Source organism: Blautia sp. HA9023 (assembly GCF_056504095.1).
The window spans coordinates 117,844-175,514 of record NZ_JBWLUR010000001.1 but is presented as its reverse complement, the minus strand read 5'-3'; the positions used below and the strand labels follow the sequence as shown (position 1 = coordinate 175,514).

General features: G+C 45.0%; 45 protein-coding genes, 1 tRNA gene, 5 pseudogenes and 1 other annotated feature (2 of these 52 only partly in view). Of the genes and pseudogenes, 7 read left to right on the top strand and 44 right to left on the bottom strand.

What is annotated here, in order from left to right; all coding sequences use genetic code 11:
* From AC04Q6_RS00785 to AC04Q6_RS00720, 14 genes and pseudogenes are all read right to left on the bottom strand, one after another.
* A protein-coding gene (locus AC04Q6_RS00785) for a helix-turn-helix domain-containing protein (protein WP_118071653.1) crosses the window boundary here: on the bottom strand, positions 1-29 show its start. It extends 793 nt beyond the left edge of the window; the window shows 29 of its 822 coding nt (coding positions 1-29); it begins with the start codon at positions 27-29; its stop codon lies off the left edge, out of view.
* Positions 4-585, bottom strand: coding sequence for a HipA domain-containing protein (locus AC04Q6_RS00780; RefSeq protein ID WP_294419558.1), 582 nt, complete (start codon positions 583-585; stop codon positions 4-6). Before AC04Q6_RS00780 ends, AC04Q6_RS00785 begins: the two co-directional genes overlap by 26 nt.
* Before the next feature lie 409 nt (positions 586-994).
* Positions 995-2,571 (bottom strand): annotated as a pseudogene (locus AC04Q6_RS00775) (AAA family ATPase).
* Positions 2,572-2,623: 52 nt separating this feature from the next.
* Positions 2,624-3,670, bottom strand: coding sequence for a M48 family metalloprotease (locus AC04Q6_RS00770; RefSeq protein WP_244832791.1), 1,047 nt, complete (start codon positions 3,668-3,670; stop codon positions 2,624-2,626).
* Entirely contained in the window at positions 3,651-4,298 is a 648-nt protein-coding gene (locus AC04Q6_RS00765; RefSeq protein ID WP_118071650.1) for a hypothetical protein, read from the bottom strand. Before AC04Q6_RS00765 ends, AC04Q6_RS00770 begins: the two co-directional genes overlap by 20 nt.
* Positions 4,299-4,307: 9 nt before the next feature.
* Entirely contained in the window at positions 4,308-5,072 is a 765-nt protein-coding gene (locus AC04Q6_RS00760; RefSeq protein ID WP_118071649.1) for a helix-turn-helix domain-containing protein, read from the bottom strand.
* A complete protein-coding gene (locus AC04Q6_RS00755) occupies positions 5,069-6,511 on the bottom strand; it encodes a hypothetical protein (RefSeq protein ID WP_118071648.1) in 1,443 nt (480 codons plus the stop codon). The genes AC04Q6_RS00760 and AC04Q6_RS00755 overlap by 4 nt, the downstream gene beginning before the upstream one ends.
* Before the next feature lie 275 nt (positions 6,512-6,786).
* Positions 6,787-7,998, bottom strand: a complete 1,212-nt coding sequence (gene ilvA, locus AC04Q6_RS00750) for a threonine ammonia-lyase (RefSeq protein WP_119248029.1) — start codon at positions 7,996-7,998, stop codon at positions 6,787-6,789.
* Between the two features lie 2 nt (positions 7,999-8,000).
* Positions 8,001-8,939 (bottom strand): signal recognition particle-docking protein FtsY, encoded by a 939-nt coding sequence (ftsY, locus tag AC04Q6_RS00745; protein ID WP_118062468.1) that lies wholly within the window; start codon positions 8,937-8,939, stop codon positions 8,001-8,003.
* 18 nt (positions 8,940-8,957) lie between these two features.
* Positions 8,958-12,518, bottom strand: coding sequence for a chromosome segregation protein SMC (gene smc / locus AC04Q6_RS00740; protein WP_476389433.1), 3,561 nt, complete (start codon positions 12,516-12,518; stop codon positions 8,958-8,960).
* A 14-nt stretch (positions 12,519-12,532) separates the two neighbouring features.
* On the bottom strand, positions 12,533-13,213 hold the full coding sequence (gene rnc, locus AC04Q6_RS00735; RefSeq protein WP_021977667.1) for a ribonuclease III: 681 nt from the start codon (positions 13,211-13,213) through the stop codon (positions 12,533-12,535).
* Complete coding sequence (locus tag AC04Q6_RS00730; protein WP_021977668.1) at positions 13,203-13,451, bottom strand: acyl carrier protein; 249 nt, start codon at positions 13,449-13,451, stop codon at positions 13,203-13,205. Before AC04Q6_RS00730 ends, rnc begins: the two co-directional genes overlap by 11 nt.
* 76 nt (positions 13,452-13,527) lie before the next feature.
* On the bottom strand, positions 13,528-14,574 hold the full coding sequence (plsX, locus tag AC04Q6_RS00725) for a phosphate acyltransferase PlsX (RefSeq protein WP_476389432.1): 1,047 nt from the start codon (positions 14,572-14,574) through the stop codon (positions 13,528-13,530).
* Positions 14,575-14,822: 248 nt separating this feature from the next.
* Positions 14,823-16,655 (bottom strand): ABC-F family ATP-binding cassette domain-containing protein, encoded by a 1,833-nt coding sequence (locus tag AC04Q6_RS00720; protein ID WP_148447153.1) that lies wholly within the window; start codon positions 16,653-16,655, stop codon positions 14,823-14,825.
* A 516-nt stretch (positions 16,656-17,171) separates the two neighbouring features.
* On the opposite strand from AC04Q6_RS00720, the gene AC04Q6_RS00715 reads away from it, so the two are divergent.
* On the top strand, positions 17,172-17,900 hold the full coding sequence (locus AC04Q6_RS00715) for a response regulator (RefSeq protein WP_476389431.1): 729 nt from the start codon (positions 17,172-17,174) through the stop codon (positions 17,898-17,900).
* On the opposite strand, the gene AC04Q6_RS00710 is transcribed toward AC04Q6_RS00715, so the two are convergent.
* The 7 genes and pseudogenes from AC04Q6_RS00710 to pta all read right to left on the bottom strand — a co-directional run bounded on the left by AC04Q6_RS00710 (position 17,839) and on the right by pta (position 24,625).
* A complete protein-coding gene (locus AC04Q6_RS00710) occupies positions 17,839-19,587 on the bottom strand; it encodes a GHKL domain-containing protein (protein ID WP_476389430.1) in 1,749 nt (582 codons plus the stop codon). The genes AC04Q6_RS00715 and AC04Q6_RS00710 overlap by 62 nt on opposite strands.
* Positions 19,562-19,738 carry a hypothetical protein gene (locus AC04Q6_RS00705; RefSeq protein WP_476389429.1) on the bottom strand — a complete coding sequence of 59 codons (177 nt, stop codon included), beginning with the start codon at positions 19,736-19,738 and terminating at the stop codon, positions 19,562-19,564. The genes AC04Q6_RS00710 and AC04Q6_RS00705 overlap by 26 nt, the downstream gene beginning before the upstream one ends.
* A 169-nt stretch (positions 19,739-19,907) precedes the next feature.
* Positions 19,908-21,274: pseudogene (locus AC04Q6_RS00700) on the bottom strand (MATE family efflux transporter).
* A 95-nt stretch (positions 21,275-21,369) separates the two neighbouring features.
* The gene (rpmF, locus tag AC04Q6_RS00695) at positions 21,370-21,552 is read right to left on the bottom strand and encodes a 50S ribosomal protein L32 (protein ID WP_015525241.1); all 183 of its coding nucleotides are present in this window, start codon (positions 21,550-21,552) and stop codon (positions 21,370-21,372) included.
* A 3-nt stretch (positions 21,553-21,555) separates the two neighbouring features.
* A complete protein-coding gene (locus AC04Q6_RS00690; RefSeq protein WP_092069907.1) occupies positions 21,556-22,083 on the bottom strand; it encodes a YceD family protein in 528 nt (175 codons plus the stop codon).
* A 255-nt stretch (positions 22,084-22,338) separates the two neighbouring features.
* A complete protein-coding gene (locus AC04Q6_RS00685) occupies positions 22,339-23,529 on the bottom strand; it encodes an acetate/propionate family kinase (RefSeq protein WP_476389428.1) in 1,191 nt (396 codons plus the stop codon).
* An 88-nt stretch (positions 23,530-23,617) separates the two neighbouring features.
* Positions 23,618-24,625, bottom strand: coding sequence for a phosphate acetyltransferase (gene pta, locus AC04Q6_RS00680; RefSeq protein WP_021977676.1), 1,008 nt, complete (start codon positions 24,623-24,625; stop codon positions 23,618-23,620).
* Between the two features lie 311 nt (positions 24,626-24,936).
* Between pta and AC04Q6_RS00675 the strand changes: the two genes are divergently transcribed.
* The gene (locus tag AC04Q6_RS00675) at positions 24,937-26,214 is read left to right on the top strand and encodes a nucleotidyltransferase family protein (RefSeq protein ID WP_476389427.1); all 1,278 of its coding nucleotides are present in this window, start codon (positions 24,937-24,939) and stop codon (positions 26,212-26,214) included.
* Here the strand turns inward: AC04Q6_RS00675 and AC04Q6_RS00670 are convergent.
* The 10 genes and pseudogenes from AC04Q6_RS00670 to AC04Q6_RS00625 all read right to left on the bottom strand — a co-directional run bounded on the left by AC04Q6_RS00670 (position 26,204) and on the right by AC04Q6_RS00625 (position 37,012).
* Positions 26,204-27,373: an aminotransferase class I/II-fold pyridoxal phosphate-dependent enzyme gene (locus AC04Q6_RS00670; protein ID WP_476389426.1), complete on the bottom strand. Its 1,170-nt coding sequence runs from the start codon at positions 27,371-27,373 to the stop codon at positions 26,204-26,206. The two genes, AC04Q6_RS00675 and AC04Q6_RS00670, sit on opposite strands and share 11 nt — an antisense overlap.
* Before the next feature lie 188 nt (positions 27,374-27,561).
* Positions 27,562-28,350 carry an ATP-binding cassette domain-containing protein gene (locus tag AC04Q6_RS00665; RefSeq protein ID WP_476389425.1) on the bottom strand — a complete coding sequence of 263 codons (789 nt, stop codon included), beginning with the start codon at positions 28,348-28,350 and terminating at the stop codon, positions 27,562-27,564.
* Between the two features lie 3 nt (positions 28,351-28,353).
* Positions 28,354-29,265 (bottom strand): ABC transporter permease, encoded by a 912-nt coding sequence (locus AC04Q6_RS00660; RefSeq protein WP_118062515.1) that lies wholly within the window; start codon positions 29,263-29,265, stop codon positions 28,354-28,356.
* 71 nt (positions 29,266-29,336) lie between these two features.
* Complete coding sequence (locus AC04Q6_RS00655) at positions 29,337-30,365, bottom strand: ABC transporter substrate-binding protein (protein WP_021977681.1); 1,029 nt, start codon at positions 30,363-30,365, stop codon at positions 29,337-29,339.
* A gap of 133 nt (positions 30,366-30,498) precedes the next feature.
* Positions 30,499-30,749, bottom strand: a binding site (T-box leader).
* A 117-nt stretch (positions 30,750-30,866) separates the two neighbouring features.
* On the bottom strand, positions 30,867-32,231 hold the full coding sequence (locus AC04Q6_RS00650) for a PFL family protein (RefSeq protein ID WP_118062476.1): 1,365 nt from the start codon (positions 32,229-32,231) through the stop codon (positions 30,867-30,869).
* Between the two features lie 120 nt (positions 32,232-32,351).
* A complete protein-coding gene (locus AC04Q6_RS00645; RefSeq protein ID WP_021977683.1) occupies positions 32,352-32,624 on the bottom strand; it encodes an ACT domain-containing protein in 273 nt (90 codons plus the stop codon).
* Between the two features lie 13 nt (positions 32,625-32,637).
* Complete coding sequence (locus tag AC04Q6_RS00640; protein WP_476389424.1) at positions 32,638-33,435, bottom strand: MBL fold metallo-hydrolase; 798 nt, start codon at positions 33,433-33,435, stop codon at positions 32,638-32,640.
* On the bottom strand, positions 33,422-34,021 hold the full coding sequence (gene coaE, locus AC04Q6_RS00635) for a dephospho-CoA kinase (RefSeq protein ID WP_021977685.1): 600 nt from the start codon (positions 34,019-34,021) through the stop codon (positions 33,422-33,424). The genes AC04Q6_RS00640 and coaE overlap by 14 nt, the downstream gene beginning before the upstream one ends.
* A pseudogene (polA, locus tag AC04Q6_RS00630) lies at positions 34,022-36,662 on the bottom strand (DNA polymerase I).
* 2 nt (positions 36,663-36,664) lie between these two features.
* A complete protein-coding gene (locus AC04Q6_RS00625) occupies positions 36,665-37,012 on the bottom strand; it encodes an anti-sigma factor family protein (protein ID WP_021977687.1) in 348 nt (115 codons plus the stop codon).
* A 261-nt stretch (positions 37,013-37,273) separates the two neighbouring features.
* Here AC04Q6_RS00625 and AC04Q6_RS00620 point away from each other — a divergent pair, with 261 nt between their 5' ends.
* A complete protein-coding gene (locus tag AC04Q6_RS00620; RefSeq protein ID WP_021977688.1) occupies positions 37,274-38,143 on the top strand; it encodes a DegV family protein in 870 nt (289 codons plus the stop codon).
* 60 nt (positions 38,144-38,203) lie between these two features.
* Here AC04Q6_RS00620 and ftsH read toward each other — a convergent pair.
* Positions 38,204-40,082 (bottom strand): annotated as a pseudogene (gene ftsH, locus AC04Q6_RS00615) (ATP-dependent zinc metalloprotease FtsH).
* Between the two features lie 221 nt (positions 40,083-40,303).
* Between ftsH and AC04Q6_RS00610 the strand changes: the two are divergent.
* Positions 40,304-40,385, top strand: a tRNA-Leu gene (locus AC04Q6_RS00610).
* A gap of 77 nt (positions 40,386-40,462) precedes the next feature.
* Positions 40,463-41,836: an MATE family efflux transporter gene (locus tag AC04Q6_RS00605; protein ID WP_244832797.1), complete on the top strand. Its 1,374-nt coding sequence runs from the start codon at positions 40,463-40,465 to the stop codon at positions 41,834-41,836.
* Between the two features lie 157 nt (positions 41,837-41,993).
* On the opposite strand, the gene AC04Q6_RS00600 is transcribed toward AC04Q6_RS00605, so the two are convergent.
* From AC04Q6_RS00600 to AC04Q6_RS00585, 4 genes and pseudogenes are all read right to left on the bottom strand, one after another.
* Positions 41,994-43,283 (bottom strand): diaminopimelate decarboxylase, encoded by a 1,290-nt coding sequence (locus tag AC04Q6_RS00600; protein WP_021977691.1) that lies wholly within the window; start codon positions 43,281-43,283, stop codon positions 41,994-41,996.
* Between the two features lie 51 nt (positions 43,284-43,334).
* Positions 43,335-44,771 (bottom strand): pyruvate kinase, encoded by a 1,437-nt coding sequence (gene pyk, locus AC04Q6_RS00595; RefSeq protein WP_021977692.1) that lies wholly within the window; start codon positions 44,769-44,771, stop codon positions 43,335-43,337.
* Between the two features lie 30 nt (positions 44,772-44,801).
* Positions 44,802-45,690, bottom strand: a pseudogene (locus AC04Q6_RS00590) (hypothetical protein).
* A gap of 20 nt (positions 45,691-45,710) precedes the next feature.
* On the bottom strand, positions 45,711-46,652 hold the full coding sequence (locus AC04Q6_RS00585) for a magnesium transporter CorA family protein (RefSeq protein ID WP_021977694.1): 942 nt from the start codon (positions 46,650-46,652) through the stop codon (positions 45,711-45,713).
* A gap of 226 nt (positions 46,653-46,878) precedes the next feature.
* Here AC04Q6_RS00585 and aroC point away from each other — a divergent pair, with 226 nt between their 5' ends.
* Complete coding sequence (gene aroC, locus AC04Q6_RS00580) at positions 46,879-47,973, top strand: chorismate synthase (RefSeq protein WP_244832798.1); 1,095 nt, start codon at positions 46,879-46,881, stop codon at positions 47,971-47,973.
* A 150-nt stretch (positions 47,974-48,123) separates the two neighbouring features.
* Here aroC and AC04Q6_RS00575 read toward each other — a convergent pair whose 3' ends face one another.
* From AC04Q6_RS00575 to hemA, 7 genes are all read right to left on the bottom strand, one after another.
* Positions 48,124-49,209 (bottom strand): lactonase family protein, encoded by a 1,086-nt coding sequence (locus AC04Q6_RS00575; RefSeq protein ID WP_021977696.1) that lies wholly within the window; start codon positions 49,207-49,209, stop codon positions 48,124-48,126.
* A gap of 132 nt (positions 49,210-49,341) precedes the next feature.
* Positions 49,342-50,622: a glutamate-1-semialdehyde 2,1-aminomutase gene (gene hemL, locus AC04Q6_RS00570; RefSeq protein ID WP_244832799.1), complete on the bottom strand. Its 1,281-nt coding sequence runs from the start codon at positions 50,620-50,622 to the stop codon at positions 49,342-49,344.
* Positions 50,622-51,605, bottom strand: coding sequence for a porphobilinogen synthase (gene hemB / locus AC04Q6_RS00565; protein ID WP_021977698.1), 984 nt, complete (start codon positions 51,603-51,605; stop codon positions 50,622-50,624). Before hemB ends, hemL begins: the two co-directional genes overlap by 1 nt.
* Before the next feature lie 2 nt (positions 51,606-51,607).
* Positions 51,608-53,113, bottom strand: coding sequence for a uroporphyrinogen-III C-methyltransferase (gene cobA / locus AC04Q6_RS00560; protein ID WP_244832800.1), 1,506 nt, complete (start codon positions 53,111-53,113; stop codon positions 51,608-51,610).
* The gene (gene hemC / locus AC04Q6_RS00555) at positions 53,110-54,012 is read right to left on the bottom strand and encodes a hydroxymethylbilane synthase (protein ID WP_118071638.1); all 903 of its coding nucleotides are present in this window, start codon (positions 54,010-54,012) and stop codon (positions 53,110-53,112) included. Before hemC ends, cobA begins: the two co-directional genes overlap by 4 nt.
* Complete coding sequence (locus AC04Q6_RS00550) at positions 53,990-54,484, bottom strand: precorrin-2 dehydrogenase/sirohydrochlorin ferrochelatase family protein (RefSeq protein ID WP_021977701.1); 495 nt, start codon at positions 54,482-54,484, stop codon at positions 53,990-53,992. Before AC04Q6_RS00550 ends, hemC begins: the two co-directional genes overlap by 23 nt.
* The gene (gene hemA, locus AC04Q6_RS00545; protein ID WP_118062486.1) at positions 54,474-55,703 is read right to left on the bottom strand and encodes a glutamyl-tRNA reductase; all 1,230 of its coding nucleotides are present in this window, start codon (positions 55,701-55,703) and stop codon (positions 54,474-54,476) included. The genes AC04Q6_RS00550 and hemA overlap by 11 nt, the downstream gene beginning before the upstream one ends.
* Positions 55,704-55,937: 234 nt before the next feature.
* Here hemA and AC04Q6_RS00540 point away from each other — a divergent pair, with 234 nt between their 5' ends.
* On the top strand, positions 55,938-56,735 hold the full coding sequence (locus tag AC04Q6_RS00540; RefSeq protein ID WP_244832801.1) for a sirohydrochlorin cobaltochelatase: 798 nt from the start codon (positions 55,938-55,940) through the stop codon (positions 56,733-56,735).
* A gap of 123 nt (positions 56,736-56,858) precedes the next feature.
* On the opposite strand, the gene AC04Q6_RS00535 is transcribed toward AC04Q6_RS00540, so the two are convergent.
* Positions 56,859-57,671: the 3' portion of an NADP-dependent isocitrate dehydrogenase gene (locus tag AC04Q6_RS00535; protein ID WP_244832802.1), read on the bottom strand. It continues 399 nt past the right edge of the window; only the last 813 of its 1,212 coding nucleotides appear in the window; its start codon lies off the right edge, out of view — the gene reads right to left on this strand; its stop codon occupies positions 56,859-56,861.

The window sequence follows — 57,671 nt, the reverse complement described above, 5'->3', positions numbered from 1 at the left end:
TCTTCATTTCTGATTACAAAAATCTTCATAGTATAACCACCTTTTCCAGATCATGTTCCAGATTTTTTCCTGTAAATACCGGGGAATAATGCCATCTAGTCCTTCCAATAATATTGCTTTATGTTTTTCCTGTAAGGGATGCAGCTGAGGCATTTTCTCCCGGGGAATCAGCTGCAGGTTTTGCTGTGCATAATAGGAGCCAACAAAACATTGTACCGGCCTGTCCTGCATAATATCAAATTTTTCGACTGCTTCTTCTGTATGACAACTGAACAGCAACGATAAGCCATGGTCGAAAATTGGTGCCAGACGCAGCGTTTTTTCTTCGGAATTGCGTAATACCTCGATATTTGCCCCGTGTCTGTCACGATTTAAAATAAGGAAATCAACCACCAGCATTTCATATACATATTTTTCCCATCCATTGCGTATACAGAATTCCATTGGTGTTTCATGAGCCAGATGTTCTGCTTCATAGAATGTATCCAGTGCTGCTTTGTTTTCTCCTATTTTCTTGAAATCTTCGGACATGCATAAGTACGTATCTATATTTTTATCATTTACGGTTATTTCTGCATGAATCAAATCGTAATGAAGGTGCTCTATTCCCAGAATATTCAGAAGTCTGTCTGTAATTAGTTCATTTACACATTCGTGTCCTATTATTCCATTTATACCATCATAATTAGATAACTTATAGTATTTCTTTGGTTTTTGTAAGTCGTCTGTTGCTTTCAGAAAAGAACCTGCTGTTCCGGATGAGGATCGGATCTGTGACCATTGAAGATATTTCAGGTCTTGTTTTTTCGTGAATGATACGGGTACTCATGCATAACCTCCTTTTTGTTTTATTATATGATTTTACTTGTTTTACGTCAAGTTTTTAATATTATAAAAGGTAGTCTCAGAATGGTTTGGTCTCTGAGGCTACCTTTTTCATCCACCAGTTTTTTCGGCCCTAATATAGTTCATATTTTAATTTTTATCTTCTGCATTATGAAGTACCTATCACCACCCTACAATCCTTCTTATAACAAGCAATCCCATACTTAATAACCGACCGCATGCCATCGTCCTCCAATTTTGCAGCATATTTCCGCTCTTCAATCTGACTCAGAGCTTTTATACAGGCGTCCTTCATTTTTCCATTTTCGGCATACTTTACCTCAATGACAATGCCGGTCCGGCTTTCTGGTATTTCTATCAGAATGTCACTGTAGCCGGTGCCGGATTCTGTTCTGAAAAAGCATTACAAAACTGATTCAGGGTGTCGCCATCCTGCCTTGAGGTCTGCCGGAACCACTCTCTGATCTGCTTTATGAAGAGATTTTTTACTCCCAGATTGGGGATCTTCAGACGGAACTGATTTTCTGCTGTTTTTCCTTTCTGAGTCAGATAGCCGGTGGTAAAAAGCACATTCCACAGATTCTCGATGCTGCTGTCTAGCTCATTATATGTCAGTTCCTGGTGGATTTCCTTTGTTACAGTCTCTCCTGCGATCAGTCTTTCGATGTCGTTTTTTGTCTGACTGTCTGCTCTGTTGATAAATCTTCGTACAATTGCGTTTCCACTGGTATTGGACCAATAATCTTCCGGTTTGGTGTTGGGATCTGCATATAATTTTTTGCAGTAACAGATTACGTCCCACGGGCAGTATACTTCTGTGTTTCCAAACTGATAGCCGTCGTACCATTCTTTGACTTCTGTATAGTGTCCGGATAAATCGTAATAGTTTAACATGTCCTGTACTTCTGTATCGGTAAAGCCAAAGTATTCGTCGTACTGCACATCCAGTACCGATAATACTTCAAAATTGTTCAGGCCTGTAAATATACTTTCCTTGGCAATTCTCAGACAGCCAGTTAATACAGCAAAGTAAAGATTCGAATTTGTTTTTAATACATTACCAAACATGTTTCGGATCAGAGATACCATTTCCTCATAGTAGCTATTCTGAAAAGCTTTATCCAGGGGTACATCGTATTCATCAATCAGAAGAATAACTTTTTTTCCATAATGTCTGCAAAGTAAGGAAGATAAGGTTAACAGTGATTTTTCCATTGCTGAGTATGACATTTGGAAATCGCCTATGTTAGAAACCATTGTCAGAGCTTTATACATTTTTTTATCTGTTTCTGATAACTCAGGGCTTTTTTCCAGAAAAGAAAATCTTAAGGCTTCTGCACCGATCGCATATTTCATTGCCGCACAGGCGCTCTCAAAGTTCATTCCTTCAACATTTTTCAGACTGATGGAGATTACGGGAAATTGTCCCATATATTTTTCACAGAATTCTCTGTCTTCGGAGATTTTCAGGCCGTCAAATACTGTTGGATCTGTCCCGATTTCAAAGAATGTCTGCAGCATGTTCATGTTCAGAGTTTTTCCAAAGCGTCGTGGGCGGGTGATAAGGTTTACTTCGCTCCAGTTTTGGATAAGGCTGTGGATCATTTCTGTTTTATCGACATAATAGAAGTTGTTTTTGATTTTTTTTTCAAAATTGTCTATTCCTACCGGAAGTTTCTTTTTTTTCTGGCATTGAGGTTCCTCCCAAAACAAAAATGGTTTCACGATATCATTATTTACTACGAATATGATATCATGAAACCTTTTTCACGTAAAGTTATACTCCCTGGCGAAGAAACTCTCCGTCTTCTCCGAGGAAATATGACAGGGATTCGACATTGTCATTTTTATAAATTGTAACATACGAATATCGGTTATATTCATCTACCAGTTCATTCCAGCCATTTACCAGTGCCCGAATATGCATAGCGCCTTTTTGGGTTCCTGCAATGGAAAAGTAGCTGTCCCGGTATTTTTCTTTTCCAAGAGCCCGTTTTTCGTAGGAAATCATCGCATCGAATCCGCTGCTGATAAGTTCCCGGATAAGCTCATTATCTCCTTTAATTCTTATAAGTAAATCACAGATCGCAATACTGCAGTAATACATCCGGATGCCGGGGTATGGATGATCATATGATTCTATATCTTTTTCCTGATAATTCGAGAAATCTCTGTTGGAGTTTTTTGCAAAGACATCGAAGCATAAATAAAAAGATAAAAACAAAAGATCAAAGGTTGCACTTAATACCTTCCTGTCTTCTTTCCAATATCCAAGTGTAATGGCCGTATTCAGCATTGCGGCATAATAATCTGCGTCAAATTCTCTCAGCTGTGTGAGCCAGTTATCTTTATTTGTTGTCTCGTCTGCATATAATTCTTCTATGAAATTGTCTTCTGAATTTGCCAGAACATGTCCATGGACAATATGTCCGAATTCATGGGCAATGATAAAATTCAGCATGGACTGATATAGCTCTTTTTTATAACTGTCTTCTTTTTCTTCTGACAGGTGAAATACTTTTCTGAAATTTTTATTACCGATGAATTCTTCGACTTCTTTCCAGAAAGCGACACAGAGTCCTATTGTCAGTACTATGTAGTTTTTTCCTTCGTATCTCTTTGCGAATGCATTTACTCTGATGTCATTTACGATCCAGATAGAGACCTGCATTTTTTCAAATACGTCCTCAGATACCCACGTCTTGATTCCTGGTCTCATTTCGGACAGCAGTGGGTTGGTGATTTCTGCTATGGAGTAGAAATCTGGGATGTATTCTAGAAGTTCAATTTCGGTTTTGTTTATTTTAATTTTCGTCTTTTCCATTACGCCCTTCTTTATCTTCATCAAACTTTTTCCTCAAATAGCTCATAATAAGTCCCATCTGTAAAGTCTGATAATTTTCTTTTATTATCCCTGCCACCAGTTCACATAATTCTTCTTTCAATCCTGTTTCATCTGCCAAATCTTCTTTTATAATGTCAATGGTATATCGACTACGAATATAAAAATCCACTAATCCATTTAATCCTATTGTCATATCCAGAAATTTGGAAACAGTCTCAAATCCAAAATCTCTATATTTACGTGGAAATTTAGGATTATAATAAATAATCACATTTTCAAATAGATATCTCAGAATTTCTTCTGCCTCAGATAAACTTCTCTCCTGAATTATACGAAGCTGTTCGAATGAGAAGTAAGTTTCCAAAGAATCTTCCACAGACTTTAAAATCCAGTTTCCTTTGTCTCCAATCTGATTCCCAAATACTTCTTCTGCTCTAATACGATCCCTTTTTAAAGCAATTCTCAAATTTTTCCATAATTCGTTATATTTCTTTGCGAGTTCTCTATTCTGAGGAACAGCATCATTATCCAGTTCTTCTTTGACAATAACCAGCCAGTTGGGTTCTATCTCATTCATTTTTTTTATATTTTCAATTAAATATTCCATATATCACCCTCACATTGAACCTGTAAATTTTCTTTGTAGTTTTTCACGTTCTTCTTTATCTTTTTCATTAAAATCAATAGCATATAAATATCGTGAATTATCATATGATGTATACTGATAACAAACTCTCTGTGCTTTAAGAGCTGTCACTTTATGAGTTCTCTCAGTGACTAATTCTGCGTCTATTGTTATTTCCCGATCAATATTTTCCACCTTGCTCCGAATATATTTTCGTCCTTCACTGGATAAATTATAAAAAGCACAATTATCACATTGAATTCTATCAACCAGTCCAGCATTCTCCAGAGATCTTAGCGTATCTGTAACCGAGCTTCTTGAAATCCCCAGTTCTATTAAATCTTTATGTCTTACATGTGAATGTCTATATAAAAATTCCATGATACTCCTGGCATTTTTATATTGCACTTCTATAAATTCAGCATCTACTTTTATATTCTTATCAGCAATAAGATTTTGGTAAATTTTATTAAAAGTATTATATTGATCCACTATTTGGGCTGAAATAATAAGAATTTGGTTCGCAGATTTATTCAATTCTTTTGTCAATTGTTTTCTCAATTTGCGCTGTTCTTCTAACAGTTGCTTCATTTTTTCCAGATTATTTCTTTCGTATGCTTCTAAATACGAATCTGAAATGGAAATCAGCAAATCCTGAAATAAATCTTCTACACCCCTGTCTGCAACTGCTCCTTTTCCATTATCTCGGCTAATATTTTCTTTTAACTTCGTAATGTAATATTCCATTTCACTCATTTCGTCACCTCATTTTCCAAAATATTCAATGGAATTTCCGTACAATAAATGCAGTTATCACAACTGTTCTTCTGACATTTTGTTATTCCATCATATACTTCCTGAAATGTACCTTCTGCACTCAAATCACAATTTTTACTCAATTTCGTGATAAGCCCAATAATATCAAAATTCTTTTTCTTTTTTTCGTCAGCTGTATGCAAGGCAGAACATGTATTACACCAAATCCAGTTACAATTTCTTGAAAAATTATGTTGCGCCAGAATTCGAAAATCAAAGCTTCCTGTTGAAAATGAAGGACTGCAGATCAATGTAGGATGAAAATTTTTGACAATCCCTTCTCGATTCTCCTCCTCTAAATAATCATAACATATAATGACACATATTCTTCCAAGGTCTTCTATATGCAGAATATGAATTACTTTTTCTTCATTTCTTTTTCGGTTAATATCTTCATATACAAATGCTCCATTTGAGAAATATTTGAAATCTGCATATTTCTTTTGTTTAAATAGTTCTTCACCCTGTAAAAATACGCTGCTTTGATTTTGATTCATTTCATCATTATCTGTTTTCTCCCAAATAGAAGGGAATACAATCAAAAGCGGAATCTCCTGTTCCTTTCCATCTAAACTCTTTTTAATTTTATCCAACATACACTGTGTTCCCAACATCTCAGGAAAAACAAGGACATCTACTTGATCTTCCCCCGCTTTTAAAATATTATTCAAAACTTTTTCAGTAATATGATCTTCATTTACAACACGCTCTACTCTAAAAAGTTTCTGCCCAGCATTTGTTTTTTCATTTTTCCGCTCATAAGGGGCACTGAATTCTACTGTTTTTTCTTTTGTCACGGGAGAAATTGCCAATTTCAAACTGCTTTTATCTTCAAAAGCCAAAGAGGAATCAAACACATAATTAACGGTTATTGTATTTTTTAGTGCATAACAATCCACATAATAGAAATTCTTCAAAACCGCCTCAAAACTGTTACGGATCTGAGTATGTTCCCATTTACATTTTACTTTTTCAATAATTAAAATCCCTGTTTCTTTACTATTAAAATTTAACGCAGTATATTCTTCTACTTCACTTTTAAATGTTCGATTTCTTTTATAGCATCTTTCTATTGCGCGATCCATATAGTAGAGTAATATCACATCATAATAAAGATTATTCCACCCAGAGGCAAGCGACTGTACACCAATCAAAAATGCATCCGTTAAATCTGTAATCTCAATTTCTTTATATGTACAATTATCATTCATCAACTGAGGAAAACGTCTTTTTAAAACCGAATAAGGTTCTCCATTCTGATTTTCGAAAACACTTCGAAAATCTTTTTCAGAAAATTCATGTTTATCTAACACTCTTCGCACAATACTCGCCATTAAATCAAAATATTTTCTCAACTGACCATGTATATGCATTTTCATACGCAAGACCTCTCTCTGTAGTATTTAGTATAACATTCCTTTTTTTGATCCGCAACCATTTTGTTCGGAGTTGTTCGGTCATCTTTTCAATTATTACTCAGTTTACTACATTTCATTACAAATTTCATTCTATTTTCATCGACAAATTTCGACTCTCCGCATAACAAAGTTTTCCCATTTCGGAATTTGCCATGAATTTCTATAAAAAAACGTCCCAGGTTCATTATGACTCTGAGACGTTTTCCATATTCGCTTTTATATTCGTTCTATCTTTCTTACAGTATCGCTCTAACAACCCTAGGCTTACATCCGGCTTTCTCCAGTGCTGCTACGATCTGATTCTTATGGTCGGTGCCAAATGCCTCCATGGTGATCCGAAGCTCTACAGCTGCATTTCTGTTGGTGCTTACAAACTGGTTGTGATCCAGTTTGATGACATTTCCCTGGTTCTCGGCGATGACGCTTGCAACACGTACCAGTTCGCCTGGCTTGTCCGGGATGAGGACGGATACGGTGAAGATACGGTCACGCTGGATCAGGCCGTGCTGTACAACGGAAGACATGGTGATCACATCCATGTTTCCGCCACTTAAGATGGATACGATCTTTTTGTTCTTAACGTCCAGATGACGGAGAGCTGCTACGGTAAGAAGACCGGAGTTCTCTACGATCATCTTGTGATTTTCTACCATATCCAGGAAAGCTACGATCAGTTCATCATCATCAATGGTGATGATATCGTCCAGGTTCTCCTGGATATACGGGAAGATATTTTTTCCCGGAGTCTGCACTGCAGTACCATCTGCAATGGTATTTACGTGAGGAAGAGTTACAACCTCACCTTTTTCCAGGGAAGCTTTCATGCAGGCTGCTCCTGCCGGCTCCACGCCGATGACTTTAATATGAGGGTTCAGAAGCTTGGCAAGTGTGGAAACACCTGTTGCAAGTCCGCCTCCTCCAATAGGTACCAGGATATAATCTACCAGCGGGAGTTCCTGTACAATCTCCATGGCGATGGTTCCCTGTCCGGTAGCTACTGCCGGGTCGTCAAAAGGATGGATAAAGGTATATCCGTTCTCCTCTGCAAGCTGAAGCGCATGGGCACATGCCTCATCGTAAACATCTCCGTGAAGGATGACTTCCGCTCCATAGCTCTTGGTACGCTCCACCTTGATCAGTGGTGTGGTGGTGGGCATGACAATGACGGCTTTTACTCCGTATTTATGTGCAGCATAGGCAACGCCCTGTGCATGGTTTCCTGCAGATGCTGTAATCAGACCTTTGTTTCTCTCTTCGTCAGAAAGTGTGCTGATCTTATAATATGCGCCACGTACTTTATATGCACCGGTACGCTGCATGTTCTCCGGTTTCAGGTAAACCTTGTTTCCTGTCATATCAGAGAAATAACTGCTGTATATCAGCTTTGTTTCCTGTGTCACTTCTTTTACTTTTGCTGCCGCTTCTTCAAAGCTTTCTAATGTAAGCATAATTAGCTCCTTTCTTCTACGTCAAAGAGGGCGTTTACAAATGCGTCTGCGTCGAATTTCTGCAAGTCATCGATGCTCTCGCCTACTCCGATGTATTTTACTGGTATATCAAGCTCGGACTGGATCGCTACGGCAATTCCACCCTTGGCTGTACCATCAAGTTTGGTAAGGATAATTCCGGTAACGTTGGCTACCTCGGCAAACTGTCTTGCCTGAGAAAGCGCGTTCTGGCCGGTGGTTCCGTCAAGGACTACCAGAGTTTCCAGATATGCTTCCGGGTACTCACGTTCCAGAATACGGTAAATTTTGCGAAGCTCCTCCATAAGGTTCTTCTTATTGTGAAGTCTTCCTGCTGTGTCGCAGATCAGAACATCCGCATTTCTGGCCTTGGCTGCTGCCACCGCATCATAGACAACCGATGCCGGGTCTGCACCGTCCTGTCCGCCGATGATCTCAACACCTGCACGGTTAGCCCACTGTGTCAGCTGTTCTCCTGCTGCCGCACGGAACGTATCTGCCGCACCAAGGATTACTTTCTTTCCCTGATCCTTCAGTTTACCGGCAAGTTTACCAACGGAGGTAGTCTTACCGACTCCGTTGACACCGATCACCAGGATCACGGATTTCCGGTTCTCGAATTCATATTCTGTGCTCTCCACCTGCATCTGCTTCTTGATACTGTCGATCAGAAGCTGCTTGCACTGGGACGGCTCTTTGATATGCTGTTCAGCCACCTGTTCCTTCAGGTGCTCCAGAATGGAGGTGGTTGCGTTAATGCCGATGTCTCCCATGATCAGGATCTCTTCCAGCTCTTCGTAAAAATCATCATCAATACTGGAAAAACCGCTGAAAATGGAGTCAAAACCGGCAACGATATTATCTCGCGTTTTGGTAAGGCCGCTTACCAGACGTTTAAAAAATCCTTTTTTTTCTTCTGCCATACTGATTCATCCCCTTTATCACTGAGTAAGCTGGTTCTCGACCAGGTCTACCGATACCAGCGTTGATACCCCTTTTTCCTGCATGGTAATTCCATAAAGGCGGTCTGCAGCATTCATGGTACCACGTCTATGTGTTATTATAATAAATTGTGTGTTCTTCGTCAACTTCTGTAAATATCCTGCAAAACGGCCTACGTTTGAGTCATCCAGGGCTGCCTCGATCTCATCCAGAAGACAGAACGGTGATGGTTTCAGGTTCTGGATGGCAAAAAGAAGGGCAATGGCTGTCAGTGCCTTCTCTCCACCGGAAAGCTGCATCATGTTCTGAAGTTTTTTTCCGGGCGGCTGGGAAATAATTTTGATTCCGGCCTCCAGAATATCCTCATCTTCCGCAAGCTCCAGAGTTCCCCGGCCTCCGCCGAACAGCTCCTTAAATGCCTTGTCAAATTCTTTCTGGATCTCTCCGAATTTTTCGGTGAACTGTTTCCGCATTCCCTCATCCAGCTCCTGAATGATCTGTTCCAGCGTTTTTTCCGCTTCCAGAAGATCGTTGTACTGGCCGCTTAAGAAGGTATGGCGTTCCAGAAGTTCCTTGTAATCCTCAATGGCATTGACATTGACAGAACCAAGGGCCCGGATCTCATCCTTTAATTTGTGGATCTGCTGTTTCATCACATGGCGATCACCAAGTTCTTCTTTTCGGTACTGCAGCGCATTATTCGGGGTAATCTCGTATTCTTCCCACATATAGGAAATACGGGCTTCCCGGTTTTCCTCGATCTTTTCCGCCTGGGTTTTCAGACGGAAACATTCTTTATCCAGAAGACTGATCTGATTGGACAGCTCATCCCGTTTTTCAAAGAACTCTTTATGACTCTTTGTACTTTCTTCTTTTTCCTGCTGCAGCTTTTCAAGCTGTTTTTCGGATGCTTCTTCTTTTGCGGCAAAGCTCTCGATCTCTACACGGACATTCTCGATGGTTTTTCTTTTCTGTGCTGTTTCCTGGCTGCCTTTTTCCAGGGAATCCAGGATTTCTTCTTTTTCTTTTAAAAGAACATCGATCTCTTCTTTCAGTCGTTTCAGGTTTTCTTTTATGAAGCTTTCTTTCTGCTGGGATGCGGATGCGTCCAGACGGATCTTTTCCAGAGTTTCCAGGGTTTGTGCCTCATCTTTTTTCCAGTCTTCCAGTTCTTTCTGGCGGGTTTCGATGAAGGTTTCCAGCTCTTCCTCGTCCTTTTTGGAAGTTTCCAGTTCCTGTGTGATCTGAGCGTTATCTGCCTGCATTTCTCTTGTCTGACGGCGAATTTCTTCCTGTTCCCGCTCGATCCTTGCATAACCGCCCCGGATTTCTTCTGCTTTTTTCTCCAGCTGCTCGATGTTCATCCTGGCTGTATTCTGCCCGATGGACTGTTCCTGGAATTTCTGCTGCAGGGAATTTACGGTATCCCGCATTTCGTTTCGTTTACTGCGGTTATCCTCCATGGACTGACGGATTTCGTTGTACCTGGCCGCCAGTTCTTTCACTTTTTTTTCCAGTTCTTCGATCTCACGGCGGCGGCCGAGAAGATTGCTGTTGTTCTTAAAAGCTCCACCTGTCATGGAACCACCCGGGCTTAAGGACTCACCCTCCAGAGTTACCATCCGGATACTGTGGCGGTATTTCCTGGCAATGGCAATGGCGTGATCAATATTGTCCACAACCAGTACCTTTCCAAGAAGATAGCCGATCAGTCCTGTGTACTCTTTGTCTGCACTTACCAGACCACTTGCAAGACCGATGGCTCCCGGTTCGTTTAAAGCTCCCCGCTGAGTGAACTCGCCTCTCTGGGAAATGCTGTTTAAGGGAAGAAACGTAGCACGTCCGTACCGGTTTTTCTTCAGGAATTCGATCATCTCCTTGGCAGTCTGTTCATTGTCTGTGACAATATTCTGGATGCTTCCGCCAAGTGCCGTCTCAATGGCGATCTCGTAGTTTTTCTCCACATGGATGATATCTGCCACAACGCCACGGATGCCCGGTACATGGTCTTTCTGCTCCATGACGCGGCGGATGCTGTTTCCGTAGCCATCGTAGCGTTCCGTAATATTCCTTAAGGATTCCAGACGGGAAGCCTCTCTGTGGTAGGCTCTCTGGCTTTCTTCCAGCTCTGTATTCTGCTGTTTCAGGGTTTCCTGGATGGCTTTGATCTCTTTTGTGAGGTTACTTCCTTCTTCCCTGATGGCCTGAATGGATTCGGTGATTGTATCGTACTCTTTTTTTGCCTGAGTGATGGCCGACTGCTGCTCTTCTTCCTGAGTTTTCAGAGAAAGCATTCTCTGGCTGATTCCGGCCTTCCGGATATCCAGCTGCTCCATCATGGCATCAAAACGCTGCGCTTTACCTTTGGTGTTGGCACGGGAGTTGAGGATTTCGATAATCTCGTTTTTTCCATCTTCTACTGCCTGGGTACATTCTTCGATGTTGCTCTGGATGTTATCCAGTTTTTCCTGTTCATCGGAAAGCTCTCTGCTGACTTCGCGAAGCTTTGCCTGCAGATCTGCCCTCTGCTCTTCCAGTTCCTCTCTGTCTGCGGATTTTTTCTCCGTATCTTCCTGAATGGCCAAAAGACGGCTGCGATAATGGCTGTCATTCTGCTCACCTGCAAGGATCTGTTCATGAAGGACATTGATCTCACCGGAAAGCTGCTGCTTGCGGATGGCACGGTCCCGGCTTTCCTCCCTGAGAGCATCCATACGCTGGTTCAGCTCTTCCAGAGATTTTTCCAGGCGTTCATACTCGTCTTTGGTGCGGCTGTGGGCGTCTTTTGCCTCCTGTAACTGATTTTCCGCGATTCTGGTCTTTTCTTCCAGCTCTCTGATCAGCTTGCCGGTGTGTTCATATTCCAGAAGGAACATGTTTACATCCAGTTCTTTTAAGCTTTCTCTTTTTGCCAGATAGATCTTCGCGGTTTCAGACTGGCGTTCCAGAGGTTCCAGCTGTTTGGTCAGCTCGCTTAAAATATCAGTGACACGGACCAGGTTCTGCTGTTCTTCTTCCAGTTTTTTCAAGGTAGTGTTCTTTCGTCTTTTGAACTTGACGATTCCTGCTGCCTCATCAAAAAGCTCACGGCGGTCTTCCGGTTTACCACTTAAGATCTTGTCAATCTGGCCCTGGCCGATGATGGAATAGCCTTCTTTTCCGATACCGGTATCATAAAACATCTCGTTGATGTCTTTCAGACGGCAGGAGCTTCCGTTGATGCGGTACTCACTTTCCCCGGAGCGGTACAGTCTTCTGGTTACGGTCACTTCCTCAAAATCCACCGGAAGCTTATGGTCGCTGTTATCCAGAGTAATGGCTACGGATGCAAAGCTTAAGGGCTTCCTGAGTTCTGTTCCGGAAAAAATAACGTCCTGCATGTTTCCGCCTCGCAGCTGCTTGGCACTCTGCTCGCCCAGAACCCAGCGGACTGCATCGCCGACGTTGCTTTTTCCACTGCCGTTAGGCCCTACAATACCGGTGATCCCGTTATGAAATTCAAAATTGATTTTCTGTGCAAAAGATTTGAATCCCTGCACCTCTATATTTTTCAGATACATTGGACACCTGCTGTTTATTTGATCCTGCGGATCGCCTCAAGGGCTGCGGCCTGCTCTGCCGCTTTCTTGGTATGGCCGGTTCCGGTTCCCATACTCTCTCCGTTGATCAGGGCTTCTACGGTAAAGCTCTTGCTGTGATCCGGTCCTTCTTCTTTCAGAAGACGGTATTCCACCGGATGGTTTCCACCTTCCTGCACCATCTCCTGCAGTACGGTCTTGCTGTCATAAAAAATCCTCTTATCTTCCAGGTCATTGAGGATAAATTTCAGCACAAATGTCTGGGCCGGTTCAAAACCGCCGTCCAGATACATGGCTCCAATGAGGGATTCCAGAGCATCGGATACGATGGAGTCACGTTTCCGGCCGCCCATCATCTCTTCGCCTCTTCCAAGAAGAATGAACTCCGGAAGGCCGAATTCTCTTGCACAGTAGGCAAGGCTCTTTTCGCACACCATGCTGGCGCGCTTTTTGGTAAGTTCTCCCTCCTGGTTATTGCGGAATTTTTTGTACAGAAAGTCACTGCTGATCAGTTCCAGCACTGCATCCCCCAGAAATTCCAGGCGCTCGTTGCAGCCAAGTTTTCCAAGATGTTTCTCATTGGCGTAGGAACTGTGCGTCATTGCCTGTTCCAGCAAAGATTTTGCGGTAAACTGATATCCGATGGTCTGTTCCAGTTTTTTTAAATTATTTTCCATTTCTTTTTCCCTTCGTTGCGCGGCGAAGAGTCTCCACTGCATCTCCTATGGTAACGATCTCTTCTGCTTCCTGCTGATCAATATGGATATCATAAGTTTCTTCCAGATCAATGAGGATCTGAAAGAAATCCAGAGAATCAATTCCCAGATCATCTACAAACGTAGTTTTCTCGGTAATGGTACCCATGGTCTTTCCCAGAGTTTTCTCGATGATTGTTTTCAGTATTTCCAGTTCCAAGACTGCTCGCCTCCTGTTCTGTCTGTAATACTTTCGGGACTTATCTGTCTGTACCCCGTATTTTGATTTCTGTTTTTTATTTTTCTTCGGTTTTTGCTTCTGCCTGTGCTTTCTGTTCAGCTGCAATAAATTCTTCGATCTTTTCGTTGATCTTTTCTTCCTTAAACTGCTCGCACTGGAAGATAGCATGGCGGATCTCCACACTCTTCGCGCTTCCGTGACTCTTTACTACCAGACCTTTCAGTCCAAGAAGCGGGGCTCCGCCATATTCACTGGCGTCAAAAGCTTTCAGGGTTTCCTTGAGGGCCGGTTTCACCATCAGGGCTCCTACTTTACTTCGGAGGCTTGTCATCATGCCTTTTTTGATCATGGATACCATGGTAGCTCCCACGCCTTCATAAAGCTTGAGGATCACATTTCCCACAAATGCTTCGCAGACAACTACATCTGCGTATCCTGCCGGGATGTCCCTTGCCTCAATGCTTCCGATGAAATTGATATCTTTGCATGCTTTTAAAAGAGGGAATGTGGCTTTAACCAGGGCATTTCCTTTTTCTTCCTCCGCACCGTTATTTACGATGGCTACTCTTGGTTTCTTAACACCAACCACGTTCTCCATATAGATGGAACCCATCTGTGCAAACTGTACCAGATGGTTCGGTCTGGCATCTACGTTGGCTCCGCAGTCGATCAGAAGGGAAACTCCTTTGGCTGTCGGGATCAGCGGAGCAAGAGGCGGTCTCTGGATGCCTTTGATCCTGCCTACAATCACCTGTCCGCCTACCAGAACCGCTCCGGTGCTTCCGGAGGAAACGAACGCGTCTGCTTCCTGTTTTTTTACAAGATTTAAGCCTACTACAATGGAGGAATCTTTCTTTTTCTGGATTGCCATTACCGGAGGCTCTGCGGTCTCAATCACCTGGGAAGCGTGTACCACACGGATTCTGTCTTTCGGGTAATCCTGGTATTTCTGAAGTTCTGCCTTTATCACATCTTCCTGTCCTGTGAGGATAACCTGAATGTTATGTTTCTCTTTTACGGCTTCTACGGCTGCCTTCACCGGCTCTACCGGGGCATTGTCACCGCCCATTGCGTCTACAACGACTTTTACCATTTCTGACATATGTTGTCCTTTCTCTGTCCGAAAACCTTTTCGGAATGCATATGGTACACTGTAGTGAAAATCCTCAGACCCAGCGGTACAAGGATTTTCACTGCAGAGTACCAAAACAAATGTACCGTTACTTATGATACTAAAATTCTGCCCGGGAAGTCAATACGTTTCGCGCAAACCCTGAAAATAAAACAGTTGAAAACAGAGAGCTTATAGCGGTATTCCCCGAAATGCTATAAGCTCTCTGCTGATATATCTTATTCTTTCTGCGCCTCGATCTGTTCCGCAAGGTCGTTTAAATACACCCAACGATCCATTTTTTCATCCAGCTTCTGCTGGGTTTCCTGCTGTTCTTCGGAAAGTTCCCGGAGTTTTCCGGCGTTGGTGGCATTGACTGCCATTTCTTTGTCGATCTGTTCCAGACGTTCCTCCAGTGCCGCAATGTCATCATCGATGGTTTCAAATTCTTTCTGTTCTTTATAGGTAAATTTCAGCTTCTGTTTCCGGTTCTGTTTCCAGGTATCTGCTGAGGATTTCTTTTTTTCCGGTTCCGGCATCTCGTCCTGGCTGCTGCCTGCCATATCCGAACGTGTTTCCAGTGTCTGGCCTTTTCTGGCTTTCGCTTCCAGATAATCGGTGTATCCCCCTTCATACTGTACCAGCTGTCCATCCCCCTCAAATGCCATAATGCGGTTTACCACATTGTCAAGGAAATAACGGTCATGAGATACGGTAATCACAATACCGGAAAAAGAATCCAGATAATCTTCCAGGATAGTCATAGTAGGGATATCCAGATCATTTCCTGGCTCATCCAGGAGCAGGACGTTCGGTGCCTCCATCAGGACTTTCAGAAGGTACAGTCTTCTCTTCTCTCCTCCGGAAAGTTTTTCTACAGGTGTGTACTGCATGGCCGGGTCAAAAAGAAATCTCTCCAGCATCTGGGAAGCGGTGATTCTTCCTTCTTTCGTCGGAACATATTCTGCCACTTCGCGAATATAATCGATCACTCGCTGTCTTCCATCCATATCCGGAACGTTCTGGGCGAGATATCCGATGCGGATGGTTTCGCCGATCTGAATTTCTCCGGAATCCGGAGCAACCAGTCCTTCTACCATCTTAAGGAGGGTGGATTTTCCACAGCCGTTGGGGCCGATGATTCCAAGGCGCTGATCTCTTAGAACAATATAATCAAAATCATTGATCAGAAGGCGGCCTTCTATGGATTTACTCACGTGATGGAACTCTACGGTCTTTTTGCCCATACGGGTTTCCACGGAGTCCATCTCTACATTCTGATCTTTTACCGGAGTTTTTCCTGCTTTCAGTGCTTCCAGACGGTCAAGCCTTGCCCTCTGCTTGGTACTTCTGGCCCGGCAGCCTCTCGCCGCCCATTCCAGTTCCATCCGAAGGACACTGCGGCGTTTACGGTCGCTGGCAAGCTCCATCTCTTCTCTCTGGGCTTTCAATTCCAGAAACCTGGAGTAATCTCCTGCGTAGGAATATAATTTTCCGTGGCTGATCTCCAGGATACGGTTGGCCACACGGTCCAGGAAGTATCGGTCATGGGTAACCATGATCACAGTTCCACGAAAATTCCGAAGAAAGTCTTCCAGCCAGGTAACCATCTCCCCGTCCAGGTGGTTGGTAGGCTCATCCAGGATCAGGATGTCTGCCGGATTTAAAAGCATTCTGGCCAGTGCCACTCTCTTTTTTTCACCGCCGGAAAGATTATCCATATTGCTGTTCTGGTCTGTAATTCCAAGCGTGTTCAGCATACGGCGTGCCTCGCTCTCCGTACTCCAGTCTTTCTGCCATTTGCCCTCTGCCACATAGTCCAGAATGGTCATATGCTGTGGAAATTCCGGAGTCTGGGGAAGCCAGCTGATACGAATTCCGTTCTGGGTGATCACCTGGCCTTCATCCGGTTCTTCTTCTCCTGCAATGACCCGGAGCAAGGTGGTTTTTCCTGTTCCGTTGACACCGATGATTCCGATCTTTTCTCCCTGATCAATGCCGCAGGAAATATCGTCAAAAATTACCTTGTCTCCAAAAATCTTGTGGATATGTTCTATATTAAGAATGTTCATGTGTGTTTCTCCATTTTCTTTTTTCGTAAGTTCCTGCAGATAAAGATATCTGCATTGGCTTTTTCACTCTACAACGAATAATAACGAATTTCCTGCTTTCCGTCAAGAAGCATGTATTTTGGGAACGGGGAAAACGGCTGCGTTTCATGCTCTGAAATACAGCCGTTGTTGTAAGGGTTTTTTTAAGGGTTTTGTCTGGATTTTTGTTGACAGTTTCTCATGTCGCCAGTTTTCTTTTTTACTTTCCGTATATCTACCGCCTTTCTTTTTGGATGACATCATTGTAAAAAATTTCCCGGCAAATGACAACTAACCTGTGACGAAATGACGTTTTCCATGATATCTTGCACTCTTTTTCCAGAATTTACTAATGATTTTGAGAGAATATGAGATCTTACGACATTTCTCTACAAAATCTCCCCCGTAAAACTTATGTAAAACCGTAAACTGCCTCTGGACATTCCGAAAAGTTATGCTATACTACCTTTACACTTATTTCTCCGGAGGTTACAGATTTTGAATATTGCTATTATTGATGACATTGCATCGGACGCAGAACAGCTGAAACGCATTATTACTTCTTATTTTGAAAACAGACAGATTCCCACGGAAATCCGGTACTTTTCCAGTGCGGAGACTTTCTTTGACGATTACCGGCCCGGAAATTTCCAGATCCTGTTTCTGGATATCTATATGGATGGCATTACCGGCATGGAAGCAGCCAGAAGAATCCGAAATCAGTCTGATGACTGCATTCTTGTTTTTGTGACTACCAGCAGTGAATTTGCGGTGGAAAGCTACGACGTAAATGCCGCCTACTATCTTCTGAAACCTTTTCAGTCGGAAAAGCTGTGTCAGATTCTGGATTCTTTTCGTCTGAAAGAGGCTCTTCATGCACGATATATCGAAATTATTTCTGACCGTGTTCCTGTGCGTGTGCCGCTGCACAGCATTCTATATGCAGATACATTCCGCAATGCCGTCTGCCTGCATACAGATGCCGGCCCGCTGCGTTCTTACCTTACATTCCATAAATTTGAGGAGCAGATCCGTGACTGCCACAATTTTCTCTCCTGTTACCGTGGATGTATGGTAAATATGGACCGCATCCAGGAAGCCACCGACGACGGATTCCTTCTGGATAACGGAGAAACTGTCCAGATCCGGAAACGTGGTTCTGCCGCTATCCGAAAAGCTTATCTTCAGTATCTTTTTTCGTCAGGCGAAGGAAAATCTCTGCCTTAAAAATCCCATTATGGTCCTGAAAGTCTGCAAGACCACCATAACGTGCCGCAACCTCCGAGATGGATTCGGTTCCGATTCCCTGTCCGGAATGTTTTCCGGAGAAAATTCCGTCCCTGCCTCTTCGAAGAGAACCTGTACAACTATTTTCTTCTTCGATCAGCAGTTTATTATTTCTGGCCCGGATCTGTACTCGGATAAATCTCGGGCTGCCATCCGGGCACCTTTCGGCTGCCTCAACTGCGTTTTCCAGCAGATTTCCAAAAAGCCGGCAGAAGTCGGTATCTTCGATTCCTGTATTCTCCGGTGCCTCCACCTGGCACTGAAAAGAGATTCTTTTTTCCCGGCAGATCTCCTCATAATAATGAAGAATTGCATCGGTTACCTGATTTTTACAGTAGGTCTGATATGTAAGCCTCTCCTGAAACTCCCTTGTATATCGGCAAAGATACGTCTGCATTTCCTCATACTGTTTCTGTTCCAGAAGGGCAGCCAGCACCCGGAGATGTTGCCGCATATCATGACGGACACGGCTGGTTTCATCCATCTGCGCTTTCAGTTTTTCATAATGTTTTTTCTGAGCAAGCAGACGCAGTTCTGTCTGTTTGCTGTATATCTCATAGGTGAGACGGATTTTGTACGCTTCTGAAAGATCTCTCCACAGCACGCAGGCAAACGCAATGGCCAGTACCATCCCTCCGGTCTCCGGAAACCCGCCTCCGATGATAGGTTCGTAAAGAGGCCAGATCCGATCTGCTACAAGGGAACAGGCGTAAACCGTTGTTCCCACCAGAACAATTTTCCCATATCCGCAGTAAGTTTCCCCGAAAGTATTTACCAGCATATAAAACGTCGCAACCCATTTGACAGCTTCGCTGATCCAGGATGCTTCATAGAAAATTCCTGCTGAGGGAAGAATATCCGCAAAAATTTCCAGAAGAAAAGCTGCCACAATCCAGACATCAATCATAAGAGACAGATATGTCCTGGTGCGGATATATACTGTAAGCACTCCAAACATGACGCAAATACAAAATGCCATGGCAAATCCGCTCCCAAGTACCCGCAATCCTCTCTGCATATTGATCTGAACCGGGGACCCGAACACCGGAATATACTGAATTCCGGATTTGACATGGTTTTTGTCTGCCACTGCTATGACAATTTCCGCCATTTCAGATCCCTGAAATGTAAAAACACGGTTCATAATCTGCTCTTTATAAGTTTTTTCATCCGGATCTCCCACTTCTCCTGCCAGTTCTCCGTTGATATAAATCCGGTATGCGGAAAAGACCTCCTTAAGAGAAAGGGCCCATGTCTGTTCTTTTTTCGGCAGAATCAAAATCATCCGATAGGTTCCGCAGCCATAGGGAGAGGTATTTTTGTCACCCAGTTCCATTCCTCCGTATTCTCCAATGGAAATATACCGGCTGTAATATCCGGTGTTTTCTTTCAGCATATCTGGAGTAAGAAGTTTCCCCGGAAAATACTGCCATTCTCTGACCAGATAATGCAGTTTCCCCGCTGCTTTTTCCTCATCCAGACAGAGAATTCCCTGAATGGGCTGCTCCCCTCTGGCCGTATATTCATTGTTCATGCGGTACATCAGAAAAAATGCCGTCATGGATAAAATCACTGTAATTCCGAAAATAAGAGTCCACAGCTTATTTTTCTTCTCTATGGCTGCCACCCCGCTTTCCGGATCGGTTTCGGATTCCCACCGTCAGGGCTGTGATTGCTGCCATTACCGTTTTTATGGCGTACCTCATGCAGATCCCCATAACAATCACTCCAAGTACTGATAAAATCCCATATCTTATTGTTTTTCGCAGATTGTGCATGTGATTCATCCCCTTTTGTGCTGTTTTAAATATCCATCTATATGCGTCCAGAATACCGCTTTTTCTCTTTTCAGGCAATGAAATCAATTCGTAATAAATCGACATTTTTCGAGAAAAACAAAGGTGCCAATCACTGCTATCACGCAGAATCAGCACCCTTTTTATATGGTTATTTCTTTTTTTGTATACCGGGAAAACGCCGGAAATAGTAAATGACAAACAGCACCGCAGTAATTACCCAGGACACCGGATAGCTGAGCATAATGCTGTTAATTCCGGGATGGGATTTTACAAAGGCAAACAGCCAGATAATCCGGATCATGCAGACGCCTCCGCATGTCAGAATCATGGGGATCAGAACTCTTCCGGCACCACGCAGGGCGCCGGACAGAATTCCGATCACAACATAAAGCGCATACGATGGGATCAGGAACCGGATCATATGGACTCCAATTTTCACCACTGTCTGATCTGTGGTAAATAGGCGGTAAATTGGTCCCGCAAACAGAACAATTGCACCACTTACAATAAATGCGGTAATATATGCCATTGCCATACAGACACGGACGCTTTTTCGCATGCGGTGGTATTTTCCGGCACCATAGTTCTGTCCCACAAAGGTGGTAATTGAGATAGCAAAGGCATTGCAGACCATCCAGAATACCGCGTCAATTTTTCCCAGGGTTCCCCAGGCTGCCACGGTATCCGTTCCCAGCTCATTGACAAAAATCTGAATAGTAAGATTGGCAATGTTGTACATCACAGATTCCAGTCCTGCTGGAAGTCCAATCCTTAAAACTGCTCCAAGAGACCGGAGATCAAAACGGATCTCATGGAATTCCAGACGGTAAATATCTTCTGCCCGCATCAAAAACCAGGTTACAAGAATGGCACTGACTGCCTGACAGCTGACTGTTGCAAGTGCAACGCCAAGAACTCCCATATGGAAGATTACAACAAACACAACATCCAGAAGAATATTCAAAAGGCAGGTGATGATCAGCACATAAAGGGGTCTTTTGGAGTCTCCTACTGCTCTTAAGATACTGGATACCATGTTGTAAACCAGATTGAAAAAAGTTCCCGCAAAATAGATATGCAGGTACAGTACAGAATCCGGAATTACTTCTGCCGGTGTTTTCATCAGGTGAAGGATCGGCTCTGCCAGGATAAATCCTGCTGTCCCCACAATTATGCTGGCAGCCAGACAGAAGATCATGGATGTGTGAAGCGCTTTTTTGAGATTTTTGTGGTCTTTTGCACCGTAGAACTGAGAAATTACCACAGCCGCACCGGAACATAAGCCCACAAAAAAGCCTACAATCAGATTCACAATCATACTGGATGAACCACCGACTGCAGCCAGCGCTTCTTTTCCCACAAAACGGCCTACCACAACCGTATCGGCGGTATTATAAATCTGTTGGAACAAAGTTCCAAACAGGATCGGAAAAAGAAAAACAAAAGCTGTTTCCAGATCACGCCCTCTGTGATCTGGTTCACGGCGGTATTTTTCTGATTTTTGTTCTCTTTCATATTTTTATTTCCCCTCAGAGTATAAAAAAAGCCGGTATACTTATCTCAGCATACCAGACTCTTTTCTGCATCATATATTGACTGTCTAATTAAAATTAGTCCTCAACTTTGATGATTTCCTTCTTATTGTAGCTTCCGCAAGCTTTGCAAACTCTGTGTGGCATCATAAGTGCTCCACATTTGCTACATTTAACAAGGTTCATAGCGCTCATTTTCCAGTTCGCTCTTCTCTTGTCACGTCTAGCTTTGGAAGATTTGTTCTTAGGACAAATGGACATAGGTTACACCTCCTTAAATTTACTGAATATATCACTGATAGCTGCCATGCGGGGATCCTTAGGCTCCTCCTTGCATCCGCAGGGACCTTCGTTCAGGTTCTTCCCGCAGCGGCTGCAGATACCTTTACAGTCTTCTTTACATAAGACCTTCAAAGGCCAGCATATCAATACCTCAAGATAGACCAACCGGTCCACATCCAGGTTCATACCTGTGAGATAGCTGCTTTCATCCAGATCATTGACACGTTCTTCGTCAGAAAGCTTCATGTCGAGCTTCTTCTTAAATTCCAGCGGTATCTCTACGGCTACTGTCTCGAGACAGCGGTCACAGGGGATTCCCACTGTAATCTTACCGGTTCCTGTAAGTTCAAGAACCTTGTCACCAGTATTGGTGATTGTAAGCTCTACCGGTTCTTTCGCAAGTACCGGAAAACTTCCCATCTGAAAATCAATCTTCTCCAGTTCAGGAACAACTGACTCCTGGATCGTCTTGCCATCACAGGAAGAAATGTCTAATAAATGAATCTGCATAAGTCTCTCCTATCCACACTCAATCCATTATACATATGGTCTTGTGATTTGTCAACGTTATTTTCGGGAAAATATTACATTTTTTTAATTTTTTGTTACTGTTGGCTTAATCGGAAATTCAGGGGCAAATTTCGGGGGTGGACTGTTACCTGTCCGCCCCCGAATGTATACTGCTGGTTCGCAGTAATATTCTGCCTGATTTCCGGCTATGCCCGAACGGTTTTATACCATCTGTGTCAGTACTGAAGCGGCTGATTATACCAGTGCTACAGTCTCACGGCAGATTGCAAGTTCCTCGTTTGTCGGGATAACTGCAACTTTAACTTTGGAATCTGGTGTGGAGATTACGATCTCCTCGCCACGATGTCCGTTTGCGTCTTTGTCAAGTGTTACGCCAAGGTATCCAAGATAGCTTACAACTTTCTCACGTACCGGGATTGCGTTCTCACCGATACCTGCTGTGAAGACGATCGCGTCAACACCGTTCATTGCTGCAACATATCCGCCTACGAATTTAGCGATGCCGTAGCAGAGAACATCGATTGCGTTTGCTGCATCTTCGTTTCCACCCTCAGCTGCCTCGTTAAGGTCACGGAAGTCACTGGAAAGTCCGCCGGAAAGTCCAAGAAGACCGGATTTCTTGTTGAGTACGTTCATAACGCCCTCGATGTCAAGGTTCTCTTTCTTAGCGATGAACTCCATGATAGCCGGGTCGATGTTACCGGAACGTGTTCCCATAACAACACCTTCCAGTGGTGTAAGACCCATTGTGGTGTCTACACATTTTCCGTTTACAACAGCGCTGATGGAAGATCCGTTTCCAAGGTGGCAAACGATAACTTTGGAGTTGTCTTTGTCAAGGCCGAGGAACTCAACAGCTCTCTTGGATACGAAGCTGTGGGATGTTCCATGGAAACCGTATCTTCTTACTTTATATTTCTTGTAGAATTCAAGCGGAAGTCCGTAGAGATATGCTTTTGCAGGCATTGTCTGATGGAAAGCGGTATCAAATACACCTACCTGCGGTACACCTGGCATAAGCTCTGCACATACACGGATACCGATCAGGTTTGCCGGGTTGTGAAGCGGTGCAAGGTCGTTGCACTCTTCTACTGCTTTGATCATCTCATCTGTGATCACTGCGGAAGAAGCGAATTTCTCGCCGCCGTGTACGACACGGTGTCCGATTGCGTTAACTTCTTTCAGGCTTCCGATTGCGCCTGTCTTGTCATTGGTAAGTGCATCCAGTACCATCTGGATTGCCTCTTTATGTGTTGGCATAGCTGCCTCTGTGATCTCTTTGTCACATCCGGCTTTCTGATATACCAGTCTTCCGTCGATACCAATTCTCTCGCAGAGACCTTTTGCAAGGACTGCCTCTGTATCGGAGTTGATTAACTGATATTTTAATGAAGAACTTCCACAGTTGATAACCAATACGTTCATGATATTTACTCTCCTGATTTTTTATAATATAAGGTTAGGGGCAAAAGGTGTTTTGCCCCTAACATGATATGTAAGGATGATAACCGGATTATTTATCCTCTGCCTGGCACTGTACTGCTGTGATCGCTACAACACCTACGATATCATCTGCAGAGCATCCACGGGACAGGTCATTTACAGGTTTCGCGATACCCTGTGTAACAGGTCCGTATGCTTCTGCTTTACCAAGACGCTGAGCAAGCTTGTATCCGATGTTACCTGCATCAAGGTCTGGGAAGATAAGGACATTTGCTTTACCTGCTACTTCGCTTCCAGGTGCTTTGGATGCGCCTACGCTTGGAACGATAGCAGCGTCAAGCTGGAACTCTCCGTCAAGTTTAAGCTCCGGATGCTCCTCTTTGGCGATTCTGGTAGCCTCTACCATCTTATCTACGTCAGGATGTTTTGCACTTCCCTTGGTGGAGTGGGAAAGCATAGCTACCATCGGCTCCTCCTGAACAAGAAGCTTGAAGGACTCAGCGGAAGATGCTGCGATTGCGGAAAGTTCATCCGGAGTCGGGTTCTGGTTCAGACCGGAATCCGCAAATACGAATGCACCGTTTGCACCATACTCGCAATCCGGAACTACGATCAGGAAGAATGCGGATACAAGCTTGGTTCCCGGTTTTGTCTTCAGGATCTGAAGGCATGGACGAAGTGTATCTGCTGTAGAGTGGCATGCACCGGATACCATACCGTCTGCATCACCCATTTTAACCATCATTACGCCATAGTATGGGTACTGAGTATGAAGGATCTCTTTTGCTTTCTCAGGTGTCATTCCTTTCTTGGCTCTCAGCTCTACGAATTTATCAATGTATGCCTGAGTTCTGTCAGATGTCTCCGGATCTACGATCTGTGCGCCGGAAATATCAAAGCCGCCTTCTGCTGCTTTCTTGTTGATCTCTTCCTCGTTACCGATAAGGATGATCTTGGCAACTCCCTCTTTCAGAATCTTGTCAGTTGCCTCAAGAGTTCTCATATCCTCTGTCTCTGGCAGTACAATTGTTTTTACGCTTTCTTTTGCTCTTTTTTTAAGCAGTTCAACAAATCCCATGATTAAATGGCTCCTTTCTTGATGTAACAAAAACGCTAGTGTCTGTTCGGGCACTACACTGTGTTTATTATACCTCCTTACACTTTGTATTTCAAGCTTTTCATTGTCAGAAAATGGATGTGCGGCGTATTTTTTGAGGTGCAATTTACGGGCTGACTGCGAAGTGGATTATGTATGACTTAACTTTTTGCAGTGCTTATGTTAGAATAGCTTCATTACGGAAAAACGCAGTGCCAGGCAGGTATATGCAGTCTGTCTCGTGGTAAGGCTCTGAGTAAAATTTAACTTTTCAGAAATGGCAGGTTTTTTATATGAAAGTTGTTGGAATTATTGCAGAATACAATCCTTTTCACAGGGGGCATGAATATCAGATCCGTTATGTCAGAGAAACTCTTGGTGCTGATTATGTGATCGTCGCCATGAGCGGAGATTTTGTGCAGAGAGGCGCACCTGCGCTTATGGAAAAATATCTCCGGGCGGAGATGGCTCTTCTTGGCGGTGCCGATCTTGTCCTGGAGCTTCCCATCCAGGTTTCCACTGCCAGTGCGGAGGGCTTTGCCGCAGGCGGCGTAAGTCTTCTGGATGGACTTGGGTGCGTAGATGAACTTTGTTTTGGAAGCGAATGCGGCGATACGGAGATCCTTATGGAAACAGCTCGTATTCTTGTTGCGGAACCGCCTGTATACAGAGATTTTCTTCAGAAAAACCTGCGTGACGGAATGAGTTTTCCTCTGGCAAGAAGCCGTGCGCTGACAAGTTATGTTGCAAAATCTGCCATCTCTGATGTGTCTTCCGGTGACGGACATTTTATTTTTCCGGAGCAGATGGATTCTATCCTTTCTTCGCCCAACAATATTCTTGGTATTGAATACTGCAAAGCCCTGCTGCGCCAGAACAGCTCCATCCGTCCCCATGCGCTTCTCCGAAAAGGAAGTGGGTATCACGATGCGGATCTCTCGGATGTTTCCGGAGATTTTTTCCCGTCTGCTTCCGGTATCCGGGAACTTCTTTCCGCCAAAAAGGACGCCATGGATTTTTCCCGTTTTATTCCGGCTGCGGCATTTCCGGTTTTTTCCTCTGCGCTTAAAAAGGGCTGCTGGCTTTCGGAAACAACTCTGGATCTTCCTCTGCACTATAAGCTTCTTTTGGAAACTGAAGAAACGCTGCGTCAGTATCCGGATCTTTCCGATGCATTGATCCGCCGGATCTTAAAATACCGGAACCAGTATGAAAGTTTTTCCCAGTTTGCGGATCTTCTGAAAACCAGAGATGTCACCCGCTCCGCCATCTGCCGTGGTCTTGTCCGGATCTTTCTTGATCTGAAAGAAAAAGCACCCGGACATATTCCCTATGCCCGGGTACTTGGTTTTTGCAAAAACAGTACGCCACTCCTTAGCCAGATCAAACGAAATGCTTCCATTCCTCTCCTGACCAAATCTGCCGATGCTTCTTCTGTTCTTGATAAAGACGGATTGGATATTTTCCAAAAAACCTGCAAAGCTTCCGGTCTTTATGAGATGCTTCTCTGCCGGAAAACAGGCCAGCCGTTTATCCATGAATTTCAGAAGTCACCGCGGATCATTTTGTAACGGTAATTCCGCTGTTCCCAATCGCTTCCACTGCTTCCCGGATCTTCTCCGGCGGAAGTACCAGAGCGAAACGTACGTAGCCTTCTCCGTGAGGACCGAAGCTTGCTCCCGGTGTTACGATGACGCCGGCTTTTTCCATCAGTTCCATACAAAATGCCATGCTGTCCGTGCGGCCACCCGGGATCTTTGCCCAGACGAACATGGTACCTTTTCCATTTGGAAGTTCCCAGCCAATGTCGCGAAGTCCCTGGCAGAGGGCATCTCTTCTCTCCTCGTACATCTGACACTGTTCTTTTACGCTGTCCAGCGGTCCCTCAAGTGCTGCAACAGCGGCTTTCTGAAGTGGCAGGAACATGCCGAAATCAATCTGGCTTCTCAGCTTGCGAAGTGCTGCGATCACGTCCGGCCGACCTACCAGAAAGCTGAGTCTTGCACCGGTAACATTGAAGGATTTGGAAAGGCTGAAGAACTCCACTCCGATCTCTTTTGCCCCTAGTGTTGCAAGGAAGCTTCCTCCAAATGCTCCGTCAAAGATAATATCGCTGTATGCATTATCATGAATAATGAGAATATCATATTTTTTCGCAAATTCCACGATTTCTTCGTAAAGTCCTGGTGTGGCTATACTTCCTACCGGATTGGACGGAAGGGATACCACCATGTATTTGGCCTTTTTTGCCACTTCTTCCGGGATTCCTTTTACATAGGGGAGAAAGTCATGTTCCGCAACCAGTGGATAGTAGTAAGGAACCGCTCCGGCCATCAGGCTTCCTGCTGCAAATACCGGATAGCACGGGTCCGGAAGAAGGACGGTATCTCCTTCGTCACAGAGGGCCATGCCGAGATGTCCCATTCCTTCCTGGCTTCCATAAACGGTCATTACCATATCCGGTGTCAGTTCCACATCAAAACGTTTTTTATAATAAGTGCAGACTGCTTCCAGAAGCTCCGGCAGATCCCGGAGGCTGTACTTCCAGTTGTTGTCATCCATGGCCGCTTCCGCTACGGCTTTTTTGATGTATTCCGGAGTTTTAAAATCCGGGGTTCCCACACTCATGTTATAGATCTTCATGCCCTGGGCTTCCAGCTCCATGCGCCGGTTGTTCAGAGCAGCAAAAATTTCATCCCCAAATCGGTCCAGTCTTTTTGAAAACTGCATATCATTCGTCCCTCTTCCATAATAAAGTTAATCGGATATTCGCAATCCGCTTCGCTACTTGCTCATAAATAAAATCACAAAGCGATTTCATTTATTTTACCACGGTAACGTGATATACTCAAGAATTTTCCACAAAAAAAGAACCACCACCTGTTTCAGATAGTGATGGCTCTTCTACTTATCATTCATTATTCCGACAAAAGAATACGGTCATTATCCAAGGCCTTGCCGGCTCCTGTCTTAAACTTCTCAAGAAGACCGTCCACAGTCATGTTCTTTTTCTCTTCTCCTCCGATATCCAGTACGATATTACCGGAATCCATCATCAAAATACGGTTTCCAAGATCAATTGCTGACTGCATATTGTGTGTGATCATCAGACAGGTCAGCTGATGTTCTTCCACGATCCGTTTTGTGAGATTCAGGACTTTCTCTGCAGTTCCCGGGTCAAGTGCTGCAGTATGCTCATCCAGAAGAAGCAGTTTCGGCGGGTTCATGGTCGCCATCAGAAGTGTCAAGGCCTGTCTCTGCCCACCGGAAAGAAGTCCTACCGGATGACTCATCCGCTCTTCCAGGCCGATGTCCAGTTTCTTCAGTTCCTCACGAAAACGTTCTTTTTCCTGCCGGGTTGTGTGGGAAAGCCATCCGCCCTTCCCGGCTGCAAGCGCAAGATTCTCTTCGATCGTCATACCCGGAGCAGTTCCGCGCATCGGGTCCTGATAAAGACAGCCGATTTCTTTTGCACGTGCGTGCTGCGGCATAAATGTGATATCCCTGCCGTCCAGCTCGATAGAGCCTGCATCTGTAAGGAAATCACCGCAGATTGCGTTGAAAAGTGTTGATTTTCCCGCACCATTGGAACCGATGATCGTAGCAAAGTCGCCTTTTTTCAGTTCCAGGGAAAGATCTTCGATTGCCTTTTTTTCGTTTACGGTTCCCGGATTAAATGTTTTTGAAATATGGCTGATTTTTAACATGGATCATCTGCCTCCTTTTGTATGAGTCATTCTTCTTCGGATCTGCGGCCACTGTTTCTTAAGATATGGACCGGAAATTGCAAGAACAACGATCACAGAAGATACCAGTTTCAGCATAAACGCCGGCATATTGAAACGAAGTGCAATGGTGTACACAAGGCGGAAGATAAAGGAACCAAGCACCATTCCTACCGCCCTTACAAAAATTCCTCCATGACCAAGAAGAGTACCTCCGATCAGCAGAGATGCCAGTGCGATGGTGACCATACCCTGTCCGATGTTGATATCTACGGATTTCTGTGACTGGGACAGAAGGCATCCGGAAAGTGCGGTAAATGCATTTGCCACACAAAGGCCGATCACAGTTGTAAAGACCGGATTGATGGAGGAAGATTTTACCATATCGGAATTATTTCCGGTTGCCCGGATTGCAAGACCAAGTCTTGTTCTCAGGAAAAATACCAGAAATACGATCACAAGGATCACTGCGATGGCTGCAATGATAATATCTTCTCTGCCTTTTAAAGGTGTACCTGCAAGTGCATCCTTCATCATGGTAAATACCGTGGTTGTCCGGTTCATATTAATGAGAGAAGAGCCTCCCATGACCGCAATATTTACGGAATATAAGGCCGTATTTACAATGATACCTGCAAGCAGGCTGTCTACTCCCAGCTTTGTCTGCAAGATGGCAGTTACAAATCCCGACGTAACACCTGCTGCCATAGCTGCCACTATAGACAGAAACGGATGTCCGCTTACAGCTACTACGGCTCCTACAGCGGCTCCAAAAGTAAAGCAGCCATCTGTAGAAAGGTCGCAGACATTCAGCATAGAATAACTAAGAAACAGAGCAAGAACTGTCAGGGAACAGATCAGTCCAAGCTTCAGAGCAGTCTCCCCGAGGGAGAACATAGTTGCAATCGTCACAGTGATTTCCTCCAATTGGATTTATTTCATAACTGTTCTACAAGGTGAACGGTTATTTATTTTGCGTCTACTTCATCGAAGCTCTCTGCGGTTGTGATCTCATTTACCTGTGTGCAGAGCGGCTCAAATGCTTTCTTTACGGTATCAAAATCAAGACCAAGTTCTTTGCAGGTTTCTGTATTAACTGTTGCAGTACCATTATCAAATGTTTCCACAGCGGTTTTGGCCGGATCTGCGTTATCTACCAGGATATCTGCGATCATATCGGCTGTTTTCTGTCCAAGATTTGCATAATCAACACCATATCCTACAAAAGCACCATTTAATGCAAAGGAGTCAGCACCTGTGTAGTGAGGGATTCCTGCGTCAATAAATTTCTCATAAATAGAAAGCTCTGCTGTCATGATGGTATTGTCTGTAGGTGTAAATACGGCATCCACACCATCTGCGATCAGTGCATCTGCCGCAAGCTGGACTTCATCGGTAGTCGTTCCGGTACGTTCTACATATTCGATTCCCTGCTCATCCAGGTAATCTTTTGCTTCCTGGATCGCTGTTGTGGAGGAGTCCTGTCCTACATCATAAAGAAGACCGATTTTCTTTACATCCGGATTCTGTGCCTGGATCAGTTTCATGATAGAAGAAGTATCCAGATAATCACTGGTTCCTGTAATATTTGCTCCAGGAGCATCCAGAGAATCTACAAGGCCGGAGCCAACCGGATCGGATACTGCGGAGAAAACAACCGGTGTATCACTTCCCTCTGTAGCAGACTGCATACGCATTGCCACCGGTGTAGCCACACCTACCATCAGGTCAACGTTATCTGCCTGGAAATCGGAAATGATCTGTTCCATAACACTGGCATCTGCATTGCAGTTATCATAGGATACATCAAATGTGATACCTTTTTCTTTGCCGATCTCTTCCAGACGGGACTGGATATTGTCTACGATCTGATTCAGGGAGGCATCATCTACATAATTGCAAATACCGACTTTAAAATCCTCTGCCATAACCGGGCTGGCCATCATCATACTTGTTGCTGCTACTGCTGCTGCGATTACTAACATTCTTTTTTTCATAATTTTGTTCTCCCTTCTTATTTCCGCTTATGATTACTTTTTGTACACCCTGCGGTCTGCTTTTCCGGAACAACTTTTATGCAACAGAATTTCTTTTTCCTGTAACACAAAAACCGTCTCAAGCTTATATTATGCTTGAGACGGTAATAAAAGTTCTTTATTATCGCGGTACCACTCAAATTGACGAATCGTCCACTTTCCGGTGTACTAACATACACTCCTCATTGATAACGGGTTCGGTTCCCGTCGGCGCCTACTGTACAGATAAATAGTTCGGGCCGCCCTCGAAAGTCCATTCAACATCTGGTTCCCTGCGGATTCCCACCATCACCGCTCTCTGCGAAGCTTCCTGAAATGTTTACTTCTCTTTCTCACTGGTTTGTTTTTTAAGTTGTGTTTACTTTAGCACATCAACGTGAGTCTGTCAACCCCGAAATGAAATTAATTTCAGAAATTCTGTGCATCGCGAAACGTGTTGCCGGTCATAAAGTAAACAGTACCTTAGTTCTTAAAGCTGTGGATCGGTGCCGGGATTCTTCCACCTCTCTGTACAAACGCATCGCAGGAGAAGGAATTTACCGGCATGATCGGTGCATAGCCAAGAAGTCCGCCAAACTCAACAGTTTCGCCTACGCCTTTGCCAATTACCGGGATCAGACGTACTGCAGTTGTCTTCTGGTTTACCATACCGATGGCAGACTCATCTGCAATGATACCTGCCAGTGTGGTAGCTTTGGTATCTCCCGGAACTGCGATCATATCCAGGCCGACCGAGCATACGCAGGTCATGGCTTCCAGTTTTTCAAGAGTAAGAGCTCCTTCGTTTACCGCATCGATCATTCCCTGATCCTCACTGACCGGAATAAAGGCACCGCTTAAGCCTCCTACAGCTGCTGCTGCCATAACACCGCCTTTTTTCACCTGGTCATTAAGAAGGGCAAGTGCTGCAGTTGTTCCCGGTGCGCCGGCTCTCTCAAGACCGATCTCCTCCAGGATCTCCGCTACGGAATCACCGATGGCCGGTGTCGGTGCAAGAGAAAGATCCACAATACCAAACGGCACATCCAGACGTCTGGATGCCTCACGTGCAACCAGCTGTCCAACTCGTGTTACCTTAAATGCGGTACGTTTGATCATCTCGCAAAGTGTTCCGAAATCCTCTCCACGAACCTGCTCCAGGGCTTTTTTTACAACGCCAGGGCCGCTGACACCTACATTGATGATGCAGTCTGCCTCTGTAACACCGTGGAAAGCGCCTGCCATAAACGGGTTGTCATCCGGTGCGTTGCAGAACACTACAAGTTTGGCACAGCCAAGGGAATCCTGCTCTTTGGTTGCCTCTGCGGTTGCAAGGACGATCTCGCCCATCAGTTTTACGGCATCCATGTTAATACCGGTCTTGGTGGAACCAACGTTTACAGAACTGCAGACACGCTCTGTCTCTGCCATTGCCTGCGGGATGGAGCGGATGAGAAGTTCCTCTGCCGGAGTCATTCCCTTGCTTACCAGTGCGGAATATCCGCCGATAAAGTTCACTCCAACTTCCTTGGCACATTTATCCAGTGTTCTTGCGATGGTCACAAAATCTTCCGGTTTCTTACATGCGGCTCCACCAACCAGAGCGATCGGTGTTACGGAAATTCGTTTATTTACAACCGGGATCCCGTACTCGGTTGCAATCTCATCACCGGTAGCTACCAGGTTTCTGGCTTTTGTGGTGATCTTCTCATATATTTTCTGATTCAGTGCATCCAGGTCAGGATCGATACAGTCTAAAAGGCTGATACCCATGGTAATGGTACGCACATCCAGATTCTCCTGTTCGATCATTTTATTTGTCTCGTTTACCTCAAAAATATTGATCATTTTATTTTCTCCCTGATGATTGATGGTCAAGCGGATATTCGCAATCCGCTTCGCTACTTGCTCATAGCCCATAAACTGCTTCACAGTTTATAGGTTAAATAACGGTATACCGTTATTTTATTATACTCGATGCATCATGTTAAAAATATCTTCATGCTGGCAGTGGATCACAACGCCGATCTCTTTGCCAAGATTTTCCAGCTCTTTTGCAAGTGTGCCGCCATCTTTTTCACATTTTGCTGTGTCTGCGATCATCATCATGTTGAAGTACCCCTGAACGATGGTCTGAGAAATATCCAGAATGTTAACCTGATTCTCTGCAAGGTATGTACAAACCTTTGCGATAATTCCTACTGTGTCATTTCCTACTACTGTGATAATTGTCTTCTTCATCGTTTTTTCCTTTCTACACTGTGATTATTTCTGATATGTGATCCCTCTTCGCTACCTGGATCTTAAAATCCCTGGAACGATACGGGTTGTCACCAAGCGTTACCTCCGAGCAAACAGTCTCATAGGCAAGTTCTTCGTAGTTGTTTTCCCGGCTTAAATGGCCGAGAAAAACAGCTTTCAGATTATCATGGAGAATCCGGCAAAGCAGGCGGCCTGCATTCTCGTTGGAAAGATGGCCTCTGTCTCCCAGGATTCTCTGTTTCAGATAATAAGGGTATTTTCCAACCTGGAGCATACGGATATCATGGTTGGCTTCCAGAAGCACCGCATCCAGATTCTCCAGATTTTTTACAATGTAATCATTATATTTTCCAAGATCTGTGGCAATTCCCACCGAATGTTCTCCGCATTCCAGGCGGTAACCTACCGGCTGTGCCGCATCATGGGAAATGGTAAAAGGATTTACTGTCAGGTCTTTAATCTCAAACGGCTCATCTTCCCGGATCTCGTGGATCAGCCCCTCCGGCATTTTTCCAAGGGATTTCATCCGAAGCATGGCGTCTGCAGTCCCGCCTGTGGCGTAAATGGGAATTCCGTATTTTCTGGAGATCACTCCCAGGCCCTTGATATGGTCGGAATGTTCATGGGTGATCAGGATTCCGTCCACATCTTTTCCGGTAAGGTCAAGGGTATTCAGGCCTTTCTCGATATTTTTCCCGCTGATTCCCACATCTACCAGGAGATGCGCCTCCTCAGAACCCACATAAATACAGTTGCCGCTGCTTCCGCTGGCAATACTACAAAGTCTCATTTCTCTCTATCCCTTCTCTGATCTGTCTCCGGGTATCTGAAAGATCTCCGTTGTTTTCGATCACATAATCCGTGTGTTCTCTGAAAACCTGATCAGATACCTGGTTTCGGATAATGCCAAGAGATTTCTCTCTGGAATAGCCGCGGCTTTCCATCAGGCGCTGGATCCGGATCTCTTCTTCTGTATACACATACCAGACTTCATCACAGAATTCTTGATAATTTTCTTCCAGAAAAAGAGCAGCCTCCACAACGCAGATTCCTCTTCCCGCTTCCTTCTGTTCTCCAAGAAGACGGAGGATTCTCTGTTTTACGGCCGGATGAATGATCCCGTTTAATTTCAAAAGCATATCCTTATCTGTGAATACTACATCAGAAATCCTTCTCCGGTCAATAGTTTTATCTTTTTTTATGATTTCTTTTCCAAACAATGCGATCACCGCATCGTAACATTCTTCTCCCGGTTCCATCAAAATATGGCCAAGCTGGTCTGCCTGAATCACATATGCCTGAAACTCTTCTTCCAGGATTCCAAGTACTGTACTTTTTCCGGCGCCTACTCCGCCGGTTACTCCGATCACTCTCATTTATTTCGCCTCATACCAGCTGTCGCCCTGGTGCATATCCACTTCAAGTTCCACTGCAAGATCTGCGGCTCCCTTCATCTCTTCTTCCAGAATGCGGGAAACGATCTCGATTTCTTCCTTCTTTGTCTCGATCAAAAGCTCATCGTGTACCTGAAGCACCAGTCTTGAGTGCAGGCCTTCTTTTTTCACCCGTTCATAAACATGGTTCATGGCGATCTTGATGATGTCCGCCGCAGTACCCTGGATCGGGGAATTCATGGCCACACGTTCTCCGAAAGAACGCTGCATGAAATTGCTGGATTTCAGTTCCGGCACAGGTCTTCGTCTGCCAAACATGGTAGTCACATAACCATGTTCCCTGCCTTCTTTTACCAGGCCATCCAGAAATCCCTTGATCTTCGGATAGGTTTCAAAATATTTTTCGATGTAGGCAGCTGCCTCTTTTCTGGTAATACTTAAATCCTGGCTCAATCCAAAGGAACTGATGCCGTAAACAATTCCAAAGTTTACCGCCTTGGCATTTCGTCTCTGAAGAGGTGTCACCTCGTCCAGCGGTACATGGAACACCTTGGATGCGGTAAGGCGGTGGATATCCTCTGCCTCACGGTAAGCCTGGATCAGTTTTTCATCGCCGGACATATGGGCCAGTACACGAAGTTCAATCTGAGAATAATCCGCATCCAGAAATACAAATCCTTCCTCCGGCACAAAAACCTTGCGGATCAGCCTTCCCAGTTCCATACGTACCGGAATGTTCTGAAGATTTGGGTCCGTGCTGCTGATACGTCCGGTTGCCGTGATTGTCTGATTGAAAGTGGAGTGAATTCGTCCGTCTTTTCCGATCACATTTCCAAGACCATCTGCATAAGTGGATTTCAGCTTGGTCAGCTGACGGTACTCCAGAATATCTTTTACAATAGCATGATCCGCTGCCAGTTTATCCAGGATATCCGCTGCGGTGGAGTAACCCGTCTTGGTTTTCTTTCCACCGGGAAGTCCCAGTTTTTCAAAAAGAATCACACCCAGCTGTTTCGGGGAATTGATGTTAAATTCCTCCCCTGCTTCCTGCCAGATGGTTTTTTCCAGCTCCTGGATGCGGACTTTCAGCTTTTCGCCATAACTTTTAAGTTCTTCACCTTTAACGGAAATTCCCCATTTTTCCATGGAATCCAGAGTAAAGACAAGAGGAAGCTCGATCTCATCGTAAACTTTACGCATGCCTGTTTCGTCCAGTTTTTCAAGAAGAACGCCACGGGCCATACATGGAACAAAGGCCTGATAACAGGCATAATTTCCAAGGCATTCCATTTCTTCTTCCCAGGCTTTTTTCAGGGAAGTTTTTCCAAGAAGATCTTCTTTTGCCGGGAGCATCATGCCATCCAGATATTCTCTGGCAATATCGTCATAGGTATAGGAAGATTTCAGCGGATTCAGAAGGTACGCCGCAACCCCTGTGTCAAAAACTTTTTCCGGTTCTTCCAGCGGGACAATGTTTGAGAACTGCCTTGATGTCCATGGCACAGAGCACTGTACTATCCGCCAGGGCTTTCAGCTTTCCACAAAGGTAATCCCCGGTAAGAAGTCCTCCCACCGGAATCTGATAGATTTCTTTTTCATCCAGGACCAGTCCTACGGCATACACCTGATCCGGGTCTGCAAGAACGGAAATACCCACCTGCTCTTTCCTCGCTGCTTTTTCAAACAGGGCCTCCACCCCGGAAAGATCATTACAGGTAAAAAATTCCAGTTCCATGGAGGAATCTGCTGCCGTAACCGGATCAAAACGGTTCAGCATGTTTTTAAATTCCAGTCGTTTGCACAGTTCATAGGCTTCCGGAGTATAGGGATTCTCCACTTTCGCCTTTTCGTAGGAGAATTCCAGCGGACTGTCTGTATTGATGGTCGCAAGTTCTTTGGAAAGCTGTGCCATATCGTAATGTTCACGGAGAGATTCTTTCGCCTTGTTGGGCTTCACTTCTTCCAGATGCTCATGGGCATTCTCAATGGAACCGAACTGCACGATCATCTTGGTTGCGGTTTTTTCTCCAACGCCTGGAATTCCCGGAATATTATCGGAACTGTCACCCATCAGAGCTTTCAGTTCTATGATCTGCGGCGGCGTTACCTGATATTTTTCGAGCACTTCCGCAGTATGATAATTCTCAATGGTAGTCTTGCCCCGGACGGTCTTCGGAAGTCGAATCAGAACCTTATCCGTGGCAAGCTGAAGAAGATCCCGGTCTCCGGAAAGAATGGTGACATCCATGCCTTTCGCTTCACTTCTTCTTGCAACTGTGCCAAGAAGGTCATCTGCCTCATATCCTTCCAACGACATGATGTTGATCCCCATGGCAGCAAGCATCTCTTTGATCAGCGGAACCTGTTCCCGAAGTTCCTCCGGCATGGGTTTTCGGGTTCCTTTATAAGCTTCGTAACGCTTATGCCGGAACGTAGGTGCACTCAGGTCAAAGGCAACGGTAAGGTACTCCGGCTTCTCTTCTTCCATAATTCTGAACATAATATTCAGAAATCCATATACTGCTCCTGTATGGCGTCCCTCTGCATTGGTAAGATCCGGCAGGCCATAAAATGCCCTGTTCAAAATACTATGTCCATCGATCAGTAATATTTTTTCACTCAAAATTAAATTCCCTCCTTCAGTTCCAGGATCACAAAAAAGAGAAAAACCACCAGTACAGCAATCAATGCACAAAACGCAATCGCCACAACTGCTCTGTGGAATTTCTTTCTGCGGATATATCTTCTTGACTTCCGGATATCTTCTTCCAGAAGTTCTTTAAAATCCAAAACCGTATCCTCCTGTTTCTCATCCAGCTGCTGCATGGCTTTATGCACAATAAAATACGTAGCAAGCTCGTCGTAACAGGAAGAACAATTCTCAATATGCTCCAGAAAATCCTCCAGATCATTCAATGGCAACGTATGATTGATGTATTTATTCACCATTCCCTCTGCAATACGACAATTCATAAATTCCTCTCTTTCAGCACAACGGACATCGATCTTCCGTTTCTCTCAATTACGTAAAGCAGATATTCCTATTCCACTTTACTGCATGTTCATGAACGCAATATTCAGCACTTTGCGTTCAAACGTTTCCCAGAATGTTATCATTATAGCTAATTAAACAGTGAATGACAAGGGCAGTTTCCTGTGATATACTTGAGATATCCCGGTCAGAAAACAAGAACACCGACCGAATATGCAAATCCAGCAAGGAGGACCATCACTATGAAATCTATTGCAATCGTTACAGACAGCAACTGCGGTATATCTCCATCCCAGGCAAAAGACCTTGGCATCTACATGCTTCCAATGCCATTTTTTATAGATGAAAAAGAATATCTTGAAGATATCGACATGAACCAGGCCGAGTTCTTCCAGTATCTTGAGCAGCACCCCGAATGTCACGTATCCACCTCGCAGCCCACTCCTGAATCCGTAACTACACTGTGGGACAGCCTGCTCAAAGACTATGACGAGATCGTACATATTCCCATGTCCAGCGGTCTCTCCAGTTCCATGCAGACCGCCCGCATGCTGGCGGAGGACTATGATGGCCATGTACGCGTTGTAAACAACCAGAGAATCTCCGGAACCTTACGCTATTCCGCCATAGAAGCCATCCAGCAGGCCAAAAACGGCCTCTCTGCCGATGAAATCGGAACCTGGCTGGAAGAAACCCGCTTCGATTCCAGCATTTATATCACTGTAGCAACCCTGAAATACCTGAAACAGGGCGGACGCATCACCCCTGCTGCTGCAGCTATCGGAACCCTGCTCCGCCTGAAACCGGTTCTTCAGATCCAGGGCGAAAAACTGGACGCCTTCTCCAAAGCCCGCACCATGAACCAGGCCAAAAACACCATGACCAAAGCCATCAAAGATGATATCGCAAACCGCTTCGGAGAAAAGATCAACCTGGATGTCATCCACTCCCACAACCTGGAAGCAGCCCAGGAATTCCGAAAAGAAGTTCTCGCCACCTTCCCGGACATCGGTGAGATCAATATCTTCCCTCTGTCATTAAGCGTCTCCTGCCACATCGGCCCGGGAAGCCTGGCTCTCACCTGTTCTAAGGTACATCCGGAAATCTGGTAAACAATCTGAACAATTTATATTTTTACAGCAAAAGCGGAGCCCCAGGGCCCCGCTTTCTTCTTACTGTCTTGTTTCATTTTCCTGAATTTCTTCAATCTCATCCGGTTTTTCATTCAGAATCTTCATAAACTCCTCACCGGTAATTGTCTCATGCTCATACAGATACTTGGCAATCTCATGAAGCTTTCCTATATTATCCGTCAGGATCTTCGTAGCCTTCTCATGCTCCCGTCTTACAAGCTCCACAACCTTCTTATCCAGAAGTGTCTGCGTCTCAAAAGAACAGGTCAGGCTGGCATCTCCGCCAAGATACTGATTGCTCACATTCTCCATGGCAACCATATCAAAATCATCGCTCATACCATATCGGCTGATCATCGCTCTGGCAATCTTGGTCGCCTGCTCAATATCATTGGAAGCACCAGTGGTAATGGAATGGAAAATCAGTTCTTCCGCTGCACGGCCACCTGTAAAGGTAGCGATCTTATTCTCAAGTTCTTCCTTGGACATCAGGAAATGTTCCTGCTCATCTACCTGCATGGTATAACCCAATGCACCAGAAGTACGCGGAATGATCGTAATCTTATGGACCGGTGCAGAATCTGTCTGCTTGGCAGCAACCAGTGCATTGTCCAACCTCATGATAGGAAACGATCAGTTTCTCCTTGTTGGAAAGCACACGGTTCTTCTTCTGGTATCCGGCAATAACAACCTCAATACTCTCTTCAAAATCCGCCTGTGTGGCAAATTTCCGTCCGTCACGGACTGCACGGAGAGCCGCCTCATTGACAATGTTGGCAAGTTCCGCACCGGAAGCACCAACTGCAGCCTTGGCGATCTCGTCAAAACGAACACTATCTGCAATCTTGATCTTCTTGGCATGAACTTTCAGGATTTCCTCACGTCCCTGCAGATCCGGAAGCTCAACCGGAATTCTTCTGTCAAAACGTCCCGGTCGAAGAAGTGCCGGGTCAAGGGAATCCGGTCTGTTGGTAGCCGCCAGGATCACAACACCCTTGGAGCCGTCAAAACCGTCCATCTCTGTCAGAAGCTGGTTCAGTGTCTGCTCACGCTCATCGTTTCCGCCGCCCATTCCGGAGCCGTCACGTTTCTTACCGATGGTATCAATCTCATCAATAAATACAATACATGGTGCTTTCTCATTGGCCTGTTTAAAAAGATCTCGAACCTTGGCAGCACCCATACCAACAAACATCTCCACAAATTCCGAACCGGAAATGGAGAAAAACGGAACCTCTGCCTCGCCGGCAACAGCCTTGGCAAGAAGAGTTTTACCGGTTCCAGGAGGGCCCACAAGCAGGGCACCTTTTGGCATGGAAGCACCGATCTCTTTGTATTTCGCCGGGTTATGGAGGAAATCCACAATCTCCGTCAGAAGCTCCTTGGCTTCATCCTCGCCTGCCACGTCTGTAAATTTAATTCCTGTGGAGGACTTTACATAAACCTTGGCATTACTTTTACCAAAGGACATCATGCCTCCAGGGCCACCATTGCCCATGGAACTCATCATCTTCTTGCTGAGCCAGCGTCCCAGCAGAACAAAAATGGCAATCGGAAATACATATCCCAGGATCAGGGACAAAAGCAGGGACTGCCTCTGAGGTGCAGTACCCTCAATGCTTACACCTGCATCATAAAGATGGGATACAAGATCCTGATCATCTACCGATACGGTCTTACAATAGACATCATTTCCATCTACTTTCATCGTATAGTAAATGTAATCAGAATCAATGGTTGCCTCATATACTTTTCCTCCGTCTACGGCTTTCAGAAAGGTGGTGTAATCGGTTTCCTTTACACTTCGCTCAGAAAGGGCAGGAAGAGCAAAAACATTCAGCAGAATAATAATTACGACCGCGATGATGTAATATACATACAACGGCCGCTTCTCTGGTTTTTTGGAATTCAGATTCATGCAGTCTCCTCCGTTATCTTATAGTATATTGCTATATCCACAGTGCTATATCAGGTGGTACAGCCTTGTAGCACACTCTACCACTTTTTTCAGTCAATTTCAAGGAGCCAGCCTCCGATTTCATAAACTTTTTAGAATTGAAAATATTTCCAAATAATCCCTTTATTCTGAAAAAATCCTTGCAAACCAACTGGTGCTGTGCTATTATAATAAATGGTTATGCCGCTGTGGCGGAATTGGCAGACGCACTTGACTCAAAATCAAGCGGAGCAATCCGTGCCGGTTCGAGTCCGGCCAGCGGCATTCGCATAAAAGACCTGACGGAGAGATCTGTCAGGTCTTTATTATATGATACAAAAAAATCACGAAAGGAACAAAAAATGGAAAAAGACAAAAGCTTTTTAGGAACCAAGCCTGTCGGAAAGCTGCTTCTGCAGCTTGCACTTCCCACAGTTGCTGCACAGCTCATCAATATGCTCTACAATATCGTCGATCGTATCTATATTGGTCATATTCCCGGAGAGGGTGCTCTTGCCCTTACCGGTGTAGGTGTCTGTATGCCGCTTATTATGGTCGTATCTGCCTTTGCTGCTCTTGTCGGAAACGGAGGTGCTCCCAGAGCCAGCATCTTTATGGGTAAAAATGACACCTCAAAAGCCGAACAGACTCTCGGAAACTGCTTCACCATGCAGATCATCATCTCCCTGATCTTGACTGTTATCCTGTTTCTCGGAAACCGCAGCTTTCTCCTTGCATTCGGCGCCAGCGCAAACACCATCGACTATGCAGTGGGTTACATGAATATCTATGCAGTAGGAACTATCTTTGTACAGCTGACTCTTGGCATGAATAATTTCATCACAGCCCAGGGATTCGCAAAAACAGGAATGCTCTCCGTACTGATCGGTGCAGTCTCCAATATTATTCTGGATCCAGTTTTTATTTTCGGATTCCACATGGGTGTCCGGGGCGCTGCTCTGGCAACGGTGATCTCCCAGGCATTTTCCTGCATCTGGGTCCTCTCATTCCTCTTTGGAAAAAAGACCTTCCTGAAGCTTCGGAAAAGCACCATGAAACTGAAAGCCGATATCATTCTGCCCTGTATGGCTCTTGGCTCTTCTCTCTTTGTCATGCAGCTCAGTGAAAGCATTATCTCTGTCTGCTACAACTCCTCACTCTTAAAATACGGCGGGGATGTTGCCGTAGGAGCCATGACCATCCTCACCAGCGTCATGCAGTTTGCCATGCTTCCTCTTCAGGGACTTGGTCAGGGTGCACAGCCTATCATCAGCTACAACTATGGTGCACGTAACGAAAAGCGTGTACGTTCTACATTTAAGCTTCTTGTAAAAACAAGTGTTTCTTATTCCGTGATCCTGTGGCTGATCATTATGATCTTCCCGCAGATCTTTGCCGGAATGTTTACTTCGGACAGTACATTACTTGCTTTCACAAAGACAGCTCTCCGGATCTATATGGCAGTTGTGTTTATCTTTGGTATCCAGATTGCCTGCCAGATGACCTTTATCTCCCTTGGCAGAGCCAGGGATTCCATCATTGTGGCTATTGTCCGGAAATTTGTCCTGGTCATCCCGCTGATCTATATCCTGCCCAATATTTTCCGTGCTGATCAAACAAATGCAGTTTATATGGCTGAGCCGGTTGCAGATATCCTGGCTGTTACCTTCACTGCCATCCTGTTTTTCTTTGAGTTTAAAAAAGCTCTGGCAGAAATTTCCGACAGCCAAAAATAACAAAATCCTGTTGATCAAAAAAGCCTTCCAGCATGATTATCCACATGCATGGAAGGCCTTTTTTCACAGCTTAAGACGGATATTCACAATCCGTATCCGGGTCAAGCGGATATTCGCAATCCGCTTCGCTACTTACTTGATTTGGTTAATCTATCTTTTATTTCAGTTCGTCTTCATCCTGAAGAAGTTTCTCAAAAACAGGGAAGCAGTCAAATGTTGCAAAATAATCTCTCGGTGTCTCGGCACGGCGGATCATCTCAAAGCTGCCATCCTCATGAAGAAGGATCTCTGCAGATTTCAGTTTACCATTGTAGTTATAGCCCATTGCAAAACCATGAGCGCCTGCATCGTGGATCACAAGGAGATCTCCCATGTCGATCTTCGGAAGCATACGGTCAATGGCAAATTTATCATTGTTCTCACAAAGGGAACCTGTCACATCATATTTATGGTCACATGGCTCGTTCTCTTTTCCCATAACGGTAATGTGATGGTAAGCACCATACATAGCCGGACGCATCAGGTTTACCGCACAGGCATCTACACCGATGTACTCCTTATGTGTATGTTTTTCGTGGATGGCTTTTGTAACAAGACAGCCATACGGTCCCATCATGAAACGGCCAAGCTCTGTGTAGATCGCAACATCACCCATTCCTTCCGGAACAAGAACTTCCTCGTAAACCTTGCGGACACCCTCACCGATCACGCGGATGTCATTTGGCTCCTGATCCGGTTTGTAAGGAATTCCGATACCGCCTGAAAGGTTGATAAATTTAATATGTGCGCCAGTCTCTTTCTGAAGCTTTACGGCAAGCTCAAACATAACTTTTGCAAGCATCGGATAGTAGTCGTTGGTTACGGTGTTGCTGGCAAGGAATGCATGGATTCCAAATTCTTTGGCACCTTTAGATTTCAGGATGCGGAATGCATCAAAAATCTGCTCGGTAGTCATTCCGTATTTTGCATCTCCAGGATTATCCATGATACCGTTGCTGATCTTGAATACTCCGCCTGGATTATAACGGCAGCTGATCACTTCCGGAATTCTTCCGAGAGCTCTCTCTACGCTCTCAATATGTGTGATATCATCAAGATTGATGATTCCACCGATCTCATCTGCATATTTGAACTCTTTCTCCGGTGTATCGTTGGAGGAGAACATGATATCGCCCTTCTTGCAGCCCACTGCTTTTGCCATCATAAGCTCTGTGGCGGAGGAGCAGTCACAGCCGCAGCCATACTCCTGAAGAATGTTGATCAGATAAGGGTTCGGTGTTGCTTTTACTGCAAAAAATTCCTTGAATCCTTTGTTCCAGGCGAAAGCCTCTTTCAGGGCTTTTGCATTCTCACGGATTCCCTTCTCATCATAAAGATGGAAAGGTGTCGGATATTTTTCGGTAATCTCGTTGAGTTTCTCAAGTGTCACAAATGGTACTTTTTTCATAATAACTGTATCTCCTGTTTTCCGACCGCTGTTCCTTAAGAACCCCCGGTCTTATTCTGCCTCGATCACGTGCATCATATTTGTCACTGCACCATGACCGTTTGTCATGTTGGTCGCAGGGTCTCCTGCTGTAAATACAACAAGGTCTCCTTTATGGATCAGATGACGGCTGCGGACAACATTCATAGCCTGAGACATGATATGGTCCGTGGTATCTCTCTGATATCCTTTCAGAGGTGTTACACCCCAGATCAGCTGAAGTTTGTGCTGGATGGTTGAGTTCGGTGTAATGGCATAGATCGGAACCTTCGGGCGGAAATTGGAAATCAGTCTGGCTGTATTTCCACTCATGGTCGGTGTCACGATAGCATTTGCCTTCAGATTCTTCGCAGTGCGGACTGTTGCAAGTGCAACTGCGCTGGAGATTTTCTCTCTTCCATCCATGGAGCGGTGCTCAATAAATACCTTATAATCCAGATGCGGCTCTGTCATCTCTGCGATCTCTGCCATCATCTGAAGGGCATCAACCGGATATTTACCAGCTGCTGTCTCACCGGAAAGCATGATCGCATCGGTTCCATCGTAGATCGCATTGGCAACGTCCGCTACCTCCGCACGTGTCGGACGCGGATTACGGATCATGGAATCCAGCATCTGTGTTGCTGTGATAACCGGTGTATAATGTTCATTGCATTTACGGATGATCTCTTTCTGGATGTGCGGCACCTGGCTTGCAGGAATCTCCACGCCAAGATCTCCTCTGGCAACCATGATACCATCCGATGCTTCAATGATGGAATCAATGTTCTCAACACCTTCTGCATTCTCAATCTTCGCAATAATACCGATGTCCTTTCCACCGTTATCATTCAGAAGTTTACGGATCTCACGGATCACCTCTGCGGAACGGACGAAAGATGCCGCAATGAAATCAAATTTCTGCTCGATACCAAAAAGGATATCGTTCTTATCCTGCTCTGTGATACCCGGAAGATTTACTTTTACGTAAGGAACATTTACGCCTTTTTTCTCTCCCAGCTCACCACCGTTTAAGATATCACAGATGATATCGGTTCCTTTGATCGCCTTAACTTCCAGCTCGATCAGACCATCATCAATAAGAATCTTGTTTCCCGGTTTCACGTCTTTATAAAGTGTCTCATATGTGATGGCAACTTTTTTGTCATCACCTTCAAAATCACCGATTCCAAGTACAAACTGGTTTCCTGACTCCAGTTTTACCTTCTGTCCGTCCTTTAAAAGTCTGGTACGGATCTCCGGTCCCTTTGTATCAAGAAGCATCGCGATCGGCATATCCAGCTCCTCACGAAGCTCTTTGATCATGTCCACACGGCCCTTCTGCTCCTCGTGGTCTCCGTGAGAAAAGTTGAATCTGGCAATATCCATTCCATTCTCCATAAGAGCTTTCAGAGTTTCCCTGTTGTTGCTGGCAGGTCCAAGTGTACAGATAATCTTTGTTCTTTTCATAATTGAATATACTCCCTCTTTTTTTACGTTTTACTGTACGTGTTTGTGCGTAAATAAATGATCCTGGCAATATTCATAATTTCCCTTGCACTTTGAGCAGAAACGGAACTCCAGATTTGGATCATCCTTTTCGGTACGTCCGCAGATCGCGCATTTATGCTTGGCAATTCCATCTGGTCCATAGCCCGTTCTGGTCGGAGCCATGGCCTTCTTAAACTGCTGTCTCCTGTGAATCTCCTTCGGATTGTAACGGTTCATATCCCGCGTACTGAAATAAAAGATCACAAAATTCAAAAGTGATGCTACAATCGGCACAACGCCTACCCAAAGTCCAACTCTAAGATATGATACGATATCCCACGCAATAAACAGTCCATATACAAATGCCATCCATTTCATTCTTGATGGGGATCACAAACATAAGCAGCAGCTGAAGATCCGGATATGTGACTGCATAGGCAAGAAAAATAGAAAGACTGATGTAATATGTGGTAAAAATACTTCCATAAGGAAGCATCATTCCCCCAACGGTCACATAACCGCCGGTAACTGCATACAAAAGCGCCGCTGCAATAACTGTAAACAAAAGTCCCGAAAAAATATACAAAGTATATCGGAAAGTTCCCCAGGTACGTTCCAGAGAGGTACCGATCGGATAATAGAAAAAAGCAATTGCAAGCACGAACATGAGAAGATTACTCATTCCTCCCACGCTGGATGGCGGATAGATCACCCATGTTACGAGTCTCCAGATCTGACCTTTCATGACCATGGACATATCCAGGCTCAGCATGCTCAAAACTCCCGGTGCAGCTGCGGTCAGAATATAACCCAGTACATAACATCCGATAATATAAATGGTCAGATTCGGAATCCCGAATCTTCCAAATTTACGTTCCAGTTTGTCGATAAACTTCATTAAATTCTCCTTTCAGCAAATCAGAAAAACCGCTTCTTGGAAAGAATGATCGCTGCCACAACACTGATCGCCACAGAAAACAGGATAATGATCAGAAAGCCCCATGGACTCTGTGATAACGGCATACCGGAACCAGCCACGTTCATTCCGTAAGCGCTGAACACAATGGTCGGAATACTCATGACAATGGTAATGATCGCCAGTACTTTCATAACAATATTCATATTATTGGAAATAATAGATGCAAAGGCATCCATGGTTCCGTTCAGGATTCCGCTGTACACATTGGCCATTTCGATAGCCTGTTTGTTCTCAGTGATGACATCTTCCAGAAGATCCGTATCCTCCGGATATTTCTTGATACTGTCTATCTTCAGAAGCTTCTCCAGCACAACCTCGTTGGACCGGAGGGATGTGATAAAGTAAGTCAGGGATTTCTGCAGTTCCAGAAGCTCGATCAGCTCCTCGTTTCTTGTGGAAAGATGCAGTTTTTCTTCCACCTGCTCACTTTTCTTGTCAATGATACGCAGATAACGCAGGTACATACTTGCATTTCTGTAAAGGATCTGGAAAATAAAACGGGTCTTCATATAGGTAAAAAAGCTCCGGACTCTTCCTTCCATAAATCTGGTCAGAACCGGTGTGTCCTCCAGACAGATAGTAAAGATCATAGACCCTGTCACAATGATACCAAGCGGTATGGTTCCATACCAGTCCTTGTCATTACGCTCCTCGATCATAGGAACGTCAACCAGGATCAGTGTATAATTATCCTCAACTTCGATACGTGACCGTTCTTCCTCATCCAAAGGGGATCGTAAATCGTCAACCTCTATATCAAACTTCTCGGAAAATTCAAAAATCTCTGTTGCCGTCGGATTCGTCAGCGCAATCCAGCAGCCTTCCTCCGGTTCCTGTATCTGGTGGATGGCTCCGTCTATTGTCTTGTAAATCCTTACCACGATTCCCACTTCCCTTCTTTTGCTTTTCTTTTGCCAGGGCAAAATTCATTTCTATTATAAATAGTCAAAATAGCTTTGTCAATTCATACATTTTCTTTTTAAAAAAGCTTTTAAATGATTTCACATGCTCTTTACATAAAAATTCATTCTGTTTTCCACGTTCTTTACATTTTTTCCGGCTTCCTATATAATGATTCCAGAATTCCAACGAAAGGAAGTTATACAAATGAGTCAGTCATCATTCGGAAAAAAATTCGTAGTTACTACCTGGGGAGAATCTCATGGCAAGGCTATCGGTGCAGTTCTCGACGGCTGCCCCGCAGGTCTTTCTCTCTGCGAGGAAGATATCCAGGTTTTTCTTGACCGGAGGAAACCCGGCCAGAGCCGCTACACAACTGCCCGTAAAGAAGGGGATCTGGTTGAAATCCTTTCCGGAGTTTTTGAAGGAAAAACTACCGGCACACCGATTTCTCTTCTGATCCACAATACCGATCAGCGTTCCAGAGATTACGGAAATATCGCATATTCCTACCGCCCCGGTCATGCGGATTTTACCTTTGACCAGAAATACGGATTCCGTGATTACCGTGGAGGCGGACGTTCCTCCGGAAGAGAAACCGCCGGCCGTGTGGCAGCCGGTGCTATTGCCATCAAGCTGTTAAATGAACTTGGTATTACTTTTACCACCTATGCGAAATCCATCGGTCCTGTGGAAATCCAGTCTTTCTCAGAAGAAGAGATCCGGAACAATTCCCTCTGTATGCCAGACGCCGATGCGGCAGAAAAAGCATCCGCCTATCTCGAGCAGTGTCTCAATAACCAGGACAGTGCAGGCGGTGTGATCGAATGCCGGATCAAAAATGTTCCTGCTGGTCTGGGTGATACGGTTTTTGACAAGCTGGATGCCACTCTTGCTCATGCGATCATGTCCATCGGTGCTGTAAAAGCTGTTGAGATCGGTGACGGCATTGGTGTGACACGCCTTACCGGTTCTGAAGATAACGATGGTTTTGTCCAGAAAGACGGCATCATTTCCAAGACCTCCAACCACGCCGGCGGTATCATGGGCGGTATGAGTGACGGCAGTGACATTATCCTCCGTGCCCATATCAAACCAACACCATCGATCAGCCAGCCCCAGTCCACCGTAACCAGCTCCGGCGAAAATCTGGAGCTTGAGATCAAAGGACGCCATGATCCTGTTATTGTTCCACGTGCCGTAGTTGTTGTGGAAGCCATGGCAGCTCTCACCATCACCGATGCACTTTTTGCCAATATGAGCGCACGCATGGACCGCATCCACGAATTCTATCGCAGATAAAACCGCCCTCATTCCCGGCAGATCCGTGGATTCATCCGTAATGCCAAATGCTTTTCCAGCAAAAAACAGACTCAGGGAATCTTATTGCTTATCCCTGAGTCTGTTTTTGTATCCGGATATCTGGCCGTTGCAGTCATTTACCGAAAAGAATTATTTGCAGATGCCATCCACATCTCCCGGCACCGGCCAGATATGGATGCTGTTCGGTGTTTCGATCTTTCTTGGCTTCTCATTCATCATAATAATATTTTTTTCGTAATCTACTGTAAAAACAGTAATACTGTTACTTCCATGATTTGCAATGGCAATATGTTTGTTATCCGGGAAGATCATAAGATCTTTCGGATAATCACCACTGATCGGAAGGGTAAATTTCTTGGTCAGAAGGCCGGTTTCCTGGTCTACCGCATACATGGTTACTGTGTTCTCACCTGCAGTTGTGCAGAAAAGATATTTGCCATCCGCAGAAAGAGACATGCCTGATGCTGCGTTGTGAATCGCATCATTGGCGTCTTCTTTTCCAAGAGTGGTAATACTCTGGAGCAGCTGGAACTCCGGGTTCTTGCCGCTTCCGTCATAGCTGTATACCTTAACCTCATTGCTGAGCTCAAAAAGAAGATATGCAAATCTTCCATCATCACTGAAACGGATAATACGAGGGCCACTCTCTCTCGGGCAGCGGAGGATGTCAACAAGCTCCAGTTTATCTTTCTTCTTGTTGATCCTGTAGATCTTAACCTGATCAATGCCATTATCTACCGCACAGAGATATTTGTTATCCGGTGTGGGGCGGACACAATTTACATGTGGACGGAAGTTACGTTCTGCCACACTTCCAAGTCCTTTATGGAAAACACCGTCCATAACACTTCCCAGACGTCCGTCTTTATGTGTATGTACAACCGTTACCTTACCATCATGATAACCTGCTACATAAAGATATCTTCCGTCTACATCTGTTGCAAGATAACAGCCTCGCATTCCGTTAATATCTACGCTGTTAATACGGGAAAGATCTCCATTTTCATCTCTCTCGAATACAGCCACACCTTCATCCTCGATGGAGTACAGATATTTACCGTTTTTGGAAACTGCCAGATGAGATGCATTGCTGACCTCTACCTCACTGCGCTCTGTCAGTGTTCCGTTCTCTACATCTACATCGTATACCTGAATTCCCTTACTGGTTCCATGGGTATATGTTCCCACGTAAGCCACGTACTTCTTTTTTCCCATAAGCTCTGGCCTCCTGCTTTCACATTCATTACGTATTTTTGTGTTTATTTTATCACAAAGTTTTTTGAAGAACAAGTTACCATCCTACTATCTTTGTGTAAATTCCTGTGCAAAATTATTTTTTTGCGGAAATTACAGTTCTCCCAGGGCACCTCTCATTGCTTCCAGAGTTTCGTCGATCACTTCATCTGTGTGTGCTGTGGAAAGGAACATTGCCTCAAACTGGGACGGCGCAAGATGGATGCCACGTTTCAGCATTCCCTTGAAATATTTTGCAAAAAGATCCAGGTTGGAAGTTTTTGCGGAAACATAATCTTTTACTTCCTGATCTGTAAAGAAGATACTTGCCAGGGAAGAATCATAATTCACCTGATATGGAAGGCCTTTTTCCTCCACGATCTTTTTCAGACCTCCGTAAAGTTTCTCTCCTTTTACTGCCAGCTCTTTATAGATCTCCTGATGCTCATAGAGATATTTCAGCTGTGTGAATCCTGCTGCCATGGCAACCGGATTTCCACTTAAGGTACCTGCCTGGTATACAGGACCACACGGTGAGATCAGATCCATGATCTCTTTGCGGCCGCCATATGCACCTACTGGCATTCCTGCGCCGATGATTTTTCCATAGGTGACAAGATCCGGACGGATACCAAAATACTCTGCCGCTCCGCCAAAGGCAAGACGGAATCCTGTGATTACCTCATCAAAGATCAGCAGACAGTTATGCTCATCACAAAGCTGGCGAAGCCTCTTTAAGAAACCTGGTTTCGGAGGAACTACGCCCATGTTTGCTCCTACTGCTTCCACGATCACTGCCGCCACATTTCCCTCTTCCTGTTTGAGAAGCGCTTCCACGCTGGCCGCATCATTGTAGGTTGCAGTCATGGTATCCTGTGTGCAGCCCTTGGGAACACCGGCGCTGTCCGGAATACCGCTTGCCATGACACCGGAACCGGCACTTACCAGAAGGCAGTCACTGTGTCCGTGGTAGCAGCCTGCAAATTTGATGATCTTGTCTTTTCCGGTGAAACCTCTTGCCGCACGGATGGCACTCATAACAGCCTCTGTTCCGGAGTTTACCATACGAATCATATCTACATGCGGAATATGCTCACAGATAAATTCTGCAATCTCCACCTCAATTCCTGTGGCGCAGCCAAAGCTCAGACCATTTTCACAGGCTTTTATCACGCTTTCACGGATCGCCGGGAAATTATGCCCCAGGATCATCGGGCCCCAGGAATCAATGTAATCCACATAACGGTTTCCGTCCACATCATAGATGTAACATTTATCAGCTTTTTCAATAAAACGAGGTGCCTCACCGATGGCTCCGTAAGATCTTACCGGGCTGTTTACACCTCCCGGAATTCTTTTTACCGCACGCTCAAATAACTGTTCTGATTTTGTCATCAGCCGATTCTCCCTTCATCCATAAGTCTTGCCAGAAGTTCTGCATAGTAGGTAAGATAGATCTGTGCGCCGGAACGGAATGCTCCGGTAGCCATCTCGCCTACGATTCTTTCCTCATCAATCCAGCCATTTGCGGCTGCAGCTTTTACCATGGCATATTCACCACTGACACTGTATGCCGCAACTGGTACATTGGTGGCTTCCTTTACCTGCCAGATCATATCCTGATATGCAAGAGCCGGTTTTACCATGATGATGTCTGCGCCTTCCTCAACATCTGTAAGGGCTTCTTTCAGGCCTTCTCTGCTGTTGTGCGGGTCCATCTGGTAACTCTTTCTGTCACCAAAAGACGGAGCAGAATCAGCCGCTTCACGGAACGGGCCATAAAATGCGGAAGCATATTTTACCGCATAGGACATAATCGGAGTTGTATAATGTCCGGCTTTATCCAGGCACTCCCTGATTGCTGCAACACGGCCATCCATCATATCGGAAGGTGCTACCATATCCGCTCCTGCCTCTACGTGGGAAAGTGCTGTTTTTGCAAGAAGATCCAGTGTTTTGTCATTGTCCACATCATGGCCGCAGAGAACGCCGCAGTGTCCATGGGAAGTGTACTCACACATGCATACGTCTGTTACATAATAAAGTTCCGGGAATTTCTCTTTTGCAATGCGAAGAGCTCTCTGAACAATTCCCTCCGGATCATAGGCGCCGCTGCCCACTTCATCCTTATGGTCAGGAATACCAAAAAACATTACACTGCCAACACCTGCTTTGGAAAGCTGCTCCAGTTTATACGGAAGACGGTCCAGGCTGTAACGGTACTGCCCGGTCATGGACGGAATTTCTTCTTCCTTATTTTCTCCTTCCATTACGAACATAGGATACATAAGAGAAGATTTATCCATTCTTGTCTCACGTACCATCTTACGAAGGTTTTCGCTACCTCTTAATCTTCTTGGTCTTTTTGTCAGTTCCATGATCATTCGCTCCTTTTCATATCCTCCACCAGCTTGACAAGACTGTCAATGGTGGCTTTTTCTGACATATATGCTTTCATTCCAAAGCTCTCAGCAGCCGCCTTCGTCTGTCTGCCGATGCAGGCCGCCTTAACCTTTGAATAATCCAGTCCTTTTGTTCCCTCTACAAATCCCTTCACAGTGGAGGCACTTGTAAACACCGCACAGCTGATCTGTCCTGTTTCAAATTCCTTCTTCTCATCGATGAGCTGGCTCTTTTCGTAAAGAGTCTGATAGGTTGGAATATCCTCAACCTCAGCCCCTGCCTGTGCCAGAAATTCAGTAAGCTTTTCGTTGCCTTTTTCCGCCCGCGGGATGAGAATTTTTTCTCCGCCGGAAAGGATCTCTGAAAGTTCCTTTCCAAGGGTATCCCCGTCATATACAGACGGCACAAAGTCTGCCAGAAGGCCCCTTTCTTTCAGAGCCTTTTTGGTTCCCTCACCGATCACTGCCAGACGGATCTTTCCCATGGCACGGATATCTTTTCCATGGCGGACGAGTTCCTCAAAGAATACCCTCACCCCTGTAGGGCTGGTAAATACAAGCCACTGATAATTTTCCAGGTGATCCATTGCTTCATACAAACGGCTCTGATCTTCCATGGGTACCGTACGGATTGCCGGAAGTTCCAGAACCTCTGCGCCTTTTTCCCGGAGTTTGTCCGCAGTTCTGGAAACTAGTTCTTTTGGCCTTGTGACAAGAACTTTCCAGCCTGCAAGAGGCAGTTCTTCATACCAGCCAAACTTCTCTGCCAACGTACATACCTTACCTACTACAATGATCGCCGGTGTCTCAATTCCCTGGCGTTTTACCTCTTCTTCCAGGGTGGAAACGGTAGCCACGATCCGTTTCTGTCCTGCTGTAGTGCCTTTTTGAAGGATTGCCGCAGGCATATCTTTTTCCATGCCTGCATTTATAAGACCGGCACAGATATCCGGAAGTGCCGACACACCCATCAGAAATACAAGAGTTCCCTTTGTATCAACAAGCGCACGGAAATCAATGTCATATTCTTTTCCGGCTCTTTTATGCCCTGTGATGATGTGGACCGAAGAGCAGAAATCTCTGTGCGTTACCGGAACCCCGTTATATGCCGGTACTGCAATGGAAGAAGTAACTCCCGGAACGACTTCGTAAGGGATCCCATTCTCCCGAAGAAGCTCCAGTTCCTCTCCACCTCTTCCAAAGAGGAATGGATCGCCACCTTTCAACCGCACCACACGAAGCCCCTTCTGCGCCTCCTCAAGAAGCACCTGATTGATATTTTCCTGCCGCATGATGTGGTGACTGGCACGTTTGCCTACATTGATCAGTCTGGCGTTTTCCGGGATTCTCGACAGAACACCCTGACCTACCAGACTGTCATATACAACCACATCTGCCTGCTCCAGCACTTTCAGGCCTTTTAATGTAAAAAGGCCGATGTCGCCAGGACCTGCTCCTACCAGCCATACTTTTCCTGTTTTCATCTGTTTTCTCCTTTTTTCCGAAGAGTTTCTGCCAGTTCTCTGCCTAAGCTTTCCGCATCTGCCTTATTGCCACACAGTGTTCCTGTTACATAGGAACCGTCTTTTTCATTATAATAAAGTCCTCTGAGATAAAGCTCATCTCCGGAAATTTCTGCATGGGCAGCTACCGGAGAAGAACATCCTCCATCCAGAAGTTTTACAAAGGCACGCTCTGCTCTTCCTGCGGCCCAGGCCTCTTCATCACAGTAACCGTTCAGGAAACTGTAATCCTCACCTTTTCGTCCCTGTACCGCAAGGATTCCCTGGCCTGCTGCCGGAATGATCTCATCGGCTGTAAAATACCGGTTGATCCTGGATTCCAGTCCAAGTCTCTTAAGCCCGGCTGCAGCCAGGATCAGTGCACTGTACTGCCCTTCATCCAGTTTCCGGAGTCTTGTCTGAAGATTTCCACGGATGCTTTTGACCTCCATATCCGGATACAGCTTCTTAAGCTGAAGTGTACGTCTCAGGCTGGAACATCCGAGAGGCTTACTTTTATCCAGCTCGGAAACTCCCTCCGGAAGTACCAGTACATCTCTTGGATCTTCTCTTCTGGAAAAGGCCAGAAGGGGCAGTTCTTCCGGAACTTCCATAGGCATATCTTTCAGGCTGTGCACAGAAAGGATACTTCTTCCATCCATCAGTGCTTTATCCAGTTCCTTTACAAAAAGTCCCTTTCCGCCAACCTTGTCCAGGGTGCGGTCCAGAATGATATCTCCGGTGGTTTTCATGGTAAGGATTTCCACTTCCATTTCCGGATTTTTTTCTTTTATATAATCACGGACCATTTCACTCTGGAGTACCGCAAGTTTACTCTCCCTGCTGCCAATTATAATCTTACTTTTCTTCGTCTTCATCATCCTGCTCCTTCAGTACCTTTTCCAGCGCTTTCTGAATTTCTTCCCTGACACGCTTTGCCTTTTTGTGGTCAAGACCGCTGGCTGTAACTCCTACTACCATTTCATCTCTCATATAGATACCCGGGAAATAAAAATCACAGGATTCACGGTCGGAGGCTACATTTACATAAATGCCCTCCTCCCTACAGACACGGTGGATCTCATCATTCAATTTCCAGTCATTGGTGGCCGCAATCACCATGTAGGCACTGGCAAAATCAGAACGCTTTACAGGACGGATATGTAAAGTTACTGTCCCGGCTTTTCCAAGATCCATAAGTTCCTGTGTGACTTTTGTCGCCACGACTGTGATATTTCTTGTAAATTTCAGAAGTGTTTTTACTCTTCTGGTGGCAATATTGCCACCGCCTGCCACAACAATATTCTTGTCTGACAGATCAATAAACATGGGGAAATATGGTTTATTCTTCATAAAGTTTCTCCAGTCCTTCCACACATTCCAGAAAAACATCCTGGTTCAGACTGTCACGAAGTCCGAAGATCAGTTTATTCACAACCTTCCCGGCTGCAGTATCCACTGCTTTTTTCAGCTTCTCCCTGTCTGAATCTTCCATAGGAGTTTTCCGGAATATTTTTTCGATTCTTAAGTTCAGATCTTCCACAGCATCAGCCTTGATTTCCTGAATACGGGGAATAATATCACGGCCATCCAGCCACTGGAAGAATTCTTCCATCTGTTCTTTTACAATTTTTCCTGCTGCTTCCAGGTTATCTGCAAGTTCCTTTGGTGTTTCGCTGGTACGGAAGCTGTCCATATCATAAAGTGTGATATTTTCTTTCTTTCGGATCTCCGGATCAATATCTCTCGGGACTGCCAGATCAATAAGAATCATTGGCCGTTCCACCCGTACATCCTCAAACAGTTCTTCCGTCAGTGTATAGTTGGGACTTGCCGTCGCACTGACAACCAGATCACATTCCGGCAGATAGTCCATTCTTTCCCCATAGTTGATTCTGCTGCATCCAACCGGAATGTTTACCACTCCGCTTCTGTACTGACGGATTGTAACCGTCACATCCGCACCGGCCTCCCTGAGTGTCTGTGCTGCCATTTTTCCCATTTCACCGTTTCCGATTACCATACAGACTTTATTTCTTACATGGTATCCGCCCTCCTCAAGAAAGCGGATTGCCTGATGGATCACAGAAGGATTTCCGTGGGAAAAAGGAACCTCTGTCTTGATCTTCTTTCCTGCAGTTACAGCCATCCGGAACAGCACCTCCAGAACGCTGTCTGTAGTAAACTCTTCCCTTGCAAAACTCAACGCGTCTTTTACCTGGGTAAGGATCTGGTCCTCTCCCAGAATCTGAGATTTCAGTCCGCTTGTGAGATAAAAAAGATGCTCTACAGCCTCCTCATTTTCTCGGCTGATAAAGTATTTTCGGTATTCTTCCCCTTCAATTCCCTTCAGCCTGCAAAGCCACTGATAGAGTTCCGGTTTTTCATTTTCTTCCGTGCTTACCCAGAGTTCCAGCCGGTTGCAGGTTGACAGAATAATACACCCACAGATCCCCGGCTCTTTTTTCAGCTTAAGCAGTGCCTCACCGGTATTCTTCCTGGTGAAGGCAAAAAGAGCTCTGATATCCACAGGTGCCATATTATGGTCAATTCCAAGCATGAATATACTCATGTCTTTCGTTCTCCTTTGTTTCCAGGTGGTTTCATCCACCAACGATATGTCAAGCGAATATTCGCAATTATATAACTGTATTCCCGTACATTTCTCATATGTCCGCAGTCTTTTATAATGATAAACATTTCCGCCCGGAAAGTCAACTACGATTGACAATCCTGTACCCTCCTTTTATAATAACTTCAGGTAGAAAATGCGGAAAATATATTTCAGGATGGAGGAAATCCCTGTATGAATGCAGCTTCAAAAAAAGCAATCCTCATAGTCAGTTTTGGTACAAGCTATGAGAATACCCGTAAACGAACCATTGACGCCATCGAACGTGATATCGCCGATGCGTTTCCTGCCTGTCCGGCCTATCGTGCCTGGACAAGCAAGATGATTATTGCCAAATTAAAAAAACGTGACGGAATCATCATACACACCGTAAAAGAAGCCATGGAACAGATGCTTCTCGATGGAATTACTGATGTGATCGTACAGCCTACTCATGTAATCAACGGAATTGAAAACGACCAGATGAAAGCAGACGCCCTTTCTTTCCGTGACCGTTTTTCAAGTATTGTTTTCGGAAATCCCCTTCTTACCACAGAAGAAGATAACCAGGCTGTTGTCCAGGCTGTTGCTGGTGAGTTTCAGGATATGGACCAGGAAACAGCCCTTGTTCTCATGGGACACGGAACCGAGCATTATGCAAATTCTGTTTATGCTGCCCTGGATTATCGTTTTAAAGATATGGGCCATAAAAATATCTTTCTCGGAACTGTTGAGGCTTATCCTGCCCTGGATTCTCTTCTCCGGGCTGCGGACAGCTTTCAGCCAAAAAAGATTGTCCTTGCTCCTTTTATGATCGTAGCAGGCGATCATGCACAGAACGATCTGGCCGGTGAAGATCCGGATTCCTGGATGAACCGCCTTTCCTCGGAAGGGTATGAGGTAACTCCCGTACTGAAGGGTCTTGGCGAATATCAGAAAATCCGCCAGATTCTCGTAGATCATGTACAGCAGGCCATGGACGCTTCGATCTGATTCTAAACAGGGTATATTTTTTATATCCACCATAAAAAACTGCACCGGAATCCATCTTAGGATCTTCCGGTGCAGCTTTTTTATTTTTATGAAATTACTGGAAATTTTGAAAATTTCTGTTATTTATGCCATTAACTCATCCAGTCTTGCTTTGACAGCAAGGATAAATTCTTTACTGTTCAGTACCTGTACATCTTTCAGGGAAGTGATCAGCGCAAGGTCTTTTGTCATCTTTCCGCTCTCGATGGTATCCAGTGTTGCTTTTTCCAGTTTTCCCGCAAAATCAGCAAGTGCTTCATTTCCGTCCAGCTCTCCTCTCTTGCGGAGTGCTCCTGTCCATGCAAAGATTGTTGCCACAGAGTTTGTGGAGGTTTCTTTTCCCTCAAGATGACGGTAATAATGTCTCTGAACTGTTCCGTGAGCAGCCTCATACTCAAAATATCCTTTCGGAGATACCAGCACGGAAGTCATCATTGCAAGAGAACCGAATGCGGAAGAAACCATATCACTCATAACATCTCCATCATAGTTCTTGCAGGCCCAGATAAATCCACCTTCTGCCTTCATAACACGGGCTACGATATCATCGATCAGACTGTAGAAGTAAGTCAGGCCGGCTTCTTCAAATTTATTTTTAAACTCTGCCTCAAAGATCTGCTGGAAAATCTCTTTAAATCTTCCATCGTATGTCTTGGAAATGGTATCCTTGCTTCCGAACCATACATCCTGTTTGGTATCCAGTGCATAATTAAAGCAGCTTCTTGCAAAGCTCTTTACGGAATCATCCAGGTTGTGCATGCCGCGGAGAACACCTGCTCCGTCAAAATGCTGGATCAGTTCTTTACGCTCTTCTCCGTCCTCGCCCTCAAATACGAGATATGCATCTCCCGGTTTGTCAATATAAAATTCTGTATTTTTATAGATGTCACCATATGC

Excerpts from the sequence above, each read along its gene's own strand:
- hemC (WP_118071638.1), bottom strand. The coding sequence starts at position 54,012 with ATGATGAAGACGAAGAAAAGTAAGATTATAATTGGCAGCAGGGAGAGT.
- plsX (WP_476389432.1), bottom strand. The coding sequence starts at position 14,574 with ATGTCAGAAATGGTAAAAGTCGTTGTAGACGCAATGGGCGGTGACAAT.
- AC04Q6_RS00675 (WP_476389427.1), top strand. The coding sequence starts at position 24,937 with ATGAAAGTTGTTGGAATTATTGCAGAATACAATCCTTTTCACAGGGGG.
- cobA (WP_244832800.1), bottom strand. The coding sequence starts at position 53,113 with ATGAAAACAGGAAAAGTATGGCTGGTAGGAGCAGGTCCTGGCGACATC.
- AC04Q6_RS00705 (WP_476389429.1), bottom strand. The coding sequence starts at position 19,738 with ATGCACAATCTGCGAAAAACAATAAGATATGGGATTTTATCAGTACTT.
- AC04Q6_RS00755 (WP_118071648.1), bottom strand. The coding sequence starts at position 6,511 with ATGAAAATGCATATACATGGTCAGTTGAGAAAATATTTTGATTTAATG.
- AC04Q6_RS00720 (WP_148447153.1), bottom strand. The coding sequence starts at position 16,655 with ATGAACATTCTTAATATAGAACATATCCACAAGATTTTTGGAGACAAG.
- AC04Q6_RS00540 (WP_244832801.1), top strand. The coding sequence starts at position 55,938 with ATGAATGCAGCTTCAAAAAAAGCAATCCTCATAGTCAGTTTTGGTACA.
- pta (WP_021977676.1), bottom strand. The coding sequence starts at position 24,625 with ATGGGATTTGTTGAACTGCTTAAAAAAAGAGCAAAAGAAAGCGTAAAA.
- rpmF (WP_015525241.1), bottom strand. The coding sequence starts at position 21,552 with ATGTCCATTTGTCCTAAGAACAAATCTTCCAAAGCTAGACGTGACAAG.
- AC04Q6_RS00660 (WP_118062515.1), bottom strand. The coding sequence starts at position 29,265 with ATGTTCTCCCTCGGGGAGACTGCTCTGAAGCTTGGACTGATCTGTTCC.
- AC04Q6_RS00600 (WP_021977691.1), bottom strand. The coding sequence starts at position 43,283 with ATGAAAAAAGTACCATTTGTGACACTTGAGAAACTCAACGAGATTACC.
- AC04Q6_RS00605 (WP_244832797.1), top strand. The coding sequence starts at position 40,463 with ATGGAAAAAGACAAAAGCTTTTTAGGAACCAAGCCTGTCGGAAAGCTG.
- AC04Q6_RS00770 (WP_244832791.1), bottom strand. The coding sequence starts at position 3,670 with ATGGAAAAGACGAAAATTAAAATAAACAAAACCGAAATTGAACTTCTA.
- AC04Q6_RS00625 (WP_021977687.1), bottom strand. The coding sequence starts at position 37,012 with ATGAATTGTCGTATTGCAGAGGGAATGGTGAATAAATACATCAATCAT.
- aroC (WP_244832798.1), top strand. The coding sequence starts at position 46,879 with ATGAGTCAGTCATCATTCGGAAAAAAATTCGTAGTTACTACCTGGGGA.
- coaE (WP_021977685.1), bottom strand. The coding sequence starts at position 34,021 with ATGAGAGTGATCGGAGTAACCGGCGGAGTAGGCGCCGGAAAAAGTACA.
- AC04Q6_RS00685 (WP_476389428.1), bottom strand. The coding sequence starts at position 23,529 with ATGAACGTATTGGTTATCAACTGTGGAAGTTCTTCATTAAAATATCAG.
- ftsY (WP_118062468.1), bottom strand. The coding sequence starts at position 8,939 with ATGGCAGAAGAAAAAAAAGGATTTTTTAAACGTCTGGTAAGCGGCCTT.
- AC04Q6_RS00690 (WP_092069907.1), bottom strand. The coding sequence starts at position 22,083 with ATGCAGATTCATTTATTAGACATTTCTTCCTGTGATGGCAAGACGATC.
- AC04Q6_RS00670 (WP_476389426.1), bottom strand. The coding sequence starts at position 27,373 with ATGCAGTTTTCAAAAAGACTGGACCGATTTGGGGATGAAATTTTTGCT.
- AC04Q6_RS00645 (WP_021977683.1), bottom strand. The coding sequence starts at position 32,624 with ATGAAGAAGACAATTATCACAGTAGTAGGAAATGACACAGTAGGAATT.
- hemB (WP_021977698.1), bottom strand. The coding sequence starts at position 51,605 with ATGGAACTGACAAAAAGACCAAGAAGATTAAGAGGTAGCGAAAACCTT.
- AC04Q6_RS00640 (WP_476389424.1), bottom strand. The coding sequence starts at position 33,435 with ATGAGACTTTGTAGTATTGCCAGCGGAAGCAGCGGCAACTGTATTTAT.
- AC04Q6_RS00655 (WP_021977681.1), bottom strand. The coding sequence starts at position 30,365 with ATGAAAAAAAGAATGTTAGTAATCGCAGCAGCAGTAGCAGCAACAAGT.
- ilvA (WP_119248029.1), bottom strand. The coding sequence starts at position 7,998 with ATGCTTACATTAGAAAGCTTTGAAGAAGCGGCAGCAAAAGTAAAAGAA.
- AC04Q6_RS00575 (WP_021977696.1), bottom strand. The coding sequence starts at position 49,209 with ATGGGAAAAAAGAAGTACGTGGCTTACGTGGGAACATATACCCATGGA.
- pyk (WP_021977692.1), bottom strand. The coding sequence starts at position 44,771 with ATGAAAAGAACAAAGATTATCTGTACACTTGGACCTGCCAGCAACAAC.
- hemL (WP_244832799.1), bottom strand. The coding sequence starts at position 50,622 with ATGACAAAATCAGAACAGTTATTTGAGCGTGCGGTAAAAAGAATTCCG.
- hemA (WP_118062486.1), bottom strand. The coding sequence starts at position 55,703 with ATGAGTATATTCATGCTTGGAATTGACCATAATATGGCACCTGTGGAT.
- AC04Q6_RS00760 (WP_118071649.1), bottom strand. The coding sequence starts at position 5,072 with ATGAGTGAAATGGAATATTACATTACGAAGTTAAAAGAAAATATTAGC.
- AC04Q6_RS00550 (WP_021977701.1), bottom strand. The coding sequence starts at position 54,484 with ATGAAGAATAAACCATATTTCCCCATGTTTATTGATCTGTCAGACAAG.
- AC04Q6_RS00650 (WP_118062476.1), bottom strand. The coding sequence starts at position 32,231 with ATGATCAATATTTTTGAGGTAAACGAGACAAATAAAATGATCGAACAG.
- smc (WP_476389433.1), bottom strand. The coding sequence starts at position 12,518 with ATGTATCTGAAAAATATAGAGGTGCAGGGATTCAAATCTTTTGCACAG.
- AC04Q6_RS00665 (WP_476389425.1), bottom strand. The coding sequence starts at position 28,350 with ATGTTAAAAATCAGCCATATTTCAAAAACATTTAATCCGGGAACCGTA.
- rnc (WP_021977667.1), bottom strand. The coding sequence starts at position 13,213 with ATGGAAAATAATTTAAAAAAACTGGAACAGACCATCGGATATCAGTTT.
- AC04Q6_RS00620 (WP_021977688.1), top strand. The coding sequence starts at position 37,274 with ATGAAATCTATTGCAATCGTTACAGACAGCAACTGCGGTATATCTCCA.
- AC04Q6_RS00765 (WP_118071650.1), bottom strand. The coding sequence starts at position 4,298 with ATGGAATATTTAATTGAAAATATAAAAAAAATGAATGAGATAGAACCC.